57 protein-coding genes, 1 pseudogene and 1 riboswitch are annotated in these 57,671 nt (G+C 33.6%); of the genes and pseudogenes, 38 read left to right on the forward strand and 20 right to left on the reverse strand.

Going from position 1 to position 57,671, the window contains the following annotated elements; translation table 11 throughout:
* From BTJ66_RS01530 to BTJ66_RS01555, 6 genes are all read right to left on the reverse strand, one after another.
* The coding region (locus BTJ66_RS01530) for a transposase (RefSeq protein WP_476661997.1) at positions 1 to 194 on the reverse strand (194 nt) is incomplete at its 3' end.
* Positions 195 to 404: 210 nt separating this feature from the next.
* Positions 405 to 695 carry a cytochrome aa3 quinol oxidase subunit IV gene (qoxD, locus tag BTJ66_RS01535; RefSeq protein WP_099089241.1) on the reverse strand — a complete coding sequence of 97 codons (291 nt, stop codon included), beginning with the start codon at positions 693 to 695 and terminating at the stop codon, positions 405 to 407.
* Positions 692 to 1,297: a cytochrome aa3 quinol oxidase subunit III gene (qoxC, locus tag BTJ66_RS01540; protein WP_099089242.1), complete on the reverse strand. Its 606-nt coding sequence runs from the start codon at positions 1,295 to 1,297 to the stop codon at positions 692 to 694. The genes qoxD and qoxC overlap by 4 nt, the downstream gene beginning before the upstream one ends.
* On the reverse strand, positions 1,287 to 3,275 hold the full coding sequence (gene qoxB, locus BTJ66_RS01545; RefSeq protein ID WP_099089243.1) for a cytochrome aa3 quinol oxidase subunit I: 1,989 nt from the start codon (positions 3,273 to 3,275) through the stop codon (positions 1,287 to 1,289). The genes qoxC and qoxB overlap by 11 nt, the downstream gene beginning before the upstream one ends.
* Positions 3,275 to 4,396, reverse strand: coding sequence for a cytochrome aa3 quinol oxidase subunit II (gene qoxA / locus BTJ66_RS01550; RefSeq protein WP_099089244.1), 1,122 nt, complete (start codon positions 4,394 to 4,396; stop codon positions 3,275 to 3,277). The genes qoxB and qoxA overlap by 1 nt, the downstream gene beginning before the upstream one ends.
* Positions 4,397 to 4,668: 272 nt before the next feature.
* Entirely contained in the window at positions 4,669 to 4,986 is a 318-nt protein-coding gene (locus BTJ66_RS01555) for a DUF5011 domain-containing protein (protein WP_099089245.1), read from the reverse strand.
* Positions 4,987 to 5,227: 241 nt separating this feature from the next.
* Here BTJ66_RS01555 and BTJ66_RS01560 point away from each other — a divergent pair, with 241 nt between their 5' ends.
* Positions 5,228 to 6,373 (forward strand): globin domain-containing protein, encoded by a 1,146-nt coding sequence (locus BTJ66_RS01560; protein ID WP_099089246.1) that lies wholly within the window; start codon positions 5,228 to 5,230, stop codon positions 6,371 to 6,373.
* Positions 6,374 to 6,523: 150 nt separating this feature from the next.
* Here BTJ66_RS01560 and folD read toward each other — a convergent pair whose 3' ends face one another.
* Entirely contained in the window at positions 6,524 to 7,381 is an 858-nt protein-coding gene (gene folD / locus BTJ66_RS01565) for a bifunctional methylenetetrahydrofolate dehydrogenase/methenyltetrahydrofolate cyclohydrolase FolD (RefSeq protein ID WP_099089247.1), read from the reverse strand.
* 203 nt (positions 7,382 to 7,584) lie between these two features.
* Here folD and purE point away from each other — a divergent pair, with 203 nt between their 5' ends.
* From purE to purD, 11 genes are read left to right on the forward strand one after another with little or no spacing between them, the layout of a single operon-like run.
* Positions 7,585 to 8,067: a 5-(carboxyamino)imidazole ribonucleotide mutase gene (gene purE / locus BTJ66_RS01570; protein ID WP_099089248.1), complete on the forward strand. Its 483-nt coding sequence runs from the start codon at positions 7,585 to 7,587 to the stop codon at positions 8,065 to 8,067.
* Positions 8,054 to 9,181: a 5-(carboxyamino)imidazole ribonucleotide synthase gene (gene purK / locus BTJ66_RS01575; protein ID WP_099089249.1), complete on the forward strand. Its 1,128-nt coding sequence runs from the start codon at positions 8,054 to 8,056 to the stop codon at positions 9,179 to 9,181. Before purE ends, purK begins: the two co-directional genes overlap by 14 nt.
* 4 nt (positions 9,182 to 9,185) lie before the next feature.
* Positions 9,186 to 9,887 carry a phosphoribosylaminoimidazolesuccinocarboxamide synthase gene (gene purC / locus BTJ66_RS01580; protein ID WP_099089250.1) on the forward strand — a complete coding sequence of 234 codons (702 nt, stop codon included), beginning with the start codon at positions 9,186 to 9,188 and terminating at the stop codon, positions 9,885 to 9,887.
* A gap of 2 nt (positions 9,888 to 9,889) precedes the next feature.
* Positions 9,890 to 10,150, forward strand: coding sequence for a phosphoribosylformylglycinamidine synthase subunit PurS (gene purS / locus BTJ66_RS01585; protein ID WP_017724119.1), 261 nt, complete (start codon positions 9,890 to 9,892; stop codon positions 10,148 to 10,150).
* Positions 10,150 to 10,821 carry a phosphoribosylformylglycinamidine synthase I gene (gene purQ, locus BTJ66_RS01590; protein ID WP_099089251.1) on the forward strand — a complete coding sequence of 224 codons (672 nt, stop codon included), beginning with the start codon at positions 10,150 to 10,152 and terminating at the stop codon, positions 10,819 to 10,821. Before purS ends, purQ begins: the two co-directional genes overlap by 1 nt.
* Positions 10,814 to 13,003 carry a phosphoribosylformylglycinamidine synthase subunit PurL gene (gene purL / locus BTJ66_RS01595; RefSeq protein WP_099089252.1) on the forward strand — a complete coding sequence of 730 codons (2,190 nt, stop codon included), beginning with the start codon at positions 10,814 to 10,816 and terminating at the stop codon, positions 13,001 to 13,003. Before purQ ends, purL begins: the two co-directional genes overlap by 8 nt.
* Entirely contained in the window at positions 12,982 to 14,469 is a 1,488-nt protein-coding gene (gene purF, locus BTJ66_RS01600) for an amidophosphoribosyltransferase (protein WP_099089253.1), read from the forward strand. Before purL ends, purF begins: the two co-directional genes overlap by 22 nt.
* A complete protein-coding gene (gene purM / locus BTJ66_RS01605; protein ID WP_099089254.1) occupies positions 14,462 to 15,490 on the forward strand; it encodes a phosphoribosylformylglycinamidine cyclo-ligase in 1,029 nt (342 codons plus the stop codon). Before purF ends, purM begins: the two co-directional genes overlap by 8 nt.
* Before the next feature lie 2 nt (positions 15,491 to 15,492).
* Entirely contained in the window at positions 15,493 to 16,059 is a 567-nt protein-coding gene (gene purN / locus BTJ66_RS01610; RefSeq protein ID WP_099089255.1) for a phosphoribosylglycinamide formyltransferase, read from the forward strand.
* A 15-nt stretch (positions 16,060 to 16,074) separates the two neighbouring features.
* A complete protein-coding gene (gene purH, locus BTJ66_RS01615) occupies positions 16,075 to 17,553 on the forward strand; it encodes a bifunctional phosphoribosylaminoimidazolecarboxamide formyltransferase/IMP cyclohydrolase (protein ID WP_099089256.1) in 1,479 nt (492 codons plus the stop codon).
* 23 nt (positions 17,554 to 17,576) lie between these two features.
* Entirely contained in the window at positions 17,577 to 18,821 is a 1,245-nt protein-coding gene (gene purD / locus BTJ66_RS01620) for a phosphoribosylamine--glycine ligase (protein ID WP_099089257.1), read from the forward strand.
* A 102-nt stretch (positions 18,822 to 18,923) separates the two neighbouring features.
* Here the strand turns inward: purD and BTJ66_RS01625 are convergent, their stop codons facing one another.
* The 4 genes from BTJ66_RS01625 to graF form a co-directional block, all read right to left on the reverse strand.
* Complete coding sequence (locus BTJ66_RS01625) at positions 18,924 to 19,730, reverse strand: energy-coupling factor transporter transmembrane component T family protein (protein ID WP_099089258.1); 807 nt, start codon at positions 19,728 to 19,730, stop codon at positions 18,924 to 18,926.
* Positions 19,723 to 21,135: an ABC transporter ATP-binding protein gene (locus BTJ66_RS01630; RefSeq protein ID WP_099089259.1), complete on the reverse strand. Its 1,413-nt coding sequence runs from the start codon at positions 21,133 to 21,135 to the stop codon at positions 19,723 to 19,725. Before BTJ66_RS01630 ends, BTJ66_RS01625 begins: the two co-directional genes overlap by 8 nt.
* Positions 21,136 to 21,147: 12 nt before the next feature.
* Positions 21,148 to 21,723, reverse strand: coding sequence for an ECF transporter S component (locus BTJ66_RS01635; RefSeq protein WP_099089260.1), 576 nt, complete (start codon positions 21,721 to 21,723; stop codon positions 21,148 to 21,150).
* Positions 21,724 to 21,808: 85 nt separating this feature from the next.
* Positions 21,809 to 21,910: riboswitch (TPP riboswitch) on the reverse strand.
* 251 nt (positions 21,911 to 22,161) lie between these two features.
* Positions 22,162 to 22,296 carry a glycopeptide resistance-associated protein GraF gene (gene graF, locus BTJ66_RS13740; protein ID WP_202971254.1) on the reverse strand — a complete coding sequence of 45 codons (135 nt, stop codon included), beginning with the start codon at positions 22,294 to 22,296 and terminating at the stop codon, positions 22,162 to 22,164.
* Between the two features lie 333 nt (positions 22,297 to 22,629).
* On the opposite strand from graF, the gene auxA reads away from it, so the two are divergent.
* The 5 genes from auxA to ptsP all read left to right on the forward strand — a co-directional run bounded on the left by auxA (position 22,630) and on the right by ptsP (position 28,222).
* Positions 22,630 to 23,931, forward strand: coding sequence for a lipoteichoic acid stability factor AuxA (gene auxA / locus BTJ66_RS01640; RefSeq protein WP_099089261.1), 1,302 nt, complete (start codon positions 22,630 to 22,632; stop codon positions 23,929 to 23,931).
* 371 nt (positions 23,932 to 24,302) lie between these two features.
* The gene (locus tag BTJ66_RS01645; protein ID WP_099089262.1) at positions 24,303 to 25,472 is read left to right on the forward strand and encodes a class I SAM-dependent rRNA methyltransferase; all 1,170 of its coding nucleotides are present in this window, start codon (positions 24,303 to 24,305) and stop codon (positions 25,470 to 25,472) included.
* A gap of 58 nt (positions 25,473 to 25,530) precedes the next feature.
* Entirely contained in the window at positions 25,531 to 26,073 is a 543-nt protein-coding gene (locus BTJ66_RS01650; protein WP_099089263.1) for a DUF697 domain-containing protein, read from the forward strand.
* Positions 26,074 to 26,237: 164 nt separating this feature from the next.
* Positions 26,238 to 26,504 (forward strand): phosphocarrier protein HPr, encoded by a 267-nt coding sequence (locus BTJ66_RS01655; RefSeq protein WP_069816423.1) that lies wholly within the window; start codon positions 26,238 to 26,240, stop codon positions 26,502 to 26,504.
* A 2-nt stretch (positions 26,505 to 26,506) separates the two neighbouring features.
* Entirely contained in the window at positions 26,507 to 28,222 is a 1,716-nt protein-coding gene (gene ptsP, locus BTJ66_RS01660) for a phosphoenolpyruvate--protein phosphotransferase (RefSeq protein WP_099089264.1), read from the forward strand.
* A gap of 224 nt (positions 28,223 to 28,446) precedes the next feature.
* On the opposite strand, the gene BTJ66_RS01665 is transcribed toward ptsP, so the two are convergent.
* Positions 28,447 to 28,677 carry a glutaredoxin family protein gene (locus BTJ66_RS01665; RefSeq protein ID WP_099089265.1) on the reverse strand — a complete coding sequence of 77 codons (231 nt, stop codon included), beginning with the start codon at positions 28,675 to 28,677 and terminating at the stop codon, positions 28,447 to 28,449.
* 198 nt (positions 28,678 to 28,875) lie between these two features.
* Here BTJ66_RS01665 and BTJ66_RS01670 point away from each other — a divergent pair, with 198 nt between their 5' ends.
* The 3 genes from BTJ66_RS01670 (at position 28,876) to BTJ66_RS01680 (ending at position 32,002) form a co-directional block, all read left to right on the forward strand.
* Entirely contained in the window at positions 28,876 to 30,231 is a 1,356-nt protein-coding gene (locus tag BTJ66_RS01670) for a cytochrome ubiquinol oxidase subunit I (RefSeq protein WP_099089266.1), read from the forward strand.
* Positions 30,228 to 31,244, forward strand: coding sequence for a cytochrome d ubiquinol oxidase subunit II (locus BTJ66_RS01675; RefSeq protein ID WP_099089267.1), 1,017 nt, complete (start codon positions 30,228 to 30,230; stop codon positions 31,242 to 31,244). The genes BTJ66_RS01670 and BTJ66_RS01675 overlap by 4 nt, the downstream gene beginning before the upstream one ends.
* 98 nt (positions 31,245 to 31,342) lie before the next feature.
* On the forward strand, positions 31,343 to 32,002 hold the full coding sequence (locus BTJ66_RS01680; protein WP_069994825.1) for a potassium channel family protein: 660 nt from the start codon (positions 31,343 to 31,345) through the stop codon (positions 32,000 to 32,002).
* 99 nt (positions 32,003 to 32,101) lie between these two features.
* On the opposite strand, the gene rnjA is transcribed toward BTJ66_RS01680, so the two are convergent.
* Together rnjA and BTJ66_RS01690 are read right to left on the reverse strand one after the other, a co-directional pair.
* A complete protein-coding gene (gene rnjA, locus BTJ66_RS01685) occupies positions 32,102 to 33,964 on the reverse strand; it encodes a ribonuclease J1 (protein WP_099089268.1) in 1,863 nt (620 codons plus the stop codon).
* On the reverse strand, positions 33,964 to 34,179 hold the full coding sequence (locus BTJ66_RS01690) for a DNA-dependent RNA polymerase subunit epsilon (protein WP_099089269.1): 216 nt from the start codon (positions 34,177 to 34,179) through the stop codon (positions 33,964 to 33,966). The genes rnjA and BTJ66_RS01690 overlap by 1 nt, the downstream gene beginning before the upstream one ends.
* Positions 34,180 to 34,678: 499 nt before the next feature.
* Here BTJ66_RS01690 and BTJ66_RS01695 point away from each other — a divergent pair, with 499 nt between their 5' ends.
* The gene (locus tag BTJ66_RS01695; RefSeq protein ID WP_099089270.1) at positions 34,679 to 34,951 is read left to right on the forward strand and encodes a hypothetical protein; all 273 of its coding nucleotides are present in this window, start codon (positions 34,679 to 34,681) and stop codon (positions 34,949 to 34,951) included.
* A gap of 203 nt (positions 34,952 to 35,154) precedes the next feature.
* Here BTJ66_RS01695 and def read toward each other — a convergent pair whose 3' ends face one another.
* Complete coding sequence (gene def, locus BTJ66_RS01700; RefSeq protein ID WP_099089271.1) at positions 35,155 to 35,706, reverse strand: peptide deformylase; 552 nt, start codon at positions 35,704 to 35,706, stop codon at positions 35,155 to 35,157.
* A 125-nt stretch (positions 35,707 to 35,831) separates the two neighbouring features.
* On the opposite strand from def, the gene BTJ66_RS01705 reads away from it, so the two are divergent.
* From BTJ66_RS01705 to auxB, 12 genes are all read left to right on the forward strand, one after another.
* Positions 35,832 to 36,458 carry a YkyA family protein gene (locus BTJ66_RS01705; RefSeq protein WP_099089272.1) on the forward strand — a complete coding sequence of 209 codons (627 nt, stop codon included), beginning with the start codon at positions 35,832 to 35,834 and terminating at the stop codon, positions 36,456 to 36,458.
* A 272-nt stretch (positions 36,459 to 36,730) separates the two neighbouring features.
* Positions 36,731 to 37,843: a pyruvate dehydrogenase (acetyl-transferring) E1 component subunit alpha gene (gene pdhA, locus BTJ66_RS01710; protein WP_099089273.1), complete on the forward strand. Its 1,113-nt coding sequence runs from the start codon at positions 36,731 to 36,733 to the stop codon at positions 37,841 to 37,843.
* Between the two features lie 3 nt (positions 37,844 to 37,846).
* On the forward strand, positions 37,847 to 38,824 hold the full coding sequence (locus BTJ66_RS01715) for an alpha-ketoacid dehydrogenase subunit beta (RefSeq protein ID WP_099089274.1): 978 nt from the start codon (positions 37,847 to 37,849) through the stop codon (positions 38,822 to 38,824).
* A 145-nt stretch (positions 38,825 to 38,969) separates the two neighbouring features.
* Entirely contained in the window at positions 38,970 to 40,271 is a 1,302-nt protein-coding gene (locus BTJ66_RS01720) for a dihydrolipoamide acetyltransferase family protein (RefSeq protein WP_099089275.1), read from the forward strand.
* A gap of 3 nt (positions 40,272 to 40,274) precedes the next feature.
* Entirely contained in the window at positions 40,275 to 41,681 is a 1,407-nt protein-coding gene (gene lpdA, locus BTJ66_RS01725; RefSeq protein ID WP_099089276.1) for a dihydrolipoyl dehydrogenase, read from the forward strand.
* Positions 41,682 to 41,833: 152 nt separating this feature from the next.
* Entirely contained in the window at positions 41,834 to 42,112 is a 279-nt protein-coding gene (locus tag BTJ66_RS01730) for a UPF0223 family protein (RefSeq protein WP_099089277.1), read from the forward strand.
* Between the two features lie 147 nt (positions 42,113 to 42,259).
* Positions 42,260 to 42,799: a helix-turn-helix domain-containing protein gene (locus tag BTJ66_RS01735; RefSeq protein ID WP_099089278.1), complete on the forward strand. Its 540-nt coding sequence runs from the start codon at positions 42,260 to 42,262 to the stop codon at positions 42,797 to 42,799.
* Between the two features lie 12 nt (positions 42,800 to 42,811).
* Positions 42,812 to 43,906, forward strand: coding sequence for an ABC transporter ATP-binding protein (locus BTJ66_RS01740; RefSeq protein WP_099089279.1), 1,095 nt, complete (start codon positions 42,812 to 42,814; stop codon positions 43,904 to 43,906).
* Complete coding sequence (locus BTJ66_RS01745; RefSeq protein WP_099089280.1) at positions 43,899 to 44,702, forward strand: ABC transporter permease; 804 nt, start codon at positions 43,899 to 43,901, stop codon at positions 44,700 to 44,702. Before BTJ66_RS01740 ends, BTJ66_RS01745 begins: the two co-directional genes overlap by 8 nt.
* Before the next feature lie 5 nt (positions 44,703 to 44,707).
* Entirely contained in the window at positions 44,708 to 45,520 is an 813-nt protein-coding gene (locus BTJ66_RS01750; RefSeq protein ID WP_099089281.1) for an ABC transporter permease, read from the forward strand.
* Entirely contained in the window at positions 45,517 to 46,590 is a 1,074-nt protein-coding gene (locus BTJ66_RS01755; RefSeq protein WP_099089282.1) for an ABC transporter substrate-binding protein, read from the forward strand. The genes BTJ66_RS01750 and BTJ66_RS01755 overlap by 4 nt, the downstream gene beginning before the upstream one ends.
* 73 nt (positions 46,591 to 46,663) lie before the next feature.
* Positions 46,664 to 47,824: a lipoteichoic acid stability factor AuxB gene (gene auxB / locus BTJ66_RS01760; RefSeq protein ID WP_099089283.1), complete on the forward strand. Its 1,161-nt coding sequence runs from the start codon at positions 46,664 to 46,666 to the stop codon at positions 47,822 to 47,824.
* A 120-nt stretch (positions 47,825 to 47,944) separates the two neighbouring features.
* Here the strand turns inward: auxB and BTJ66_RS01765 are convergent, their stop codons facing one another.
* Positions 47,945 to 49,300 carry an Nramp family divalent metal transporter gene (locus BTJ66_RS01765; RefSeq protein WP_099089284.1) on the reverse strand — a complete coding sequence of 452 codons (1,356 nt, stop codon included), beginning with the start codon at positions 49,298 to 49,300 and terminating at the stop codon, positions 47,945 to 47,947.
* A gap of 203 nt (positions 49,301 to 49,503) precedes the next feature.
* Here BTJ66_RS01765 and BTJ66_RS01770 point away from each other — a divergent pair, with 203 nt between their 5' ends.
* Positions 49,504 to 50,001, forward strand: a complete 498-nt coding sequence (locus BTJ66_RS01770; RefSeq protein WP_099089285.1) for a DUF4064 domain-containing protein — start codon at positions 49,504 to 49,506, stop codon at positions 49,999 to 50,001.
* Between the two features lie 287 nt (positions 50,002 to 50,288).
* Here BTJ66_RS01770 and BTJ66_RS01775 read toward each other — a convergent pair whose 3' ends face one another.
* Positions 50,289 to 50,900 carry a YktB family protein gene (locus BTJ66_RS01775; RefSeq protein ID WP_099089286.1) on the reverse strand — a complete coding sequence of 204 codons (612 nt, stop codon included), beginning with the start codon at positions 50,898 to 50,900 and terminating at the stop codon, positions 50,289 to 50,291.
* A 254-nt stretch (positions 50,901 to 51,154) separates the two neighbouring features.
* Between BTJ66_RS01775 and BTJ66_RS01780 the strand changes: the two are divergent.
* Positions 51,155 to 51,978, forward strand: a pseudogene (locus BTJ66_RS01780) (inositol monophosphatase family protein).
* A gap of 90 nt (positions 51,979 to 52,068) precedes the next feature.
* Here BTJ66_RS01780 and BTJ66_RS01785 read toward each other — a convergent pair.
* Positions 52,069 to 52,260, reverse strand: coding sequence for a DUF5325 family protein (locus BTJ66_RS01785; protein ID WP_037538825.1), 192 nt, complete (start codon positions 52,258 to 52,260; stop codon positions 52,069 to 52,071).
* Between the two features lie 101 nt (positions 52,261 to 52,361).
* Between BTJ66_RS01785 and typA the strand changes: the two genes are divergently transcribed.
* On the forward strand, positions 52,362 to 54,209 hold the full coding sequence (gene typA, locus BTJ66_RS01790; protein ID WP_099089287.1) for a translational GTPase TypA: 1,848 nt from the start codon (positions 52,362 to 52,364) through the stop codon (positions 54,207 to 54,209).
* Between the two features lie 288 nt (positions 54,210 to 54,497).
* Here the strand turns inward: typA and BTJ66_RS01795 are convergent, their stop codons facing one another.
* Together BTJ66_RS01795 and BTJ66_RS01800 are read right to left on the reverse strand one after the other, a co-directional pair.
* The gene (locus BTJ66_RS01795) at positions 54,498 to 54,671 is read right to left on the reverse strand and encodes a DUF2197 domain-containing protein (protein ID WP_099089288.1); all 174 of its coding nucleotides are present in this window, start codon (positions 54,669 to 54,671) and stop codon (positions 54,498 to 54,500) included.
* A gap of 1 nt (position 54,672) precedes the next feature.
* Entirely contained in the window at positions 54,673 to 55,155 is a 483-nt protein-coding gene (locus BTJ66_RS01800; protein WP_099089289.1) for a hypothetical protein, read from the reverse strand.
* 346 nt (positions 55,156 to 55,501) lie between these two features.
* Between BTJ66_RS01800 and BTJ66_RS01805 the strand changes: the two genes are divergently transcribed.
* Positions 55,502 to 55,777, forward strand: a complete 276-nt coding sequence (locus BTJ66_RS01805) for an Fpa/YlaN family protein (protein WP_274521110.1) — start codon at positions 55,502 to 55,504, stop codon at positions 55,775 to 55,777.
* Between the two features lie 381 nt (positions 55,778 to 56,158).
* The gene (gene ftsW / locus BTJ66_RS01810) at positions 56,159 to 57,391 is read left to right on the forward strand and encodes a cell division peptidoglycan polymerase FtsW (RefSeq protein WP_099089290.1); all 1,233 of its coding nucleotides are present in this window, start codon (positions 56,159 to 56,161) and stop codon (positions 57,389 to 57,391) included.
* Positions 57,392 to 57,671 lie beyond the last annotated feature (280 nt).

Raw genomic sequence — 57,671 nt, forward strand, 5'->3', positions numbered from 1 at the left:
AATATTTTTACTAAAATAACAGGATCTATAGATGGTCTACCATTATCAAGGCAATATTTGTCTTCGACAAGTTCATACACAAAATTTAAATCTAATATCGTATCGACTTTACGTAATAAATGATTATTAGGGACTAATTCAGAGATAGAAATCATTTCATATTGATCTCTTTTATCAATTGATTTATTCAACATAATAAACACCACCACTGTTTAATTTACATATATTATAATATTTTTTGTGTAATATTGGCAGTGATTTATGCCGACTCCTGCGGGAATAGCACTAGCCGAAGACTACAGGCTAAGGCAGTGCCCGCGGAAAGCGTGCATAAAAAAACTGCCAACAAAGTCGTAGACTTTGTCGACAGTCTGAGACTTCTCCGAAGAGAAGTCTTTTTAGGATTATAAGTGACTTGAGTGTCCACCTTGCATTACCCAGAAAGTACCAATAACGGTAATTAAAGTAATGATAATCGCAAATAATACTTTAAACGCTTGTAAATTTCCATCTTTACCTTCAGTTAAATGCATGAACATTAATAATTGAACTGCTGCTTGAATAAAAGCAAAACCAAAGATGATGGTAATCTTAGCATTAAGTGCCATAGATGTGTATAAAGTTACAAATACTGCTAAGATCGTTAAAACGATTGAAGCGATAAAACCTACAGTATGTTTTACTATTGTATTCATCCGCTAAACACCATCCCTATCATATATACGGCAGTGAAGATGAAAATCCATACAACATCTAAAAAGTGCCAGTATAAACTAACTATAAATAATTTAGGAGCATTGTCTTTATTTAATCCACGCATAGCTACTTGAATTAATAGGCAAATAATCCAAACAATACCTAATGACACGTGGGCACCATGTGTTCCTAATAGAATAAAGAAACTAGACCAATAAGAACCGATAGTTAGATTAACACCTTCATGTACGTAATGCGCAAACTCATAAATCTCAAAGCCTACGAATACCATACCGAGTAAAACAGTGATAATCATCCAAATCATCATTAATTTTTCTTTTTCTTGTCTCATGTAGTAAATTGCGATACCACATGTATAAGAACTAATTAATAATGCAAATGTCATAATCAAAACTAGTGGTAATTCAAATAACTCAGTAGTCATTTTGCCAGCATAATCGCCACCGTGTTGGAGCGTTAATAATGCTGCAAATAACGTACCGAATAATGAGAATTCTGCTGTAAGGAAAATCCAAAAGCCAAGTCTATTTAAATTACCTTCATGCGAACGTTGATCAATTGTGTTTGCATCATGACTCATGACTTACAGCCTCCCTTTCTTTTATACGTGCATCACGTAAACGTTTTTCAGTTTCAGCAACTTCAGACGCTGGTATATGATAACCGTGGTCGATTTGGAAACTGCGGTAAATCATTGTAGCAAAGATACCAATTAAACAAATAATAGCTGGAACGAGCGTTTCAAAGATAAGGAAGAATCCACCGATAGTGAAGAGAATTCCCATCCAGAAACCAACAGGTGTGTTATTTGGCATATGGATATCAGTATAATTATGGTTATCTAAATAGTGACGACCATGTTCTTTCATATCTACAAATGTATCGTAGTCATTCCAATCAGGAGTGACAGCAAAGTTGTATTTAGGTGGCATTGCACCAGCAGTTGCCCATTCTAAAGTACGACCTAAGCCATCCCAGTTATCGCCAGTAGCTTCACGTGGTGCTTTGAAGAAGCTGTATACGATACTAGCAACTAAGAACATAAAGCCTAATGCCATTAATAGGGCACCAACAGTTGAGATTGCATTTAGTAACCACCAACCGTCTTCTGGCATGTAAGTGTATAAACGACGTGGCATACCATCTAATCCAAGAATGAATTGCGGTATGAAACAAACGTTAAATCCAATCATGAATAACCAGAAACACCATTTGTTTAATGTTTCGTTTAATTTGAATCCAGTCATCTTAGGCCACCAGAAAATTAAACCACCAAGACAGGCGAATACAACACCAGTTACTAACGTGTAGTGGAAATGCGCTACTAGGAAGTAAGTATTGTGATATTGATAATCTGCTGCTGCCATTGAAAGCATAATGCCTGTTACCCCACCGATTAAGAAGTTCGGTATGAATCCTAATGCGAAAAGCATTGGAGATTCGAAGGTAATACGGCCTTTGTAAAGCGTGAACAACCAGTTAAAGATTTTAACACCAGTTGGTATACCAATCAGCATGGTTGAAATTGAGAAGAATGAGTTAATTAATGCACCATTACCCATAGTAAAGAAATGGTGAACCCAAACTAAGAAACTTAAGAACGCGATACCTGCAGTTGCCCAAACCATACTTTGATGACCGAATAGGCGTTTACGTGCAAATGTCGGAATAATTTCAGAATAGATACCGAATGCCGGTAAGATAACAATGTACACTTCAGGGTGCCCCCATACCCAGAAGAAGTTAGCCCAAAGCATCGGCATACCACCATTTGCAACTGAGAAGAAAGCAGTGTCGAATATTCTATCAGTTGTAAACAGAGCTAATGTAACTGTTAATACTGGGAAAGCCAAGATAACGATTAAAGCTGTAATAAAAGTAGTAACCGTGAACATCGGCATTTCCATAAATTTCATTGTTGGTGTTTTACATCTAAGTATCGTAACAAAGAAGTTAATACCAGTCATCAGTGTCCCGATACCGGAGATTTGTATTGCTATTAAGTAATAGTTAACACCAGGTCCTGGGCTGAACTCTCCTGCGAGTGGTGCGTAGTTTGTCCAACCAGCCGCAGGTGAGCCTCCGATTATAAATGAAAGGTTGAATAAAATCATACCTGAGAAGAATAACCAGAAACTTACGTTATTTAATACAGGGAATGCAACGTCGCGAGCACCAATTTGTAATGGTATGATGACGTTCCATAATCCAAAGATAAAAGGCATAGCCATAAAGATAATCATTATTACGCCATGCGTACTAAAGACTTCATTATAATGGTTTCCTTCTAAAAATGTATTCTCTGGAATTGCTAATTGAACACGCATCATCAACGCATCTATACCACCACGTACGAACATTAATACCGCACAGATTAAGTACATTGCACCAATTTTCTTATGGTCAATAGATGTGAACCATTCTCTGTATAGATATTTCCATAATTTGAAATAGCTAATTACTGCGATCACGGCAATGACTGCAAACGGTGCACCAATTTGTGCCATCGTTATCATCCAGTTACCTTGAACAAGTAATTGATCCCATGGAAAATTCATTAATGTCCACCTCCATTTTCATGGTCTTTTTTCTCAATTTTAGATGCTTTTTTATCTTTAGCACCTTCAGAGATTTTTTCCATTTCATCCATATTATGTGATTCTTCGTCTTTGAATTCACTATCATATGGTTCATTATTGCCTAAAATCATGGCTTTCATTCCATGACGTTCGTAGTTAGCATTTGTGATTTGCGGTTTACGTGCAGGTTGATCAGGTTTATCTAACACATCAGCTTTACGTTCTTCTTCAGTGTTAAAGTTTGGATCTTTCTGTACGTAATTATAACGATCATAAGCATAGAAAATATACTCAGGATCAGCGGCAGGATCAACAAATGCTAAATGCGTACCACTGAAAGTTAAATTTTTGTTTTCAGTAGTTGGTAAAAGTTGCTTGTCAAAAGTATCTTGATCCAACACTTTTTGGTTTTTAGCATCTTTTACCCAATCCTCGAATTTACTTTGGCTTACAGAGTTAACATCAAATGTTTGACGTTCGAAGCCTTCACCATTGAAGTTTGAGTTTCGTCCACGGAACTTGCCTTCTTCACTAGCTGTTAGTGTCCAGTCCATAGTCATACCTGTCATCGCATATTTTTGGCCACCTAATTGTGGAATCCAGAAACTTGTCATCATATCCATTGATTGGAGTTTAAAGACAACAGGGCGATCTTTCGGAATAGTTAAATGATTAACTGTTTCGATCTTTTGTTCAGGATAACTGAAGAACCACTTATAACCAGCGCTTGTAGCATAAACAACAAGTGGATCGTCTTCTTTCTGTGGTTTTTCCTCGTAATCATAAAGTGAATTAACCGTTGGAATGGCTAATGCAATTACAATGATTATTGGAATAATAAACCAAATTGTTTCTAATAAAGAATTGTGGTGCATTTTACCCGATTCATCAGTGTTTCCTATTCTATATTTATATAGAAAGACTGTGAATAGAGTAACAACAGCGGCAATAATAACAAGCATGAAGATGATTGAATACATAATCAAAAACTTCGAATCGCTTGCCATCGGCCCTTTTGGGTTTAAAACTTCTACGTTTGAACAGCCACTAAGCAAAATGAGTGAGCCAAAGAGTAGAAGCAAAGACTTAAATTTTGACACTTTTTTGACCTCCTAATACTACAAATGTAGGGCTTACCATCAATTTTAAGATATTACACGATATTTACAAGTGTTTGTGAGAAAAAAATTATTGTAAAATTAAAAGAAACCCAACAAACTCAACGTCTGGTGGGCATTCAAAGATTTGTTAAAATTATGTGTACATTTTGTGAAAAGTGTCATATTTAAGGCGGAAGGGTAATTTTCACCCTTAATGTGTGATAATAGTTATCGTTTAGCTGGATTTTAAACTATGTATGTGAAGGATTAGTTTATTTCACTTCTATATAACGTATTGATTTATTTGAGGCACCATCAGAATCTTCTACATTATATTCAATTTTATATTTCCCAGTTTTGTTCGTATTCACGTTGCCGTCAACTGTAATTTTATGTGTTAAGTCACCGTCCTCTTTGTCATAAGCGCGTACGCCATTTAAGAGATTATAGGCTTCACCTTTATCGATGATTGTATCATTTACACCTTTCAGTTCTGGAATTGCATTGTCTGTTGCTTCTGCGCTTAGGTTAGGTGATACAAGTGTCGCAGAAACGCCAATTGCTGATAATGATTGTATGAGTTTATTCATTCTTTTGACCTCCAAACAGAGACTTTAATTTATTTAACTTTACTATACTGCAATGAGTTGTTTAATACATCATACTATAGTCCTAATATAACTTATTTATTTAAAGTGCATCATAATTTTTAGTTAAAATTAAGTAAATGAACTTTTTGTGAATTATATCACAAAAACCTTTTGAATTACACTAAATTGTAATAGACTAAAAATGAAATAATTAAGTAATAAAAAAATGGGAGTGTATATGATGTTGAGCGAAAAAGAGAAAGCGATAATTAAAGAAACAGTTCCTGTATTACAAGAAAAAGGGGTAGAAATCACCTCGTTTTTCTACAATAGAATGTTTAATGAACATCCTGAATTAAAAAATATGTTTAATCAAACGAATCAAAAAAGAGGATTACAATCGACAGCATTAGCACAAAGTGTGTTAGTGGCAGCAATGAATATAGATGATTTGACGCGTATTTTACCTGTTGTTAAAGAAATAGCGTATAAGCATTGTGCATTACAAGTGCCACCAGCTGGTTATGACATTGTTGGTGAAAACTTGTTAGCTGCTATCAAAAATGTTTTAGATTTAACAGAAGATGACGTGATCTTGCAAACATGGGGCAAAGCTTATGGAGAAATCGCGAAGGTATTTATAGAAGTTGAAAAAGAAATTTATGAAAAGATGGCTTGGAATGGCTTTAAACCATTTGAAATTATCGACATTTCAAATGTGGCTTCAGATATTAAAACATTTACAATTAAATCTGACGGAATAGATATGAGTCAATTTAAGCCAGGTCAATATATTACGGTTGATGTAGAAAGTGAAAAATTACCATATCGTGCTAAACGGCACTACTCTATTGTAGAAGGTAATCGTAATTCACTTACTTTTGCAGTTAAAAGAGATGTAACGACCATACATGAAGGGGAAGTATCAACGATTCTTCATGATGAATATCAAGTTGGAGATATGATTAATTTGTCAGCACCGGTAGGAGAATTTGCTATTGTGAACGTTACATCACCACAGTTGTTTATTGGATCTGGTATTGGCGTAACACCTTTAATTCCGATGTTTAAACAAGCAACTAAGTCAGATGCACCGATTCAATTTATACAAAATGTTAATAATGTTGCTGATATTCCGTTCTCAAATAAATTAGAGACAATTGCAGAAAGTAAAAATAATGTCGATTATATTATTTATGATAAGCATAAATTGGGATATATAGATGCAGCTTATTTAAAACAATTTGTAACAGCAGATACGGAAATATATGTTTGTGGTGGCGCTAATTTCTTGAAATCTATAATAACTACATTAAAAAATATGGGAATTGATGAAACGAAAATTCATTTTGAATCATTTATCCCTAAATTAAGTATTGGGGTTTAATATGGTTAAAAGGTTGAAGCGTTAAGATCGTAAAAATTACCTAAAAAGACACGTATAGTTCGATAACTATACGTGTCTTTTATTTTACTCATAAAACAATGAATTTACCTTGCAATAAAATGAAACAATTTAAATGTTTAACTATAGGATTTATTTGATACCTCTGCGCATTTTTTCTGCTATAAGTGTATTATTTAATACCATTGTGATGGTCATTGGACCTACGCCACCAGGAACCGGTGTGATGGCACCTGCTACTTCTTTTACTTCATCATATTCAATATCGCCTTTTAATTTCCCGTTCTCATCAGGAGTATTACCGACATCGATGACAACGGCGCCTTCTTTAACATCATCCTTGGTCACTAAACCAGGACGACCAACCGCACTTATAATAACATCAGCATTTTTTAAATGACTATGCATGTCTTTTGTTCTTGAATGAAGAATCGTAACTGTCGCATTTTTTTGTAGTAATAATTTAGAAACTGGTTGTCCGACAATATGACTACGACCGATAACAACAGCATCCTTGCCTTCTAAATCAATATCAGCATGATTTAACAGTTCCATGATACCTAATGGTGTACATGGTACAAAAGTTTGTTGGTCAATATAAAGTTTACCTATATTTTCAGGATGGAAGCCATCAACATCTTTTGCAGGGTTGATAGATTCCAATACCTTTTGTTCACTTACTTGATCTGGTAGAGGGACCTGAACTAATATACCACTAACACTATCATCTTCATTTAAACGTTTTAGCTCATTTAAAACTTCTTCTTCAGAAGTTGTTTCATCTAGATGTACAATTTCTGATATCATGCCAATTTTTTCTGCGGCTTTCTTTTTAGAATTGACATAACTTTGACTTGCACCATCATTACCGACAAGTATGACAGATAGTTTTGGTGTATACCCCTTAGATTGTAAAGCTTCAACTTGATCTTTAAGTCCTTGTCTGTATTCTTTAGCAATTTGTTTTCCGTCTAAAATTTTTGCGACCATGAAAAATCCTCCTTGAATGTTTGAACTTTACTTAACATTAACATAATAATCGCACCAATTAACAGTCAAAAGACGTAGATTAAAAAGAAAAATATAGATAAAGTTCGATTTTTGGTTGAAAATGTGCAATTTACTTGTTATGCTATATCTGTAATATACATCTCTTAGTAGTAACATTTCAAATTTCTGAAAGGGTGTTCATTTTGAAAGTAGCAGTCATTATGGGAAGTTCTTCCGATTGGGAAACAATGAAAGAAAGTTGTTTGATGTTAGACCAATTTGAAATTCCTTATGATAAAAAAGTAATTTCAGCACATCGTACGCCTCAACTCATGTTTGATTTTTCAAAAGAAGCCAGAGACACAGGTTATGATGTGATTATTGCAGGCGCTGGTGGGGCGGCTCATTTACCTGGTATGGTAGCATCCATGACTACATTACCAGTCATTGGTGTACCTATTGAATCTAAAAGTTTGAAAGGCATAGATTCCCTATTATCCATAGTACAAATGCCTGGTGGTATACCAGTAGCAACAACAGCAATTGGTAAAGCGGGTGCTAAAAATGCAGGGGTCCTAGCAGCAAGAATGTTAAGCATAGGTAATCAAGCAGTCCAAATGAATTTGGAAAATTATGAAAAATCTTTAGTTGAGAAAGTGAGTGAAATGCAACATGAACTTCAGTAAATTAAAATTCGGCTCAACCATAGGTATTATAGGCGGAGGTCAGTTAGGCAAAATGATGGCACAATCTGCACAAAAAATGGGATTTAAAGTGATTGTATTAGATCCTGATATAGCATGCCCATGCCGATATGTTGCTCATGAGTTTATCAATGCTGATTATGATGATCCAAATGCATTAAATCAACTTGGTCAAAAAACAGATGTAATAACGTACGAATTTGAAAATATCTCAGCTAGCCAATTACAAGCATTAGTATCAAAGTATAATATTCCTCAAGGCTATCAAGCCATACAAGTACTCCAAGACCGTTTAATGGAGAAACAAACTTTACAAGCATCAGGCAGTCATATTGTACCTTTCATTCAATTAAATGACTGTGATGATTTAGATAAAGCGATTCATTCATTAGGTTATCCATTCATTGTTAAAACACGATTCGGAGGCTATGACGGTAAAGGACAAATCCTCGTTAAAGACACAACCAATTTAGACGAAGCACGTAAACTTATTCAAAACCAAGCATGTTTGGCAGAACAGTATCTTAACTTAAGCAAAGAAGTTTCTATGACAGTGACGATTGGCTTGAATAATCAAATTACTTATTTTCCTCTACAAGAAAATGAACACCAAAATCAAATCCTCTTTAAAACAATTGTACCAGCACGTACAGAGCATAATACGTCGCAAGAAGCACGTAACGAAGTAAATAAAATAATTAAGCATATTCATTTTATAGGTACGTTTACGGTTGAATTTTTTATAGATGATACAAATCAATTATATGTAAATGAAATCGCACCTAGACCTCATAATTCCGGACATTATTCTATAGAAGCTTGTGACTATTCACAGTTTGATACACATATTTTGGCAATAACTGGACAGAAATTACCATGCCAAGTTGAACTATTGAAACCTGCGATTATGATGAACTTATTAGGCAGAGATTTAGATGTATTAGAAGATCAATTTGCTGAACATCCTGAGTGGCATATTCATATTTATGGTAAAACAGCACGTAAAAAGAACCGTAAGATGGGACATTTAACTATTCTAACGGATGATGTAAATGAAACTGAGCAAAGTATACTAAAACAATTTGAAAGGAGATAAATATATGACTTTGTTATATGAAGGGAAGGCTAAAAGGATTTTTTCAACAGGAGCTTCTGATGTTCTCCGAGTTGAGTATAAGGATGAAGTAACGGCAGGTAATGGTGCAAAAAAAGATTTTATTGAAGGTAAAGGACGCTTAAACAATCAGATTACTTCTCATATTTTTAATTTTTTAAAAACTGAAGGTTTGAATAGTCATTTTATTGAACAAATTTCTGAAACTGAACAACTTGTTAAGTCTGTTGAAATTATTCCGTTAGAAGTAGTGGTTAGAAATATTGCTGCAGGCTCTATTACTAAAAGGCTTGGGTTTGAAAAGGGATATCAATTTGAAGAACCTTTAGTAGAATTTTTTTACAAAAACGATGACTTAAATGATCCACTTATCACAGAAAATCATATCAAGCTACTACATTTAGCTGATGATAATGAAATTAATGCATTAAAAGAAGCGGCAATGGAAGTTAATGCAGTATTAGTTGAATTGATGAATGAAATGAATCTAAGACTCGTAGATTTCAAAATTGAGTTTGGTCGTACGAGTGATGGACAAATTTTATTAGCTGATGAAATTTCTCCAGATACATGCCGTATTTGGGATAAACAAAGCGATATAAATTTTGATAAAGATGTTTATAGAGAAGATAGAGGATCAATCATTGAAACATACCAAACTTTTTTAAATAAACTGGAGGCACGTTAATAATGAAAACAATAGAATTACACATCACATTACAACCACAAGTATTAGATACACAAGGGCAAGCATTAAATCGCGCTGTTCATGACTTAGGCTACAAACAAGTTAATGATATTCGTGTCGGTAAAGTATTATATATGACAGTAGACGAAGCTACAGATGCTGAAGTACACAATGTGGTTACGACATTGAGTGAAAAGCTATTTGCTAATACTGTCATTGAAGAATACAGCTATAAAGTATTGGAAGAAGGAGAGAAAGCATAATGAAATTTGCAGTGCTAAAATTTCCAGGATCCAATTGTGATAGAGATATGTATAATGCGGCCATAAAATCTGGTGTACAAGCCGAATATGTTGATTATCGTAAAACGTCTTTAGAAGGTTTTGATGGTGTATTAATTCCAGGCGGATTTTCGTTTGGAGATTATCTACGCTCAGGTGCAATGGCAAGTGTCGCGCCTATTACTGAAGAAGTGAAGAGATTTGCAACAGAAGGCAAACCAGTATTAGGTGTTTGCAATGGTTTTCAAATTTTAACAGAAATAGGACTATTACCTGGCGCATTGTTACATAATGATTCGCACTTATTCGTCAGTCGTAATGAATCTTTAAAAGTTGTTAATAATCAAACGCCATACACAAATTTATATGATGTAGATGAAACTGTAGTATACCCTGTCGCACATGGTGAAGGTCATTATTACTGTACACCGGAAATTTATGCAGCTTTAGATCAAAACAACCAAATTATTTTAAAATATGTCGATAACCCCAATGGTTCGTTCAATGATATTGCCGGCATTGTAAATGAACAAGGTAATGTCTGTGGAATGATGCCTCATCCAGAACGTGCAATTGAATCTATTTTAGGTAGTAACAGTGGTGTGAAGTTATTTGAAGCAATGGTAAATAGTTGGAGGGAACAAAATGTCTAAGTTTATTGAACCAAGTGCAGAAGAAATTAAATTAGAACAATTGTATAAAGATATGGGCTTAAGTGATCAAGAATATGAAAAGGTTTGCGACATTTTAGGTAAAGAACCTAATTTTACAGAAATAGGCATATTCTCTGTAATGTGGAGTGAACATTGTTCTTATAAACATTCTAAACCATTCTTAACACAGTTCCCAACTTCTGGAGAGCATGTATTAATGGGACCAGGAGAAGGTGCAGGTGTTGTTGACATTGGTGATAATCAAGCTGTTGTATTTAAAGTTGAATCACATAACCATCCATCAGCAGTAGAACCTTATCAAGGTGCGGCAACAGGTGTCGGCGGTATTATTAGAGATATCGTATCCATTGGAGCAAGACCTATTAATTTATTAAATAGTTTACGTTTTGGAGAATTAACAGAAAAACAAAATCGCCGCTTATTACGTGGTGTGGTTGCTGGTATCGGTGGTTACGGCAATTGTATAGGTATCCCAACTACTGCCGGTGAGATTGAGTTTGATGACAGATATGATGGTAATCCTTTAGTGAATGCAATGTGCGTAGGTATTATCGACCATGATATGGTTCAAAAAGGGACTGCAAAAGGTGTTGGCAATTCAGTTATTTACGTAGGATTAAAGACTGGTCGTGATGGTATTCATGGCGCTACTTTTGCTTCAGAAGAACTAAGCGAAGATAGTGAAAGTAAACGTCCATCAGTACAAATTGGTGACCCATTTGTAGGTAAAAAACTTATGGAAGCGACGTTAGAAGCAATTACGTTTGATGAACTTGTTGGCATACAAGATATGGGAGCTGCTGGTCTAACTTCATCTTCTTCAGAAATGGCTGCAAAAGGTGGAAGTGGTTTACATTTGCGATTAGAACAAGTGCCTACTAGAGAACAAGGTATATCACCTTATGAAATGATGTTGTCAGAAACACAAGAGCGAATGTTACTAGTAGTCGAAAAAGGAACAGAGCAAAAATTCTTAAACTTATTTGATAAACACGAATTAGATAGTGCTGTGATAGGTGAAGTAACGGATACAGATCGCTTTGTATTAACGTACGAAGATGAAGTGTTTGCAGATATTCCTGTACAGCCTTTATCAGATGAAGCGCCTGTTTATGTATTAGAAGGTGAAGCGCCAAACTATAATGAGAGTAAAAATGATTATAGCAAAGTGGATGTAGAGTCTGTGTTTGATGAACTATTACAACATCCAACTATTGCATCTAAACGTTATTTATATGAACAATATGATCAACAAGTTGGTGCTAATACAATTGTGAAACCAGGGTTACAATCATCTGTAGTTCGAGTAGAAGGTACGAATAAAGCGATTGCTTCTACGATCGATGGTGAAGCACGTTATGTATTTAACAATCCTTATGAGGGTGGGAAAATGGTTGTAGCAGAAGCATACCGTAATTTGATTTCTGTAGGTGCTACGCCTTTAGCAATGACTGACTGCCTAAACTATGGCTCACCAGAAAAGAAAGAAATTTATCAACAGCTAGCGGATTCAACGAAAGGCATGGCAGAAGCGTGTGAAGTATTAAGTACGCCAGTCGTATCAGGTAACGTATCACTTTATAATGAAACTAGAGAGACATCTATCTTCCCTACGCCAGTTGTAGGCATGGTTGGATTAATCGAAGACATCGATTATTTAAATGATTTCCAACCAAGTGCTGGCGACACTTTATATGTAGTAGGTGACACAAAAGATGACTTTGGTGGTAGCCAAGTTGAAAAGTTACTTTATAAGAAAGTAAATCATGAATTTGAAGCGATTGATTTATCTGATGAAGTACAAAAGGGTGAATCTATTAAACAAGTGATTCGTAATGGTGTTGCATCACATGTTCAAACTGTTGGAAAGGGCGGTTTGTTGTTAACGTTAGCACGTATGAGTTCACATTACCAACTTGGTTTGAACGCACAATTAAACCTAACGAATGCACAATTATTTAGTGAAACTCAAGGGCGTTATATCGTTGCAGTAAAAAAAGGACAAACATTAGAAATTGAAAATGCTGTGGAAATTGGTCAATTAACAAACGACGATCAATTTAAAGTGTCTAACGGAGAAATTCAAGTGATACGTGATGTTCAAAACCTTACTGAAATATGGGAAGGAGCAATACCTAAATGTATGACAGCAAAGGATTAAATGAAGAATGTGGTGTATTTGGCATTTGGAATCATCCTGAATCAGCCCAACTAACTTACATGGGGTTACACAGTTTACAGCATCGAGGTCAGGAAGGTGCTGGAATCGTGTGTTCTAATGGAGAAACGTTAATTGGTGAACGTGGTCTAGGTTTGTTAACAGAAGCAATTTCTGATATTCAACTTGAAACTTTCAAATCCTATCAACATGCTATTGGTCATGTGAGATACGCAACATCTGGTAATAAAGGTATTGAAAATATCCAACCATTTTTATACCACTTTTATGATATGAGTGTTGCAGTTTGTCATAATGGCAATCTCATAAATGCACAAAGTTTAAAGCGTTCATTAGAACATCAGGGGTCTATTTTTCATTCATCATCGGATACAGAAGTGATTATGCACTTAATCCGCAAAAGTAAAGCACCTACATTTGAAGATGCTTTTCAAGAAAGCTTAAGAAAAATAAAAGGCGGGTTCACCTTTGCTGTATTAACTAAAGATGCATTATATGGCGCAGTTGATCCAAATGCAATTAGACCTTTAGCTGTTGGTAAAATGCAAAATGGATCCTATATTATTGCGAGTGAAACATGTGCGATTGATGTACTAGGTGCTGAATTTGTACGAGATATTCATGCTGGAGAATACGTAGTTATTACAGATGAGGGCATTAGAGTAGAATCTTATACGAAGCATACAACAACGGCTATTTCAGCTATGGAATATATTTACTTTGCAAGACCGGATTCAACCATTGCAGGAAAAAATGTACATGCCGTAAGAAAGCAATCCGGCAAACAATTGGCTAAAGAAAGTCCAGCACCAACTGCAGATATGGTCATCGGTGTTCCTAATTCATCATTATCCGCAGCATCTGGCTATGCTGAAGCAAGTGGACTTCCATATGAAATGGGATTAGTGAAAAATCAATATGTTGCAAGAACATTTATTCAACCTACGCAAGAATTGCGTGAACAAGGCGTTCGAGTTAAATTATCGGCTGTTAAAGATATTGTTCAAGATAAAAATATCGTACTTGTAGATGATTCAATTGTTCGAGGTACAACGAGTAGACGCATCGTGCAAATGTTGAAAGATGCTGGAGCAAGAGAAGTACATGTACGCATCGCGTCGCCTGAGTTTATGTTCCCGAGCTTTTATGGTATCGACGTTTCGACAACAGCTGAACTTATTTCTGCCAACAAATCACCAGAAGAAATAAGCGAACATATTGGTGCAGATTCGTTAGCTTATCTATCGGTTGATGGATTGATCGATTCCATCGGACTTGAAGTAGATGCACCATACAGTGGATTATGTGTAGAAAGTTTTACTGGTGACTATCCAGCAGGACTTTATGACTATGAAGAAGATTATATAGCACATCTAAGTGACCGCCAAAAAGCATATATAGCAGATCATAAACAATTCTTTGATAGAGAGGGTAATTTAAATGTCTAAAGCATATCAACAAGCCGGTGTAGATATTAATGCAGGTTATGAAGCAGTAAATCGTATGTCTAGTCACGTTAAGAGAACGATGCGTAAAGAAGTACTTGGTGGTTTAGGTGGTTTTGGGGCAACATTTGACCTATCACAATTAAACATGAAAGAACCATTACTTGTTTCAGGTACAGACGGAGTAGGTACAAAACTGAAATTAGCAATAGATAACGGTAAACATGACACAATTGGTATTGATGCCGTTGCAATGTGCGTCAATGATATTTTAACTACAGGTGCTGAGCCACTGTATTTCTTAGATTATATTGCAACACATAAAGTTGTCCCAGAAGTCATCGAACAAATTGTCAAAGGGGTAAGTGACGGTTGTGAAGAGACACATACTGCTTTAATTGGTGGAGAAACTGCAGAGATGGGTGAAATGTATCACGAAGGTGAATATGATTTGGCAGGATTTGCTGTAGGTGCTGTTGAAAAAAGTGAATATATTGATGGTTCTTCCGTAAAGCCTGGTCAAGTTATCATAGGACTTGAATCTAGTGGTATTCATTCAAATGGTTACAGCTTAGTGAGAAAATTAATCGAAAAATCTAAAATTGATTTACAAGATAACTACAATGATGAACAAACATTTTTAGAAGCGTTTTTAGAACCAACAAGATTATATGTTACTCCAGTATTAGCTGTTAAAGAAGCTGTTAATATTCATACTATGACACACATTACAGGCGGTGGATTTTATGAAAATATTCCTAGAGCATTACCGGAGGGTGTCACTGCCAAAATAGACGTAACTAAATTCCCGACATTACCAATTTTTGATTGGTTGCAACAACAAGGAGATATTGAAACTGAAGAAATGTACAATATTTTTAATATGGGTATAGGTTTTACAATCGTAGTAGATGAGGCCCAAGTACAAACGACTTTAGATATACTAAAAAAACAAAATGTAAATGCTTATGCAATTGGAGAAATCGTTGAAGGCGAAGAACCAATTCAATTAACGGGGGTATAAAAGTGACCAAAATAGCTATTTTTGCGTCAGGGTCAGGTAGTAATTTTGAAAGTATAATGACACAAATTGAGCAAGGTAATCTTCCTCATATTGAAGTAACAGCATTGTACACAGATCAAGTGAGTGCACATTGTATTGAACGTGCTAGGAAATACAATCTAGATGTACATATTAACGAATTGAAAAACTTTGATTCTAAAGCAGACTACGAACGGAAAATTATAGAGTGGCTTACTTCAGAAAAAGTTGAATGGATAGTCTTAGCAGGCTATATGAAATTAATTGGCGAAAATATTTTGAAAGCCTATGACAAACGCATATTAAATATTCACCCTTCTTTATTACCAAAATACAAAGGTAAGGATGCTATAGGTCAAGCATTAGCAAATGGTGATGACATAACGGGTACAACGGTACATTATGTTGATAGTGGGATGGATACAGGAGAAATTATCGAACAAAGAACATGTGATATATACCCGGACGATACTAAAGCTGATTTAGAAGAGCGAATAAAAGCATTAGAACATGAATTATACCCAGCAGTCATTTCAAAAATCATTCAATAAGAGGTGCAAGTAATAATGAAGAAAGCAATTTTAAGTGTGTCTAACAAAACAGGGATTGTAGCATTTGCGCAATCACTTACAGAAAATGGTTATGAATTATATTCAACAGGTGGAACGATGCGTGCAATCGCAGAAGCGGGCGTACCTGTAAAATCTATTTCTGACTTAACGCAATTTGAAGAAATTATGGATGGCAGAGTTAAGACATTACATCCATCTGTGCATGGTGGTATTTTAGCAGATCGTGATAAACCTGAACATTTAGAACAATTAAAAGAACAACAAATTGAATTAATAGATATGGTCGTGGTGAATCTTTACCCATTTAAAGAAACGGTTGCTAATCCAAATGTTACAGAAGATGACGCGATTGAAAATATTGATATTGGTGGTCCTACAATGTTACGTGCAGCAGCTAAGAACTATAAACATGTAACAACAGTAGTTCATCCTGCTGATTATAATGAAATCATAAATAGATTAAAAGAAGACCAATTAGATGAAGATTATCGTAAATCATTAATGATTAAAGTATTTGAACATACAAATGAATATGATGCTGCAATAGTCGATTATTTTAAAGATAATAAAGAAAGTTTACGTTATGGTGAAAACCCACAGCAGTCTGCATATTTTGTACGTACTTCGGATGCATCACATACACTTGCCGGTGCTAAGCAATTACACGGTAAACAATTAAGTTATAATAATATTAAAGATGCTGACGCTACTTTATCACTTGTTAAACAGTTTGACCAACCAGCAGCAGTTGCTGTGAAACATATGAATCCTTGTGGCGTTGGCGTTGCTAGTTCAATTGATGAAGCTTATCAACATGCCTTTGAGGCTGACAGTCAATCTATCTTTGGTGGTATTGTAGCTTTAAATAGAACAGTTGAAAAATCATTAGCTGAAAAATTGCATGCTATTTTTCTAGAAGTTATTATTGCACCAAAATTCACGCAAGAAGCTTTAGATGTTTTAGGCCAAAAGAAAAATATTAGATTATTAGAAATTGATATGACGATTGATAATAGTGAACAAGAACTTGTATCAGTTTCAGGTGGTTACTTAGTACAAGACAAAGATAATGTGAAATTAAGTCGCGAAGATATGACTGTAGTAACGGATGTTGAACCTACAGAGGCACAATGGGATGCGATGTTGCTTGGATGGAAAGTCGTTGCATCAGTTAAAAGTAATGCTGTTATATTGAGCAATGCAAAGCAAACTGTTGGTATTGGGGCAGGTCAAATGAACAGGGTAGGTTCTGCACAAATTGCAATTGAAAGAGCAATTGAAATAAATGATGATGTTGCTATGGTTTCCGATGGTTTCTTCCCAATGGATGACACAGTAGAATTAGCTGCAAATTCCGGCATTAAGGCAATAATACAACCTGGAGGTTCCATCAAAGATCAAGAATCAATCGATATGGCTAATAAACATGGCATTGCGATGGTTACAACAGGTGTTAGACATTTTAAACATTAATCAAATTGGAGGAAATGTAATCTATGAAAGTACTCGTAATTGGTGCAGGTGGTAGAGAACACGCAATTGCATACAAGTTGAAACAATCACCACTCATTAATGAAATACACGTGATACCTGGTAATGATGCAATGATAAACGTCGCTACTGTGCACACAGATATAAAAGAAACTAACCATGACAAGATAGTGGCATTTGCTAAAGCGCATGACATAGCGTGGGTAATTATCGGTCCTGAACAACCATTAACGGAGGGCTTAACTGATAAATTGCAAACAGAAAATATTAATGTGTTTGGACCAAATAAAGCTGCAGCACAAATTGAAGGTTCAAAGCTGTTTGCCAAACAATTGATGGAAAAATATGACATTCCTACAGCAGCTTATAAAGAGATAAATAGCAAAACAGAGGCGCTAGACTACATTCAGACATGTGATTTTCCAGTTGTATTAAAAAAAGATGGCCTGGCAGCAGGAAAAGGTGTAATTATTGCCAATAATTTTGAAGAAGCACAAGATGGTATAGAAATTTTATATCCTGAAGAAAATAGCACAGTTGTATTTGAACAATTTCTTGAGGGAGAAGAATTTTCGCTAATGACATTCGTTAATGGGGATTATGCTGTACCATTTGATTGTATTGCACAAGATCATAAACGTGCATTTGATTATGACCTGGGTCCTAACACAGGTGGTATGGGTGCGTACTGTCCAGTTCCCCATATAGATGAAGCAATGATTGAACGTACGAATAGAGATATTGCACAGCCTATTGCGAAAGCAATGGTGAATGAAGGTTATTCATTTTTTGGTGTACTATATATAGGTGCGATTATAACAAAGGACGGGCCAAAAGTTATAGAATTTAACGCACGATTTGGGGACCCTGAAGCACAAGTCTTGTTGACACGAATGGAAAGCGATTTAATGCAGCATATTTTAGATTTAGAGGCAAAACAACCGATCCAATTTAAATGGAAGAAAAATGCAGTTGTTGGTGTGATGCTTGCTTCAAAAGGATACCCGGGCGCTTATAATAAAGGGGCTGAGGTTTCAGGATTTACATTAGACGGTCAATATTTTGTGAGTGGATTAAATAAAATAGATGGACGCTATGTAACGTCTGGTGGACGCGTAATTCTTGCTTTAGGTGAAGGTAGCGATATTAGAGAAGCTAAAGTGAATGCATACGAAGCGGTAAAGCAAATGAATAGTGATGCTTTATTTTATCGGAATGATATCAGTGATAAAGCAATACAAAAATTATAATTTGATTAAGAAAAATAAAGAACGATGAAACAAACTGGTTTAGGTTTTGTTTCATCGCTTTTATTTTGGATAAAAATGATTTTGAAAAGTGAGTTGAACTATTTAATAAATACTTGTTATACGAACGTCGTCAATCCCTGTTATTGGGAAATATAATGCCAAGTAATAGGCACTAATTAAAATAAACCCTACGACGATAATTAATAGAAAATCTTTATACGAGAAAGGTGCATGATAATAATATGTTCTAGGCCCATCTTTGAAGCCTTTTTTCTCCATTGCTACTGAAAGCTGGTGTGCTTTTTTAATATTTTGACTCAATAAGGGTATGATTAGGTGTTTTAGTCTTTTTATACCGCGATAATTTTGAGCGTTTATTAATTGATAGCGAATCTTTAATGATTTTCTTAATTGTAAAAAAGAGATGATCATTAATGGAACCATTCGAATTGCTGCCATAAAGGCATATGCCACTTTGGGTTTGACCTTTAAGTGCTGCATTAAACTGTAAAATACAAGAACAATTTGTGAAGTGAAGGCGATTAAAATTCCAAAAAACGAAACCGTTGTCGTACGCATAGCTAAATGTAAGCCTCGAAACAGACTTTCAGTTGTGATTTGAATAAAACCTAATTTGAAAAGTACGTGTGTACCATCGCCATAAAAAATCATGAATAAGGCTGACACTAAACTGAATAAAATAGTAAATACAATAAAGATAAATGTGACTTTGAACTGTAGTCCATTGAATATTAATAATAATACAAGTATTAAACAAGTAATATAGAGCATGTAATCAAATTGGTGAACAAAGATCACAAAGAAAAATAATATGACAGCTATTACTAATTTAGTGATGATATTAACATCATCGATGAAAGAACAATGTTTTTTCCATTTTTCAAACATATGTATCACCTGTCTTTTCTACTAAATGGTGATGTTCGAGGTGTAGTCTTCGTGTTGGATAACGCGCAATAATTTCTGGATCGTGTGTAACCATAATAATTGTTTGGCCTTGTGTAACTCGTTGTTGGAATAATTTGATAAGGTTAAACGTATTATGACTATCAAGACCAAATGTTGGTTCATCCAAGAGTATTAAGTCTGACTCAGCACTTAAAGCTATTGCAACACTTAAACGTCGTTTTTGCCCCATGGATAATTCATAAGGGTGTTGCGTTTGTACAGAGGTGAGATTCAGTGTTTTTAATAATGATACTGTATGTTGTTTGGCTTCATCCGTGGAATTAAATTTATTGTTATTTTGAATATGAATTTCATCGTATACGGAATTTGTAATAAATTGTAATTCAGGGTTTTGATATACCAGATACATATGTTTTGCTGCAGTTTTAATTTTGCTGTAAAGATGATGATTGATATACATTTTGCCGTCATAGTTAATCAATTGCATAATAGATTCAAGTAAAGATGTTTTGCCTGATCCATTTGAGCCAGTAACTGATATCCATTCACCCGCGCTGATTTCTAGGTGAGGGATTTCGATGAGTTTGTTTTTACCACGTTTAATAACTGTATTTTGAATCTGAACATTAAAACGAGCTGTGTCTGGATTCGGAAATTGTATTGTTTGTGGTGCAGATGCCCAAGCGTTTGGATGCCATACGCCGTATTCGGTTAATAATGTTTCATAATGAGTTAAAATGTGAGAAGGGGTTGCATCTGCAATGATTGCTCCGTCATAATTCATTAAAATGACACGATCTACATGTTGCCAAATATGCTCAACCTTATGTTCTACAATAAGTACGGTTTGATCTTGCCACAATGATTGAATTTTTTGCCATAAATCAGCAGTTGACTCAACATCCAACATTGCGGTAGGTTCATCTAAAAATAAAGTCGTTGCCTGCTGTAAGATCGTTTCAGCAATTGCAAGCTTTTGTTTCATACCCCCGCTTAATTCGTTTATATATTGATTTGTATCAACATTTAACCCAACAGTATTCAGTGCTTCATTAATACGATTATGCATTTCCTCTTGTGGAACTTGTTGATTCTCTAACACAAATGCAAGTTCTTCATAAACCTTAGGCATACAAAATTGACTATCTGGGTCTTGAAATATCACACCACTTGCGGAATCAATTTCAAGTTCATCATATTTTATAGGTAAATCAATCAAGTTTGGTACGATACCACTTAACACATTTAATAATGTGCTTTTACCGGAACCAGAAGGGCCTAATAACAACACTTTTTCTTTATCTTTAATTTGTATAGATAAATTATCAAATATTTTTTTCTGGCCATTTGGATATTTCAAGCGTAAATTTTTAGTAGCTATCAACGTTATTGCTCCTTATAAGTTGTCGTAATCACTCTGGCTTGCTGGTCTAAACAATTTGGTCACTCCAGTTTGATCAAGTGCTTTTACGATGTAATAAGATAATAGACCGGCAACTACGATACCGCTAATTAATCTGAATACAACGTATAAAGTAAGATTCCAACCGGCAATTTCTCCCAGATAACCATATGCGAAATCTAAAGGTAACGTTGCAACCGAAGCTAAAAATCCAGCAAGCATTGCGACCATTGCCGAACGTGACTTATAGCGGAAAATGGCAAATACAATTTCACAAGCCAACCCTTGTAACAAAGCGTAGACCATAGTGGCTATATCAAAACGTCCCATTACGATTGTTTCACCAGCACCTGCAGCAAATTCTGCAAGTATTGCAATGCCTGCTTTTGGGATTATGAGATAAGCTACGATTGCTGCCATAAACCAAGCGCCATATGTAAGTTCTTCAAAATGAAGCCCAGTTACTTGTACGGCTTTATATACGAAATTCCATAAATTATAAATGATTGCAAAGACAACTGCTATCAATACAGTTACAAGAATTTCGGAAAGTTTTAAACCTTTTGACATAAATGTTCCTCCTAATATAAAAACGCACAACCTTCTAGAAAGTTGCGCGTTAAAATATAGGCATACGGATACCAATGATAAACAATGATATCGCAGTACACTTTCCTACGCTAGTTTAATCTAGATCAGGTTCAAAGGGTTTGAGGGTATACCTCATCTCAGTCACAAAACACCCCTAGTGCGAATGGTTTATTTAATTTTAATTATAATGTATGACTTTTATAGGATTATGTCAAGGTCAGTACAGAAATTAATAGATGGCAATTTAGATAAAGTAATCAACGTTTACTAATAGAATTAAATAAAATATTCATTGCTATAGTATAGCTAATCCAAAAAAGGGAGGAGACAGAAATCTGATTTAAAAATAGATTTCATAGTCTCACTCCCATATCGGATTTACATTTATATTGATTTGTATCTAATACGAGCATTCAATTAATCTAAAGTGTCTTGAATATTTTGTTTCGTTTCTTCTGTACTATTATCAGCAGCTTCTTTTTCTTTTTTTAATTTATCTTCAGCTTCTTTTGCTTTTTCAGCCGCCTGTTTGTTTAGTTCTTCTTTACTCATAAATAAAAGCACTCCTTTAAAGTTTATGATTAGTTACATTTATTATCTACCACAATTTAACAAAATATAAACGCCTCATTTAAACTGTGAGCTTTGAAGCGAATTGAATAATCGATGATTAGCACGTTGGTAACTTAGGTATAATTAATAGCTGTAGGTTATTCAGAGATGTTTTAAAATTAAATAGTATGCAATGAGAAAAAATTGTTTGACCACAAATAATAAGTGGAAATTTGACTATGAATGATTTTATATCATACTATGGACTTATTTATTAGATAATTAAAGACAAGAACTAAATGTTAATATATAATAACTTTTGAGGTGAATGGTATGTCTTTTTTAAAGAAACACGCTGAGATATTATATAGTTATATGATAGGCATCGTTTCGCTTTTCACAGGTCTCATCATTTTAATTAATTTGCCGTTAATAAATAAATTAAATGGTAAAGGTAAAATGGAGTTGCATATCCATAATGTATGGGATTTTATAAACGCATTTTTTGGTGAAATAATTAGAGTAATGAGTAATTACATAGGTAATTTTCCGATAATTAGCGCCATTATCATTATCTTGTTTGGTATTGGTGTTATCATGATTGGCTTTACTTTATTTAGAACGACAAGATATGACTATGATATTTCAGTATTCTTTTTAGTTATTGGTATTCTTTTCTTTATCATAACACTGATATTAATGACTCAGGTTTATAGCTTTTTTGCTATTATTTTCGTAATACCATTTGCAATTCATATTGGTTATATCGTTTATAAAGACGAGTTAAATACAGAACATAGAAAATACCATTATTTATGGATTATTTTCAGTTATGGAATAAGTTACTTAATAACACAAATTGTTTTATATGGAAGAATTGAAAGTGATGAAATCATACCAATTGATATTTTGAGTGTTAACACATTCTTCATTATCATGTGGTTACTTGGACAAATGTCTATTTGGAACTTTTTATTCTTAAGAAGATCACTTCCTTTAACAAAGCAAGAACTAGGGGAAGAAGAACCAGAATTATCAAGAACTAGCAAAGAATCAGTAACAAATCAAACAAAAGAAACATGGAAAACACTACAAGATAAAACAACTGAATTCACACGAAAAACACGTAGAAGTGTTGATATTCAAAAAGTTAGAGACAAAAAAGATAAGTTTATTGCAAAATGGAAAGAAATTATTGATATTCAAGAGGACGATGTTCCGAACTGGATGAAAAAGCCAAAATGGATTAAACCTGCGTATGTAGAATTATTCTGTGGTGCAATTTTATTATTCTTTACGTTAATTGAATTCAATAATAGAAACTCGCTATTTGTTTCAGGTAACTGGGAAATTTCGCAAACGCAATATGTTATAGAATGGATTACACTATTTTTCTTAATGATTATCATCATTATATATATATTGACGACTTTAACGAATTTCTTGAAAGATAGATTCTATTATTTACAAATGTTTATGGTTAGTTTATTATTCTTCAAATTACTTACTGAGTTTATGAATATAATGGTTCATGGATTATTATTATCCATTTTCATTACACCTATTTTAATCATTATGCTCTTTGCAATCTTTGTTGCATTTATTATGAAGTTACGTGAACCATCTAAATATTAGAGGTTTACCTGAGCTTTGGCTCATGCATAAGACCTACTAACTCAATAAATTGAGAAGTGGTTTTAGAGGAATACCTGAGCTTTGGCTCATGCATAAGACCCACTAACTCAATAAATTGAGAAGTGGTTTTAAGGAATACCTGAGCTTTGGCTCATGTATAAGACCCACTAACTCAATAAATTGAGAAGTGGGTCTTTAAAACTATCAATACAATATGACGGGAGGCTGAGGCAATATTTTTGTCTCAGCTTTCTGTGTATTTTAGATATTATATTTCAGTGAATTGCAGATAATTGATGTTACGAAGTGAATGAGATGATAAAATGAATAAGCGAATAACAAATATAAAGTAGAAAGGCTGACATAATATTATGAAAATTGCCACGTTAAATAGAGGAAAAGAAACGAAATATTTAAATGAATATCCATTAGTAGACGAAGAAGACATTTATGCACACGATCATTTAAAAGAGGGAGACCTATTTTATTTAGTGAACGATAAGGAAGCGTATATTGCAACAGCTTATGTAGGGAGACAACATAAAGGTGTTGGTTGGGTATTAAGCTACGATAAAGACGAGGTCATTAATACTCAATTTTTTGAAACTTTATTTAAAAATGCTAAAGATGAACGTGACTATTTTTATAACATAGATGGAACCAATGCATTTCGTGTTTTTAATGGTGAAGGTGATGGCGTAGGTGGTTTAACTATAGATAATTACGATGGACATTTCTTAATTCAATGGTATTCAAAAGGTATCTATAAATTCCGATATAATGTCTTATCTGCATTAGCATCTGTATTTGAATATACGTCTGTTTTTGAAAAAATGAGATTTAAAGACTCAGAAACACAGGGCGGATTTGTTGATGGAGACGCACCGGAATTTCCAATTGTAATTGAGGAGAATTTTACTTTTTATAATGTGGATTTAAATGACGGTCCAATGACAGGTATCTTTTTAGATCAAAAGGAAGTAAGAAAAAAATTAAAAGATCATTATGCTAAAGATAAAGAAATACTAAATGTATTTAGCTACACAGGTGCATTTTCTGTTATTGCAGCTGAAAATGCTACGATGACAACAAGTGTTGATTTAGCTAATCGTTCACGTGCACTTACAGAAGAAAATTTTGGCTTAAATAGTATCGATCCTAAATCTCAGTATATTTATGTGATGGACACATTTGATTACTTTAATTATGCACGACGCCATGATTTATTTTACGATACAATCGTTATTGATCCACCAAGTTTTGCTCGAAATAATAAGAAGACTTTTTCTGTAACAAAAGATTACGATAAATTAATTAAAGGTGCACTTGAAATACTAGGGCCGGACGGTACGTTACTGTTATGTACAAATAATAGCACATTCTCTTTAAAAGCTTTTAAAAACGTTATCAATAATACACTTGAAGAAGCAGACGTAGACTTTGAAATTGTAGATGTAATGGGCTTACCGAAGGATTTCAAAACACATCCACACTATAAACCATCTAAGTATTTGAAGGCTATTTTTGTGAAAATAAAATAAAATGGTAGAAATAGGGTATTCATTATGTATCAAGCAATTTACGAAGGAGTGAAATTAGATGGGTTTTAAAAATAAAATTACAAATAATGTTACGCAAAAAGTTGGTAACAAGGTATTGAACATTGAAGATATTAAACAAAAAAGCAACATACCTACATCAAATATTGAAATAGAGGAACGACGTAAACGTGCACAAGCATTAGTGAGAAAGAAATCAGTTTTATCTTCAAGCATAAGTGTTGTTCCGATTCCAGGATTAGATTTTGGTGTTGATATTAAATTAATGAGAGATATCATTGAAGATGTCAATAAAATTTATGGCTTAGATCATAAACAAGTTAATAACATGGGCGATGATATGAAAGAGCGTGTATTAGCAGCAGCAGCAATTCAAGGTAGTCAATTTATAGGTAAAAAAATATCTAATGCTATTTTAAAAGTTGTTGTTAGAGATGTTGCTAAACGTGTGGCAGCCAAACAAACGAAATGGTTTCCAATTGTTGGACAAGCTATTTCAGCCTCAATTAGTTATTATTTCATGAAAAAAATTGGTGATGAGCACATTCAAAAATGTGAAAAAGTTGTTAAAACACTCGTCTAATACTATAGCGTTTTCACAAATTAGCTAAAATTCCATGAATATTGTCATATCATGGGTGCAACGAATTGAATTTATAAGAATAATTTGGTAATGTTATTATATAAAACTATGCTAGGTTTTATAATAAACTAACGATTCTAACTATACGAAGGAGAAATCATTTTATGGAACAAAAATCATATGTAATTATCGACGAAACAGGTATTCACGCTCGTCCAGCGACAATGCTTGTTCAAACTGCCTCAAAATTTGATTCTGATATTCAATTAGAATATAACGGTAAAAAAGTTAACTTGAAATCAATTATGGGTGTTATGAGCTTAGGTGTAGGTAAAGATGCTGAAATTACAATCTACGCTGACGGTAGCGACGAAAAAGATGCAATTGAAGCAATCACTGAAATCTTATCTAAAGAAGGATTAACTAAATAATTATGTCTAATTATATTAATGGTATAGCTGCTTCAGATGGCGTAGCAATTGCTAAAGCATATTTATTAGTTGAACCAGATTTATCATTTGATAGTGAAAAGGTTTCAGATGTTGATGCTGAAATTGCAAAATTTAATCATGCTATCGAAACATCCAAAGTTGAATTAACTAAAATTAGAAATAATGCAGAACAAAATTTAGGTGCTGATAAAGCAGCGATTTTTGATGCGCATTTACTTGTTTTGGATGACCCTGAATTAATTCAACCAATTGAAGAAAAAATTAAGAATGAACAAGTTAACGCACCAACTGCATTATCTGATGTTACTGGACAATTCATTACTATTTTCGAATCAATGGATAATGAGTACATGAAGGAACGTGCTGCCGATATCCGTGATGTTTCAAAACGTGTGTTAGCGCATATTTTAGGCGTAGAATTACCAAATCCTAGTATGATTGATGAAAGCGTTGTTATAATCGGTAATGATTTAACACCTTCAGATACTGCTCAGTTAAACAAAGAATTTGTACAAGGATTTGTAACTAATATAGGTGGTAGAACTTCGCATTCAGCAATTATGAGTCGCTCATTAGAAATTGCTGCAGTTGTAGGTACTAAATCAATTACCAAAGAAGTTAAGCAAGGAGACATGATTATTGTTGATGGCTTAACAGGGGAAGTTATTATTGACCCTACTGAAGATGAAGTCATTGCTTACCAAAACAAACGTGAACGTTTCTTTGCAGATAAGCAAGAATTACAAAAATTACGTGATGAAGAAACGACGACAACGGATGGTAGACATGCCGAACTTGCTGCAAATATCGGTACACCGAATGATTTGAAAGGTGTTATCGAAAATGGTGCAGAAGGCATAGGATTATACCGTACAGAGTTTTTATATATGGGTAGAGACGAAATGCCAACTGAAGATGAGCAATTCGAGGCATACAAAAAAGTATTAGAAACGATGGAAGATAAACGTGTGGTTGTGCGTACATTAGATATTGGTGGAGATAAGGAGTTACCATACTTAAATCTACCAGAAGAGATGAACCCATTCTTAGGTTATCGTGCAATTCGTTTATGTTTAGATCAACCTGATATATTCAGACCACAATTACGTGCATTATTACGCGCCTCTGCTTTTGGTAAGTTAAATATCATGTTCCCTATGGTAGCTACAATTAAAGAGTTCCGTGATGCAAAAGCATTATTACTTGAAGAAAAAGAAAACTTAACAAATGAAGGTGTTGAAGTTTCAGATGATATCGAACTAGGTATTATGGTAGAAATCCCTTCTACTGCCGCTTTAGCAGATGTGTTTGCTAAAGAAGTTGATTTCTTCAGTATTGGAACGAATGATTTAATTCAATATACAATGGCTGCAGATAGAATGTCAGAGCGTGTTTCATACTTGTATCAACCATATAACCCTTCAATATTACGTTTGGTAAAACAAGTAATTGAAGCTTCACACAAAGAAGGTAAATGGACCGGTATGTGTGGTGAGATGGCTGGCGATGAAGTTGCAATTCCATTATTATTAGGCTTAGGATTAGACGAGTTCTCAATGAGTGCGACTTCAGTACTTAAAGCACGTCGTCAAATCAAAGGTTTAAGTCAAAATGAAATGGAAGAATTAGCTCAAAGAGCTATTAATTGTGCTACTTCTGAAGAAGTTCAGGATTTAGTAAATCAATACGCTAAATAAATATCATTTGTTATATAAAATGAAAGAGCTGTTCATAAAGTTTATGCTTTATGAACAGCTCTTTTTGTCTTTGGAATTTTAAGTGATATGTTTAAAGTTGCCCTTATATCAAGTAGATGAATCATCTTAAACTTTGTAAAAAATAGCTTAATGCGTTACTTTGTAGTTAGAAGTTGTTTGTGTATCTGGAGGAATTGAAAGCACTAAAATGATAAATACAAATGTTATTTGATATTTAATGTGTTATTAATTTTGTCCATATCAATTTGATACATTGGTTCACCGTTTAATAGTATAAAGGGTGTTGCAAATGCATCGTAGTCAATCATTTCATTTCTATAGTTTGAATTGCTTATATTTTTTTCACTATAATTAATACCTTTATCAGATAAATAGTTTTTGATGAAAGTACAAGGTGGACAATCATTTTGAGTATATATAATGATTTCGGTCATAATTAGTTTATCCTTTCTTAAATCAATTTACTTTAATATAAGAAACTTTAGATTATAATTCAAGCTTTTAAATTGTATGAAAGTAGTCATTAATTTGTCACTTTATTTTAAGCGAAATAAATTTAAAAATTATGTAAAGCGGTTTATAATGAACAGACGTTGTGATTTATGTCACAAATAAATAAAAAAGGTGATATTATGGATTCAGTTGAATTAGCTCGTTTTTTGACTGCGATGACACTCGCAGTGCATATTATTTTCGCGACAATTGGTGTGGGCATGCCAGTCATGTTTGCAGTTGCCGAATTTATAGGCATTAAGAAAAACAATCCACTATACACAACATTAGCTAAAAGATGGTCTAAGGGATATACAATAACAGTTGCTGTAGGTGTCGTAACAGGAACAATTATAGGTCTTCAGTTGTCTCTACTATGGCCAACATTTATGCAAATGGGTGGACATGTTATAGCATTACCATTGTTCATGGAAACCTTTGCTTTTTTCTTTGAAGCAATATTCTTGAGTATCTATTTATACACTTGGGATCGATTTAAAAGTAAATGGACACATTTTCTAATTAGTATTCCAGTTATCATTGGTGGGTCATTCTCGGCATTCTTTATTACTGCCGTAAACTCATTTATGAATACACCAGCTGGTTTTGAAATGAAAAACGGGAAAATGGTTAATGTTAAACCGTTAGCTGCTATGTTTAATGATTCGTTTTTAATAAGATCATTTCATGTAGTTGCTACTGCACTAATGACTATGGCATTTGTACTGGCGGCTATTGCTGCATTCAAATTGTTGAAAAATAAATTTAAAAAAGATACAGAATACCATAAAAAAGCACTAAAATTAACTATGTGCTTAGGCGTTATATTCACATTAGGATCTATGTTAGCCGGTGACTTATCTGCTAAATTCTTATATCAAGAACAACCAGAAAAATTAGCAGCATATGAATGGCATTTTGATACAGAATCTAACGCAGATTTAGTATTATTTGGTTCATTGGATGAAAAGACACAAGAAGTAAACGGAGCAATTAAAATTCCAGGCATATTGAGCTTTTTAGCTGACAATAATACAAATACAGAGGTCAAAGGTTTGAATGAATTTCCAAAAGAACTACAACCACCAATGATTGTACATTATTATTTTGATCTCATGGTTTCAATGGGCGTATTTTGTTTAGTTGTTTCTGGCGCGTATATACTTACACTTATATTTAAAAAGTTACAGAAATATACGTATTCAAAACCGATGCTATATGGTGCTTTATTAACAGGTCCAGCCGCGATGCTAGCAATCGAGTTTGGGTGGTTCTTAACAGAACAAGGTCGTCAGCCATGGATAGTTCGTGGTTACCTTAAAGTAGCAGATGCTGCGACGCAAGCAGGGGGATTAACATTAGTAACAATTTTATTTGGACTTCTCTATTTTGTACTGATGTTTACATCTGCCTATGTATTGATTCGCATGTTTAAAGAGAAACCAGCATATAAAGAAGTTGAAGCACTAGCTTCAGAAAGAGGTGATGCATCATGATTCTCGCGTATATTGGAATTTCAGTACTTTGGATTTTCTTATTCTGTTATATCATTATTGCATCCATAGATTTCGGAGCGGGTTTCTTTACGCTACACGCCAAAATTACAAAGCAAGATAAGAAGATAAATCATTTAATAGCACGTTATTTAAATCCAGTTTGGGAAGTAACGAATGTATTTTTTGTATTTTTCTTTGTTGGTATGGTGGGTTTTTTCCCAGATACGGCGATGTACTTTGGAACGGTGTTGCTTTTACCTGCATCCATAGCATTGATATTATTGTCAATTAGAGGCGCGTTTTATGCTTTTGAAAACTATGGCCCAGATACGAAATTAGTTTGGTTAGCTATGTATGGTATAGCTGGACTACTGATACCAGCATCACTAGCTACCACTTTAACAATTTCAGAAGGCGGATATATCACTGGCACTGAAAAACATTTAGATCTCAATTGGACAGAATTGTTATTGAGTCCATATTCTTGGTCAGTCGTATTCTTAGCGATTATTTCAGTCCTATATATATCATCAGGTTTCCTAACATATTACGCATCAAAAGCAAAAGACAAACCTGCTTATAACTTGTTAAGATATTGGTTCTTAATTTGGGGACCACCTATGATAGCAATTTCATTATTTGTATTTTTATCATTACGTTTACAAAATGAAGCACATTTCTTAAATGCAGTATCCAATTATTGGTGGATGTTCTTGTTAAGCTTTATTTGCTTCATTGGTGCAATGCTATTAACAATCATGAAAAGAGCGCATGGTTATGCGTTTGTGCTTGTTATTTTGCAAATGGGATTTGCATTTTATGGGTATGGTGCAAGTAAATTACCATATTTACTTTATCCGTTTATTCGTATAGATGAGCATATTGTTAACAGTAGTATGGCAATCGCGCTAATCATTGTCTTTATTTTAGGTTTACTTTTACTCATTCCATCGTTAATATTATTGTTAAGATTATTTGTTTTCGATAAGAAATATGTAGAAGGCAAAAAATAATTTAAATTTTCAAAAGTGGTTATGGCTATGGTTAAGAATACTCTAAGAAAGTATTGTTATAAATAACCATGCCACGATTTTTAAATTGGAGGATACACATGGATAAAGAGTATGTTGTAATTGGTTTAGGGCGATTTGGTGGAAGTATTGTAAGAGAATTAAATGCACTTGATATGGATGTAATGGCTATTGATATGAATGAAGCGCGCGTGAATGAGTATAGTGATATTGCAACGCATGCTGTAGTAGCTGATACCACAGATGAGGCAGTTATGAAGAGTTTAGGTATTAGAAATTTTGATCATGTAATTGTCGCTATTGGTGAAAATATTCAGTCAAGTACCTTAACGACCTTAATATTGAAAGAATTAGGTGTTAAAAAAGTTACAGCAAAAGCTCAAAATGATTATCATGCTAAAATTTTAAATAAGATTGGAGCCGATACCGTAGTACATCCAGAAAGAGACATGGGTAGAAGAATTGCACATAATGTAGCGAGTGCTAGTGTATTGGATTATTTAGAGCTTGCGGATGAGCATTCTATAGTAGAAATAAAAGCTAGTGAGAAAATGGCTGGTCAAACAATCATTCAATTAGATATTCGTGCGCAATTTGGAATTAGTATTATAGCGATTAAACGAGGTAGAGAAATATTAGTGTCACCAGATCCAAACATAAGCATAGAGATAGGTGATATCTTAATCATGATAGGCCATGACAATGACCTTAATCGTTTTGAGAAAAAAGTTGTAAGATAAACAATTAATAATATATCCTCAAAAACTTTTGAGTTTTTGAGGATTCCTATAATAAAAAAAGAACGGCCACTCATATTTGTAATAGTGGCCGTTCTTTTTTTATGATTCAGAATCTTGATCTTGATTTGTTTTTTGCTCTGGCTTATTTGGTTTGTTTTGGTTATTAGAACCATTTTTATTACTTGTTTTATCTGTCGTTTGTTGATTTTTTGATGGTGCCTTTGAGTTGTTTTTCTTTGTGTTCGTATTTTTATTATTTGGCTTTTTAATGAATGATTGATTGTTGTCTTCATTCACTTTCATGATAACGGGTAATATCATCGGTTTACGAGCAGTTTTTTCGAATAAATAAGGTTGTAATGTTTCGATAATTGAAGATTTGATTTGATGCCATTGAATATCTTGATTTTGATTCAATTTACCTATTACATCCGTTTTGATTCTGCGTTGTGCATCGTAAATTAATTGGCCAGATTCACGCATATACACGAAGCCGCGAGAAATTATGTCTGGTCCAGAAAGCAGTTTATTTGTTTTGAAGTCTATGCTAACGACTACAATTACTAAACCTTCTTCAGAAAGAAGCTTTCTATCACGGATAACTACATTACCAATATCACCGATACCACTACCATCAACTAAAACATTACCTGAAGGAATTCTACCTGCTTTACGTGCGGAATCATGCGTTAATGCTAACACATCACCAATATCAAAAATAAAGACATTGTCTGGATCTACGCCACATTCAATTCCTGATTGGCCGTGTGCTTTTAACATACGATATTCGCCGTGAATCGGTAAGAAAAACTTAGGACGTAGTAAGCGAAGCATTAATTGCTGATCACCTTTAGAACCGTGACCGGAAGTATGAATATTAGATACTTTATTATGAATAACTTCTGCACCTGCACGATATAGTGAATTAATAGTGCGGTTAATACTCTTAGTATTACCTGGAATAGGTGAAGAACTAAACACGACAGTATCTTCAGGTATGATTTTGATTTGTTTATGCGTACCATTGGCAATTCTTGATAATGCCGCCATTGGCTCGCCTTGTGAACCGGTGCATAGAATCAATAATTCATGCTTTGGTACTGTATTTATTTTATTTGGTTCGACAAATGTTTCAGGTGGTGCTTTGATATAACCTAATTCCATACCAATTTTAATATTATTTTCCATCGAACGACCGAATGTAACAATTTTACGATTGTGCTTAATTGCAGCTTCAACAGCTTGTTGAACTCGGTAAATATTTGAAGCAAATGTTGCAAATATAATACGTCCGCTACAATTACGGAATATCTTTTCAACATTTTGTCCTACTTCACGCTCACTCAAAGTGAAATCTGGAACTAAGGCATTTGTTGAGTCTGAAAGTAGACAAAGAACGCCTTCTTCACCGAGTTTTGCCATTTTTGCCATATTAGCTGGTTCCCCGACAGGAGTGAAATCGAATTTGAAGTCACCTGTATGCACAATATTACCTTCAGGTGTATTGACAATCACACCATATGCTTCTGGAATACTATGTGTTGTTAAATAGAATGACACTTCAAAATGTTTTGATTTAATAACACTGCTTTCATCTATTTCAATAAGTTCTGTAGTTCTTAGTAGATGATGTTCTTCTAATTTATTTCTAATTAAACCTAATGCTAATGGACCACCATAAATAGGCACGTTAATTTGTTTTAATAGGTAGGGCACACCACCTATATGGTCTTCATGTCCATGAGTAATAAACAGACCAACAATTTTATCTTGGTTTTGCTCTAGGTAAGTGATGTCAGGAATAACATAATCGATACCTAATAAATTATCATCTGGGAACTTAATACCTGCGTCAATAATAACGATTTCATCTTGATACTCAACGGCATAAGTATTTTTACCAATTTCACCTAGACCACCAAGTGCGTAGACCGCAACTTCATTTTTATGGATTTGTTTCATTATTCAGCTTGCTCCACGTTAAAGTGATCAGATTGTTTTTCATATTCTAAATGTGCGCCCTCTAATTTAGTGATAAATTCTATATTGAAATTACGATCCTTTAAATATCTTCTTACTTGTTCTTCAGTTTGTGCTTCAACATAAGTTGTTTGTGTGTGTTCACGTACGATTACTTCTTCTTTAGTATGTTGATAAAAGACTTTAAATACTGCCATTTTATATATTTCCTCCTAAAAATCATGTATTGATTTATAATTATTTTAATTGTAAAAACCCTAGTGCTTTATTTAGGTATGAAAATGCAATGCCTCTATTACTTGATAAGGCACTTATTTCAGAACAATGTGAATTGCTACCATATATAAATAGAACATACTAGTTTTTGCCCAGTATGTTTCTAGGGTAATCTTCAGTTCGTTCGATTAGAAAAACACAAATACTTTGATTTGTATGTTTTCAGTTATTTCTCATTTTACATGATGTAGTGGAATAAATAAAGCAGTTTTATCTTGAGAAGTAGTATTTAATAGATCAAGTTACTTCTTATTTAAAATACTTATGTAAATTGACTAAGTAACAATTACAGAAAATTTTGAAAAATATAATAAAAAACTTGAGTAGTATATAAAAATTAATTAAGATAAAGAAGTGACTGAGGGAAGTATAGTAAAACATAAATTACAATGAAATATGGTAAATATTGAGGTGATTCATTTGAATAAGGTAAAGACAATTATTGAAGACGTAAAGAAAGAAAAATCACGTACAGATAAAATATTTAAAGGTGTAACTTTTGAAGTGCGTGCTGAGCAAGTAATCATGTTTTTTAATTATAATGAAATTATTGATACGGTTAATGAAGATCAAAATTATGTTAAGCATAATCATGACCCGGAATTTATTGATATGCAGCAATTAACAGAGCTGAAATCAGAATTTAAGGAACTGAACATTCCATATCATGAACGAAGAGATGATTTTATGTAATTGAACGGAGATGTGGCAAAATTTTATTTTCCAAAAATTTCAAAGCGCTTAAGCGTAGAGAACATTTGTGGATATTACAAGCGTTTTAGCGTTTAGTTAGCTATCACTAGGTACATACTGAGTCAACTTTTGACAATATAGCAAGCTAGGCCGAGCCATGACTATATGGCTCGGCCTAGCTTGTTATTAATTAACCTAGTTGGTTAGACTTCTACGGCATCATCATGTGGCTGAAGTGGGTTGTTTGAATCTATATGATCATAGAACATTATGCCGTTGATGTGATCAATTTCATGTTGAAGTACAACAGCAGGATAACCTTTCAAACGTAATTTCACTTCTTTTCCATCAATGTCGGTAGCTTTAACCGTAATTCTGTTTTTACGATGGACTAATCCTGGAATGTTTTCGTCTACACTTAGGCAACCTTCACCTGTGGGAAGATAGGCTTCTTGGATACTGTGGCTCATGATTTTTGGGTTTACTAACATTAAATCATATGACTTACCATTTCCATCATCTGGTAAATAAACGGCAATCATTTTTTTAGAAATATTGATTTGTGGAGCAGCAAGCCCAACACCTGACCGTAATCCATATTTGCTAGCCATATCTTCATCTTGACTATTAATTAAAAATTCACGCATAGCTAATAACGTATTACGATCCTCTTCGGAAAGCGGTAAAGTAACGTCTTTTGCTTTCGCCCGAAGTGTAGGGTGTCCATCCCGGATAATATCTTTCATAGTTAACATTTGTTCATACACCTTCCTTAATATAAAATATACCAAAGTTGAATAGATAAAATACAGTAGTTAGATTTGATTTATCATAAAATATTATATAACATAACAAGCACATAAAGGAGGATTTTTCAAAAATGAAATTAAAATATGGCATCAGTGCAGTCCTTGCTTCTACAGTCTTAGTTGCTGGGTGTACAACAGATAAAGGCGAAATTAAAGATTATAATGAACAAGTACAAAAGGCTTTTGATGCAGAAAAACCAGTATCATCTGTTGGTAAGAAATTAAATAGTTTAGAACAAGATAAACAAAAACTAGTGAAAAAAATTAACGGTAAAAATCAGCAAGAAGTGCAAGATACATCTAAAAAAGTTGTTGATAATATTGAACAAAGAGAAAAAGAATTTAAAAAAGAAGAAAAGGCCATAAATAATTCTGAAGAAAAATTCAAAAAAGCGGAACAACATTTAGATAACATAAATGACAAACAAAAGAAAAAAGAAGTTAAACAATTAAATGATGCGCTACAAGATAAATATAAGGCGCATGATGCATATGCAAAAGCATATAAAAACATTATGAATAAAGAAAAGGATATGTTTGAATATACTGCTGGAAATCAAGTAGAACAATCTCAAATTGATAAAAAATCCGAAGAAGTATCAAAATCATATAAAGAGATGAATAAAGCTTTCAAGAAATATTCAGATGCAATGAATAAAGTGAATAAAGAAAAAGAAGATGTAGATAGTTTAGCCTAAAGACAAACGATGGAGGCAAGTCATTTGAAATTAAAGTATAGAAGATATACCATTATAATTGATTGCGCTTACATTTGATGGGAATACTATGTAATAGAGTACTGTTTTGTTAGTGGTACAGTCATAGTGAAATAATTAGTACAGCTCCGGAACTGTACCTACTTTAACTACTACAGAACTTTTTCAAATTGTTTAACAGTGAAACAGTTTTGTGGTACAATGTTTAAGGATAAAATGAATTTCTATTATACGGGAAAGGTTTGGTGAATTGAATGGCTCCGAAATTAAAAGCCCAATTCGATGCAGAGAAAGTATTGAATGATACTCAATCTCAATTTGAAATGATTCAAATTTTGGATGAAGATGGTAACGTCGTTAATAATGATTTATTACCAGATTTATCTGACGAGCAGTTAGTTGAATTAATGGAGAGAATGGTTTGGACACGTATCCTCGATCAACGTTCTATTTCATTAAATAGACAAGGTAGATTAGGTTTCTATGCTCCAACGGCAGGACAAGAAGCTTCACAATTAGCTTCACAATACGCTTTAGAACAAGAAGATTTTATTTTACCAGGTTATCGTGATGTACCACAATTAATCTGGCAAGGTTTACCTTTAACAGAGGCCTTCTTATTCTCAAGAGGACACTTTAAAGGTAACAGAATGCCTGAAGGCGTTAATGCTTTAAGTCCACAAATTATTATCGGTGCACAGTATGTTCAAACTGCTGGTGTTGCTTTAGGTATAAAAAAACGTGGTAAACAAGCTGTAGCAATTACTTATACTGGTGATGGTGGTTCTTCACAAGGTGATTTCTACGAAGGTATTAACTTTGCTTCTGCATATAAAGCACCTGCAATTTTTGTAATCCAAAATAACAACTACGCTATTTCTACACCTCGTAGTAAACAAACGGCTGCAACAACGTTAGCTCAAAAAGCAATTGCTTGTGGTATTCCTGGTTTACAAGTAGATGGTATGGATGCTTTAGCTGTATATCAAGCAACAAAAGAAGCACGCGACCGTGCCGTTAATGGTGAAGGCCCAACATTAATCGAAACAATTACTTATCGTTATGGTCCACATACAATGGCTGGTGACGATCCAACGAAATACAGAACTTCAGATGAAGATTCTGAATGGGAGAAAAAAGATCCGTTAGTTCGTTTTAGAAAATTCCTTGAAGGCAAAGGCTTATGGACTGAAGAAAAAGAAAACGAAGTAATTGAACGCGCGAAATCAGAAATTAAAGCTGCTATCAAAGAAGCTGACAATACTGAAAAGCAAACTGTTATTGATTTGATGGAAAATATGTATGAAGATATGCCTCAAAATTTAGCAGAGCAATATGAAATTTATAAAGAGAAGGAGTCGAAGTAACCGATGGCACAAATGACAATGGTTCAAGCGATTAACAACGCGCTTAAAACCGAATTACAAAACGACGAAAATGTTTTACTTTTCGGTGAAGACGTTGGTGTTAACGGTGGTGTTTTCCGTGTAACTGAAGGTTTACAAAAAGAATTCGGTGAAGATCGTGTATTTGATACACCTTTAGCGGAATCTGGTATTGGTGGTTTAGCGTTAGGTTTAACTACACAAGGATACCGTCCAGTTATGGAAATACAATTCTTAGGATTCGTATTTGAAGTATTCGACTCTGTAGCAGGACAAATTGCGCGTACGCGTTTCCGTTCTGGTAACTCTAAACAAGCGCCAGTTACTATTCGTGCTCCTTTTGGTGGCGGTGTGCATACACCAGAACTACATGCCGATAATTTAGAAGGTATCTTAGCGCAATCACCTGGATTACATGTTGTAATCCCTTCTAACCCTTACGATGCTAAAGGTTTATTAATTTCTGCTATCAGAAGTAACGATCCTGTCGTATATTTAGAACATATGAAATTATATCGTTCATTCCGAGATGAAGTACCTGAAGAAGAGTACACTATCGAAATTGGTAAAGCTAACGTAAAACAAGAAGGTAATGATATTACCCTTATTGCTTATGGTGCAATGGTACAAGAATCATTAAAAGCAGCAGAAGAATTAGAAAAAGATGGCTACTCAGTAGAAGTTATTGACTTACGTACTGTACAACCAATTGACATCGAAACACTTGTTGCTTCAGTTGAAAAAACAGGACGTGCAGTAGTTGTTCAAGAAGCGCAACGTCAAGCTGGCGTAGGTGCAGCTGTAGCATCAGAATTAGCTGAACGTGCAATCCTTTCATTAGACGCACCAATCGCTCGTGTCGCAGCAGCAGATACGGTTTATCCGTTTACACAAGCTGAAAATGTTTGGTTACCAAACAAAAACGATATCGTTGAAAAAGCAAAAGCAACATTAGAATTTTAATAATCACTGAAGCGAAGTAGCGTATATGAAACTTCAATATACCTACTTCATTCAGGTTTATATATACAACATGAGGTATGAGCGATTGATCTCATCCTCAATTTCTAATTTTTGACTTAATATGAATTTTTAGGAGGATAATAACGTGGCATTTGAATTTAAATTACCCGACATTGGTGAAGGTATCCACGAAGGTGAAATTGTAAAGTGGTTTGTTAAAGCTGGAGATACAATTGAAGAAGACGATGTATTAGCTGAAGTTCAAAATGACAAATCAGTTGTTGAAATTCCATCACCTGTTTCAGGTACTATCGAAGAAGTATTAGTAGATGAAGGTACTGTAGCAGTTGTTGGTGATACAATTGTTAAAATTGATGCACCTGATGCAGAAGATATGCAGTTTAAAGGTAGTGAAAGTGATGATTCTTCAAGTGAATCTGCAGAAGCTCCTGCTGAAGAAAGTGCTAAAGAAGAAGCAGCACCTGCTCAATCTTCAAGTGATGAAGAAGTAGACGAAAGCAAACGTGTGAAAGCGATGCCTTCAGTTCGTAAATATGCTCGTGAAAATGGCGTTAACATTAAAGCTGTTTCAGGTTCAGGTAAGAATGGACGTACTACTAAAGAAGATGTCGATGCATACTTAAATGGTGGACAAGCTTCAACAACAAATGAAAGTGCTGCAGCAACAACGAGTGAAGAACCTTCAAGTTCTGCACAACCAGCAGCAGTTTCAACAGAGGATGAATACCCAGAAACTACTGAAAAAATACCAGCAATGCGTAAAGCAATTGCTAAAGCAATGGTTAACTCTAAACACACTGCACCACACGTAACATTAATGGATGAAATTGATGTTCAAGAATTATGGGATCACCGTAAAAAATTCAAAGAAGTTGCAGCTGAGCAAGGTACTAAATTAACTTTCTTACCTTACGTTGTAAAAGCACTTGTTTCTGCACTTAAAAAATACCCAGCACTTAATACTTCATTCAACGAAGAAGCTGGCGAAATTGTGCATAAACATTATTGGAATGTTGGTATTGCTGCTGACACAGACAGAGGCTTATTAGTGCCAGTTGTTAAAAATGCTGACCGCAAGTCTATGTTTGCAATTTCAGATGAAATTAATGAACTAGCTGTTAAAGCACGTGATGGTAAATTAACTGCTGATGAAATGAAAGGTGCTACTTGTACAATTAGTAACATCGGTTCTGCTGGTGGTCAATGGTTTACACCAGTAATTAATCATCCAGAAGTTGCTATCTTAGGTATTGGCCGTATTGCTCAAAAACCTATCGTTAAAGATGGCGAAATTATTGCAGCACCAGTATTATCATTATCATTAAGCTTTGACCACAGACAAATTGATGGTGCTACTGGTCAAAATGCTATGAATCATATTAAACGTTTATTAAATAATCCAGAATTATTATTAATGGAGGGGTAAAACATGGTAGTTGGAGATTTCCCAATTGAAACAGATACTATTGTAATCGGAGCAGGACCTGGTGGCTATGTTGCAGCAATTCGTGCAGCACAATTAGGTCAAAAAGTAACAATCGTAGAAAAAGGTGAACTTGGCGGTGTATGTCTAAATGTTGGATGTATTCCTTCAAAAGCTTTACTACACGCTTCTCATCGTTATGATGAAACTAAAAACTCTGAAAATTTAGGTGTTATTGCTGAAAGTGTTTCACTTAAATTTGACAAAGTTCAAGAATTCAAACAATCAGTTGTTAAAAAATTAACTGGTGGCGTTGAAGGACTATTAAAAGGTAATAAAGTTGAAATCGTAAAAGGTGAGGCTTATTTTGTTGATAATAATAGCCTACGTGTTATGGATGAGAAAAGTGCTCAAACATATAACTTCAAACACGCGATTATTGCAACTGGTTCTAGACCAATTGAAATCCCTAACTTCAAATTTGGTAACCGTGTAATCGATTCTACTGGCGCATTAAATTTACAAGATGTACCAGAAAAATTAGTAGTAGTTGGTGGCGGTTATATTGGTTCTGAATTAGGAACTGCTTTTGCTAACTTTGGTTCAGAAGTTACAATTTTAGAAGGCGCTAAAGATATCTTAGGCGGTTTCGAAAAACAAATGACGCAACCTGTTAAAAAAGGTATGAAAGAAAAAGGCGTTGAAATTGTAACAGAAGCGATGGCTAAATCTGCTGAAGAAACAGACAATGGTGTTAAAGTAACATATGAAGTTAAAGGTGAAGAACAAACTATCGACGCTGATTACGTATTAGTTACAGTTGGACGTCGTCCAAACACTGACGAATTAGGCTTAGAAGAATTAGGTCTTAAATTCGCCGATCGCGGTTTATTAGAAGTAGATAAACAAAGCCGTACTTCTGCTGAAAACATTTTTGCAATTGGCGATATCGTACCAGGTTTACCACTTGCACATAAAGCAAGCTATGAAGCTAAAGTAGCTGCAGAAGTTATTGCTGGAGAAGCATCTGAAGTTGACTACATTGGTATGCCTGCTGTATGTTTCACAGAACCTGAATTAGCTACAGTTGGTTATACAGAAGCTCAAGCTAAAGAAGAAGGTTTAGCAGTAACTGCATCTAAGTTCCCATATGCAGCTAATGGTCGTGCGTTATCATTAGATGATACTACTGGATTTGTTAAATTGTTAACACTTAAAGAAGATAATACATTAGTAGGTGCTCAAGTAGTAGGTACTGGTGCTTCTGATATTATTTCTGAATTAGGTTTAGCAATTGAATCAGGAATGAATGCTGAAGATTTAGCATTAACTATACATGCTCACCCAACATTAGGTGAAATGTCTATGGAAGCTGCTGAGAAAGCATTAGGATTACCTATTCACACAATGTAATTTATAGCTATACTTTGCATTTTATTCCAGTCAGCTATTGCTGATTAGCTTATGAGTCCGAGACAATTATTTTGTCCGGACTCATTTTTTTGATATTTTAATTTTACAAGGGTATATAATTTATAGGTTAATAGTGAAAGGTGGTATATAAAATGGAATATCAATATCCAATTGATTTAGATTGGACTAATGAAGAAATGATGCAAGTTGTTTCTTTTTTTAACGCTGTAGAAGCATATTATGAATCTAGTGTAGATGGAAAAAAGTTATTGGAAAAATATAAGCAATTTAAAAATATTGTTCCAGGAAAGGCTGAAGAAAAACAAATTTTTAAAGAGTTTGAAAATAGCAGTGGATACAGTAGCTATCATGCAGTTAAAGCCGTTCAATCTTCGACTGAACAAAAATATTTTTCAGCAAAAACTAAATAAGTATTGTTTTTAAGGCTATATTTTGATATTTTTATTAAGCATTAAACAAAATGTTTGATAATTGTAAACAAAATGTAGCTTTATATTTTGGGATTGAATTGATAAATTTAAAGCTAAAACTAAAACAAATGTGTTAAAGGTGACTTCATGGACATAGGTAAGAAAATTAGGAATTTAAGAACTATGAAAAAATTAACGCAAGAAGAATTGGCTGAGCGAACGGATCTTTCAAAAGGCTATATATCGCAAATTGAAAGCCAGCATGCTTCTCCTAGTATGGAAACATTTCTAAATTTATTGGAGGTTTTAGGAACTAGCCCAAGTGATTTTTTTAAGGAGCCAAGTTCTGAAAAGATATTATATAAAAAAGAATCACAAGCAACTTACGATGAATATGATAAAGGTTATATTCTAAATTGGCCGGTAACACAATCTAATGAATTTGAAATGGAACCTTTGATATTAACTTTAAAGGCACATGCTTCGTACAAACATTTTGAACCATCTGAATCTGATACATTCATATATTGTTTAAAAGGTGAAGTGGCACTTTTATTAGGTGACAAACATTATTATGCTGAAGCTGGGGATGCACTTTATTTTAAAGCCAATCAATTACATAGATTAGCGAATCAAACAACTAGTGAAGTACAGGTAATGATAGTCGTTACAGCTTCATATTTATAGGAGGAGATACAAATGGCGCCATTATTATCTTTCAAATCGGTTAGTAAACAATACGATGACTTACAGATATTAGACAAAATAGATATCGATATTGAGTCAGGACACTTTTATACATTATTAGGACCATCTGGTTGCGGTAAGACAACTATTTTAAAATTAATAGCAGGTTTTGAAGCGTCAGATAGTGGGGACATCATCTATCAAGGGCAATCAATTAATCATATACCTGCAAATAAACGAAAGGTTAATACTGTCTTCCAAGATTATGCACTATTTCCTCATTTAAATGTCTATGATAATATTGCTTTTGGTTTGAAGCTAAAAAAATTACATAAGTCAGAAATTGATAGAAAAGTACAAGAGGCACTGAAATTAGTGAAATTGAATGGATATGAGACAAGAACTATAGATGGTATGAGTGGGGGACAAAAGCAGCGCATTGCGATAGCAAGAGCAATTGTAAATGAACCTGAAATTTTGTTGTTAGATGAATCTCTTTCTGCCTTAGATTTAAAACTAAGAACAGAAATGCAATATGAGCTTAGAGAAATACAATCTCGATTAGGTATTACATTTATTTTTGTTACACATGATCAAGAAGAAGCATTAGCACTTAGCGATTATATATTTGTGATGAAAGATGGTAAAATCCAGCAATTTGGTACACCTATTGATATATACGATGAGCCGGTAAATCGTTTTGTAGCTGATTTTATTGGTGAATCGAATATTGTAGAAGGTGAAATGATAGAAGATTATTTAGTTAATATTTACGGACAAGATTTTGAATGTGTAGATATGGGTATTCCTCCACATCAGAAAGTAGAAATAGTTATTCGTCCTGAAGATATATCATTGGTAGATGCTACAAGTGGGTTATTTGAAGTCACAGTTGATTCAATGCTATTTAGAGGCGTTCATTATGAAATAAATTGTATTGATAGAAAAGGTTATGAATGGATGATTCATTCGACTAAAAAAGCTGACGTAGGTAGTAAAGTAGGACTATACTTTGATCCTGAAGCGATTCATATTATGGTTCCGGGTGAGACAGAAGAAGAATTTGATAAGCGAATTGAAAGTTACGAGGATCAAGAAAATGCGTAAACTAAATCGATTTTTGTTTATTCCTTATGTATTATGGATGATACTTTTTATTATTGTACCTGTATTATTACTCGTTTATTTTTCAATGTTTGATATTCAAGGTCATTTTAGTCTGCAAAATTATAAACAAATGTTCTCGTGGAAATATTTTAGTATGATTTGGGATTCTGTTATTTTTGCTGGAATCATTACAATCATTACATTATTCATTAGTTATCCAGCTGCATATTTTATACGCAGTTCAAAATTTCAAAATCTATGGTTAATGATACTTATTATTCCTACGTGGATAAATTTACTTCTAAAGACCTATGCATTTATAGGTTTATTGAGTCATGATGGTATGATCAACCAAATGTTAAATTTATTTCATTTGCCAAAAATGGATTTGTTATTCACTGTACCGGCATTTTTACTCGTTGCTTGTTACATTTATATACCATTTATGATATTACCCATTTTCAATAGTATGAAGGACATCCCTAATAATATTTTACAAGCTTCTAGTGATTTAGGTGCTAGTCCGTTTACAACTTTTCGAAAAGTCATCTTGCCACTTACAAAACAAGGTGTGTTAACGGGAATTCAAGTGACATTTATTCCAGCACTTTCATTATTTATGATAACAAGGTTAATTGCTGGTAATAAAGTTATAAATATAGGGACAGCGATAGAGGAACAATTTTTAGTAATTCAAAACTATGGCATGGGCTCAACCATTGCATTGTGTTTAATCCTCTTTATGGCACTTGTCTTAGTTATAACGAATACTAAATCTACAAATGGAAAAGGGTGAATTATATGAAATGGTACGGTAAAGTATATCTCGGTATACTGACTGCAATATTGTATATACCTATTTTATTTTTAATGGTATATTCATTTAATTCTGCTGGAAATATGATCCATTTTGAAGGTTTTACATTAGCACATTATCAATCGTTATTTAACAACGACCGTTTAATGTCAGTGATTTTTAATACGATTGCTGTAGCATTACTAGCAGCAGCTATTGCTACAGTCATTGGCACAATGGGAGCAATTGGCTTATATCATTTAAGAAACAAGAAGTTGAAAGTTTCATTATTGACGTTAAATAATGTTTTGATGGTATCGTCGGATGTTGTAATTGGTGCTTCATTTTTGATAATGTTTACAGCTATTGGGCATTTTACTGGTTTAGGATTAGGATTTTTAACTGTACTAATTTCTCATATTGCATTTTGTATACCAATTGTTGTGATTATCGTCTTGCCAAAACTTTATGAAATGAATGATCATACGTTGAATGCAGCACGTGATCTTGGTGCAACGGAATTACAAGTTTTAAATAAAGTGATGTTACCTCATTTGATGCCAGCAGTGATAGGTGGTTTCTTTATGGCACTTACTTATTCACTTGACGATTTTACGGTAAGTTTCTTTGTTACTGGTAATGGTTTCAGTGTGCTCTCTGTAGAAGTATATGCTATGGCAAGAAAAGGTATAAGTATGGAAATCAATGCAATTTCTACGATATTATTTGCAGTTATCATGCTTGGTGTATTAGGTTATTATTTAATTCAGAATACATTGAAACATAAAAAGCATAACAAACGAGGTGTACAACAATGAAACGTTTTTTACAATTAATTATCATTTCCATTGTTGTTGGCATAATATGTTTACTCATAAGTCAAAAATTCACATCTAAAGATCATTCGGCAAGTGGTGAGAAAATATATGTATATAACTGGGGAGAGTATATTGATCCGAGTTTGATAAAAAAATTTCAAAAAGAAACAGGCATTGAAGTAGTATATGAGACTTTTGATTCTAATGAAGCAATGGAAGCTAAAATTCGTAATGGTGGCACAAATTACGATGTTGCTTTTCCAAGTGAATATACAGTTCAGAAATTAAAAAAGGAAAATTTATTATTACGACTAAACCATGATAGACTGCCTAATTTAAAGAACTTAGATTCAGATTATATGAATATGTCCTTCGACCATGGAAATCAGTACTCGATACCCTACTTTTTTGGCACAGTAGGTATTCTATATAATAAAAATGCCTATCCAAATGATAATTTCACTTCTTGGAGCCAGTTATATGAAAAAAAATATAAAGATGATGTATTATTAGTTGATGGAGCCAGAGAAGTGATAGGTTTAGCATTGAATAAATTAGGTTACAGTCTAAATGATACAAATTCAAAACATTTAGCAGAAGCTGAAAATACGTTATCGCATTTAGGACCAAACGTTAAAGGTGTCGTAGGTGATGAAATAACGATGATGCTAGAGCAACATGAAGCTAATATCGCTGTTGTGTGGAGTGGTGTTGCAGCGCCTATGGTTCAAGGCAGTGATGAATTTGACTATGTTGTACCTGAAGAGGGATCTAATCTTTGGTTTGATAATATGGTAATTCCGAGAACTGCTCAAAATAAGGAGGGGGCATATAAATTTATGAACTTCTTATTGGACGAAGATATAAGTAAACAAAATACTGAATGGGTTGGTTATGCTACTCCGAATAAAGCTGCAAGAGCAAAACTTCCAAATGAAGTGAAGAATGACACACGCTTTTACCCTACGCAGGAAGACCAAGAAAAGTTAGAAGTATATAAAGATTTAGGTAAAGAAACATTAAGCGAATATAATGAAAGGTTTTTAAATTTTAAAATGTCCTTGAAATAATGTCTAGTTAGTAGTTATTTTGCCGTTAATTCGCTATAATAGTTTGACAAGCAATATAAGGAGTTGTAAAAACATGTCAGGAGAGCAATATACTCAAGTTAGACGTCCAGTGAGTCGTCTAGCAGAAAAAGTATTAGGTTGGTTAAGTTGGGTATTCCTATTACTGCTAACCGTTATTACGATGTTTATTGCACTAGTATCTTTTAGTAGTGAGGCATCAATACAAAATTTAGAAACAACGCTGAATGGTAATGATTTTGTTCAACAAATTTTAGCAAATAATAGTTTGAATACGACTCAGTTCGTAATTTGGCTACAAAACGGTGTATGGGCAGTAATTGTATACTTTATTGTATGTTTACTGTTATCTTTCTTAGCACTTATCTCTATGAATATTAGAATATTATCAGGATTCTTATTCTTATTGGCTACGGTTGTGACCTTACCGTTAGTATTATTATTTGTACCACTTATCATACCGATTCTATTTTTAATCGTTGCAATCATGATGTTTGCTCGTAAAGATAAAATAGAAACAATACCTGCTTATTACGCAGAAGGTTATCAAGGTCGTTATACACCATATGAACAATCATCAGAGCCAACACCACAATATTTTGAGAAAGAACAAACTGCTGACGTTAAACAACCTACTAATGATGATGAACAATTAAGAAGAGGTGGATATTCATCAGAAGTTGCTGAAAAAGTAAATGCTGAAAGCAGCGCCAAAGAAGATGAACCTCAAGTACTTTCAAGACAAGCGAAATATAACTATAAACATAAAAAACAAAATGATATGCAAGAAGAAGAACAAAGTACAGAAGATGAATTTGGTAATGTGAGTGATGTGTATGATGCGTCAGGTGAATATGTAGCTAATCATAATACAGAAGATGATACAGTTGCAGCCCAACGCAGACAAGAAGAACATGAAGCTGAACAGCGACGTCAACAAGCAGAGTATGAAGAACAACAACGCCGCCAACAAGCAGAAGCTGAGGAAGCAGCAAGACTAAAAGAACAAAAAGCTGAAGAGAAAATGCGTGTTAAGCAAGAAAAGAAAGAACGTAGAAAACGTGAAAAAGAGAGACGTAAACAACAGCCAAGTGCCGTAAGCCAACGCAGACAAAACTTTGAAGAGCGGAAAAAAATAACGTCACATGAAACAGAAACACCCGATGATTCAAAAAAAGAAACTGAAATAAAACATCAAGATGAAGATAAATCTTAAAAAGGTCTAACTGACAAAGTAAAAAGATGAGCAAGGTACGGTTCAAATTGTACCTTGTTCATCTTTTTTGTTTATCCGCTCAGTGAAGATAATATGTGCCACGCAAAAGTAATATATGCGTTATAATTCTTGGAAGGTTTGAACGATGAGGTAAATATTTAAAATACTGAGTATAATGATTAAGAACCATGAGATGATATTGACCCATCGTTTATTTTTAAATTGTCCCATTAAACGTTTATCATTAGTAGATAATTGCAGTGGTATAAGGGAAAACGGTAAAGCTAAACTTAAAAATACTTGAGAAAATACTAATAATTGTTCCATTTTTGCTTCATTACTATTAAAGATAATTAAGCAGAAGATAATTGGTAGTATTGCTATTAAACGTGTAATCAATCTGCGTAACCAGTTAGGTATACTTAAATTTATAAAACCTTCCATAACAATTTGACCAGCCATGGTCCCAGTGATTGTTGAGTTTTGACCTGATGCAAGTAAGGCAATTGCGAATAAAGTACTCATTATAGCACCCATTGAAGCACCTAATAGTGGCTGATTTTGTAAGGCATGATATAAATCATAGAATCCACCTAATTGGTCAGTATTTACACCAAAGAATAGTGCAGCACCTAATACAAGTAATAAACAATTTACGACGAAAGCAATTGATAATTGTATGTTTGAATCTAAAGTTGCATATTTTATTGCTTGGGCCTTTGATTGTGTATTATTGCGATCATACATACGTGATTGAACAATCGATGAATGTAAATATAAATTATGTGGCATAATGGTTGCACCAATAATACCTAAAGCGATGAACAGTGCGCCATTATCTGTGACGATTGTTTTGCTAGGCACAAAGCCATTTAACACTTCTGTGATGTGAGGCGATGCAATAAACACTTCGAAAATAAAAATCACAAGTACTGTGAAGATGAGTGTCCCAACGATAGCTTCAATTTTTCTGAATCCAAAGCGCATGATGAATAATAAGAAGAAAACATCAAACACAGTAATGAGGGCACCGACAAGAAGCGGTATACCGAATAATAAATCTAAAGCAATAGCACTACCGATAACTTCGGCAATATCTGTAGCAATAATAGCTAATTCGGCAATAATCCAAAATACAAAGGCTATAGGTTTGTTTAAATAATGTTTGGTTGCTTGTGCTAAGTCCATACCTGTTGCTATTCCTAACCTCACTGTCATACTTTGTAATAACATGGCTGACAGACTTGAAAGTAAAATCACGAATAGTAAAATGTAACCGAACTGTGCACCACCTTGCATAGATGTAATCCAGTTTCCTGGATCCATGTAGCCTACTGCTACTAACAAACCTGGTCCTAAAAAAGAGAATAATTTTTGACTGAATTTACCATGAGTATTAATGGAAACCGTATTATTGATTTCATCCAAACTCTTATTATGGGTTTTAACTTGATTTGTCAATAACCCCACCTCCATATCCAATTACTAATATTTTATAGATTACTCCAAAATAATTATTAGGTCAACCTAAAAATAAAAGAATGAAGCGTCGATATTTTGTTAAATTAATTATTGAATAGGTTATATATCATTTAAATAGTCTGAATAATGAACGTGATAATTTTTAATTAAAAGCAAGTTTGGTATGATGGAAAAAGTATAGAAATAGGAGGAAACTTATGAAGAGGAAAGCCGAACGTATCATGGCATGGATTGCAAATGGTCTTAGTATATTATTTATATTATTAATGGCTTTAGTATTTTCATTTATGAACGTCCCTGAATTTAAAGAAGCATTTAATCAAATGAATCAGCAACAAGGTATAGAAATGTCAATGGACACGTTTAAAACGACTATTATATTTCAAGGTATTTTATTAATTATTTCGACGATACTTGGTATCATAGGGACGTTAATTATCAAAGGTAACCGTGTATTAGCTGGTTGTGTTTTTATAATTGCTGCCATAACAAGTATATTTTCAGGGAATTTTGTAGCGCTTGTTTTATGGCTCATTGTTGGAATTATGTTATTCGTTAAAAAAGATAAACAATCGGTTGATACCCAAGGAAGAACTTTAAACGATGGGCCAACACATAACCGCAATCAACAAAGTGACATGAATCTAGATCGCGAAATGAAGCAAAAGAAAGACGATGACCCTTACATCTATTAAATGGTTACGGAATGTAAATATCATTAGGTGAATCAAGATTATGTTAATGACATATATATGAGAAAAAGTAGCGAACCTTCACTTAAATATAGAGATGACCGTTACAAAAAACTGCTGATAAAATATTTGATTTTATCAGCAGTTTTTTTGCATGCTTTCCGTAGGGGGAGCTATTTTACCCCGTATCATTTGACTAGTATTGTTCTTTGGTAGCTCCCGTTGATACTACACGCATTTGTTTTGGTATGAATATTAAAAATGACAATGCCGTTGCTAAAATTTCATTATTATTTATAAAATTTTAGCAATTGTTCAAATGTGTCTTCCAAATAAGCGAGAAATACTTTATCGCTTTTGAGGTGTTCTGAATTTGGTGCTAACGTGCGTGCTACAAAAAACTCACCTTTTTTAACATTTTTAACACGTTTAAAAGCTTTTAATAAATCTTCATCTGTCATGTCATGTATATAAGTTTTTTCTTGACTCATATGATCTAAGCTCACACTATAGTCGGATGGTAAAAGTTTCAATGTCTCGAAATGATCTTCAAATACTTGAACTTGTTGTGCTTTATCTTTAGCTTCATGCATAACACCGTACATAACGAATAATTGATTTTCAAATAATCCTATTTGAAAATGGGGCTGCATTTTATAGCCACGATTATTTGTCGCAAAAGCAACCCAAGTATCTTTTGGTGGGTTAACACTTCTACGTGCGTGCTTAGCTACATGTGGATAGAAGATTTCACCTGTAGCAGTTTCTAAGTACTGTGCAAAGTAGTCACCTAAATTATTTAATTGTGGTCTTACGTGTTCGTTTAATGCTTCCATTCTTGCATTAAGACCATCAACAGTAAATGCTTTAAAATCTGTAGGTTTGAATGTATATTTAGTCATTTAATCCTCCTATAATCACTATATTCGTTTGTATTGTAGCATAATCTGCGCATTGAAACATTTGCTTTGCTTTACATCACGAGATAGAAGAAGTGACAAGGATTGCGTGTATATAAATATGAAAAAGGGTAAATGATTAAGATGTAACTAATAAATTAAGTTAATAGGTATAGATGCATCAAAATTAAATATTGTCTAATATCTTTTTGGATATTAATTAATGTATAATAAATAGTGAAGTAGGAGCTGATACAATGACTGTTTATGAATTTGCAAAAGGCCTCATATTAGAAGCCGGCATAAATGTAAAAAAAATAATGAAACAAGATATAAAGATTGAAACGAAATCGAATCCCAATGATTTGGTAACAAATGTGGATAAAGCTACGGAAAAATATCTCTTTGATAATATTAAGGAAATATACCCTAATCATTTAGTTATAGGTGAGGAAGGTCATGGACATGATTTGAAAGATGTGCAGGGTGTGGTATGGGTCATTGATCCAATTGATGGTACTTTGAATTTTGTACACCAACGAGAAAATTTTGCAATTTCAATAGGTATTTATAATGAAGGTAAACCTTATGCAGGTTTTGTTTATGATGTCATGAATGATGTACTATACCATGCTAAAACAGGTGAAGGCGCATATGAAAATGGTAATCGATTGCCAGAAATCCAGTCTACACAATTAAAAACAAGCATTATTGGTATAAATCCGAATTGGTTGACCAAACCGCGTTTGGGTGAGATGTTTAAGCCTATTGTAGATGAAGCAAGAAGCGCCCGTGCATATGGTTCGGCAGCGTTAGAAATCATACACGAGCAACTGGAAAATTAGGTGCCTATATAACACCAAGATTACAACCGTGGGATTTTGCAGGTGGATTAATTATTTTAAATGAAGTAGGTGGCGTTGGTACTAACTTATTGGGAGAAACTTTATCTATATATGAGCCTAGTTCTATTGTAATGGCTAATCCAGGATTACATGCAGAGCTCACAGAAGGTCATTTCCGAAAAAATTATGAAATTGTCCAATTATTACAACAAAAATTAAAAGCTAAAAAAGATTAGCCATATGTGTTCGTGAAAATAAAAAAGCGCCTCAATCCCGATATTAGGAAAGAGACGTATATAAATAATGTGTTCTCAATAAATACTATATTATAACCAATCATTTTCACGATATTTCTTTTTTAAAGTGAAACCGTAACCAAATGTTGCAATGAATAATATAAATGTTAAAATCATGAATGGAACATTTGTAGCAGCTAAACTGAAGCTAAATAAAAGTAAAAATACTATAGCAACCACAGCGAGTACCCAGAATATTGCTTTTGATTTTTTTTGTTGCATCCCTACCACACCTTTATAGTTTTCTTTAACCAATTATATGATATAATAAAAAAGTTGCAAAGAAAAGTGGGAATTTACTCGAGAAAGGAAATTGTATAAAAATGACTAAAATAAGAGAAGATGTTCGTAACATAGCAATTATTGCTCACGTTGACCACGGTAAAACAACACTTGTGGATGAACTATTGAAACAATCAGGAATTTTCCGTGAGAATGAGCATGTTGACGAAAGAGCTATGGATTCAAATGATATTGAAAGAGAACGCGGTATCACAATCCTTGCGAAAAACACAGCTGTAAATTATAAAGATAATCGAATTAATATATTAGATACTCCGGGACATGCCGATTTCGGTGGAGAAGTAGAACGTATTATGAAAATGGTTGATGGTGTTGTCTTAGTAGTGGACGCTTATGAAGGTACAATGCCTCAAACACGTTTCGTATTAAAAAAAGCACTAGAACAAAACTTGAAACCAGTTGTAGTTGTAAATAAAATTGATAAGCCTGAAGCTAGACCAGAAGGTGTAGTTGATGAAGTGTTAGACTTATTTATTGAATTAGAAGCTAATGATGAGCAACTTGATTTCCCAGTTGTTTATGCTTCAGCTGTTAATGGTACTGCAAGTTTAGATTCAGAAAAACAAGACGAAAACATGCAATCATTGTATGAAACAATCATTGATTATGTTCCTGCGCCAATAGATAATAGAGATGAACCACTTCAATTCCAAACAGCATTATTAGACTATAGTGACTATTTAGGACGTATCGGTGTTGGTCGAGTATTTAGAGGAACAATGCGTGTCGGAGATAATGTATCATTAATTAAATTAGATGGTACAATTAAAAACTTCCGAGTAACAAAAATCTTTGGTTTCTTTGGATTAAAACGTGAAGAAGTTAACGAAGCATATGCTGGCGACTTAATTGCTGTATCAGGAATGGAAGACATTAACGTCGGTGAAACAGTGACGCCAACTGATAACCAAGAAGCATTACCAGTATTAAGAATTGATGAGCCTACATTAGAAATGACTTTCAGAGTGAACAATTCTCCATTTGCTGGACGAGAAGGCGATTATGTAACGTCTCGTCAAATTCAAGAACGTTTAGATCAACAATTAGAAACGGATGTTTCTTTAAAAGTTACACAGACTGAATCACCAGATAAATGGATTGTTGCTGGTCGTGGTGAATTACACTTATCTATCTTGATTGAAAATATGAGACGTGAAGGATTCGAATTACAAGTTTCTAAACCTCAAGTTATTTTAAGAGAAATTGATGGTGTAAAATGTGAGCCATTTGAACGTGTTCAATGTGAAGTACCACAAGAATACACAGGTGCAGTAATTGAATCATTAGGCCAACGTAAAGGTGAAATGTTAGATATGGTAACTACAGATAATGGTTTAACACGTATTATCTTCATGGTGCCAGCACGTGGTTTAATTGGTTATACTACTGAATTTATGTCTCAAACACGTGGATATGGTATTATTAACCATACATTTGAAGAATTTAAACCACGTGTGAAAGGCCGTATCGGTGGTAGAAGAAATGGTGCATTAGTATCATTAGATCAAGGTAAAGCAAGTTCTTATGCACTTATGGGCTTAGAGGACCGTGGTGTAAACTTTATGGAACCTGGTACTGAAGTATATGAAGGTATGGTTGTTGGTGAACATAATCGTGAAAATGACTTAACTGTCAATGTTACGAAAGAAAAAAACCAAACTAACGTACGTTCATCTAATAAAGACCAAACTGTAACGATGAAACGTCCAAGAATTTTAACGCTTGAAGAAGCGTTACAATTTATTAATGACGATGAACTTGTAGAAGCTACACCTGAAAACATTCGTATTAGAAAAACAGTATTAGAAAAAAATGCACGTGAAAAAGAAGCAAAACGTATTAAACAATTAATGCAAGAAGATGAATAAATACTTGTATTAATTTAAAAATTAATACATGGGCAATCTCTGTCCAGACTGACAAACAAGCCTAAGACGTCGATACGTCTTAGGCTTGTTTGTATTGCAATGATGCTAAATTAATATATAAATCAGTAAGACACTATCTATGAAGCTTGTTCTTATAATCTATGCATCTAAATAAAAAGCCCAATAAAAGCGCCATAAGTTTATAGCATTTTTATTGGACTGATAATTCATAATATAAAACGCATAGCGTATGATTGAAGGTAATTTGCTTATCACTTAAAAGACCGATTACCGGTGATTGAATGTAGCATCTTGGCGGCGTTGTTTTGGCGTATCAAGTCTACTTTTACATTCATCACACATAAAGGTATGCATTGGATCGTTACGTAATCTTTTTGCTTCTAGTGTATTTTGATCAATAAATACTTCTGTATCACAAATGATACATTGAACTTTCTTCATATTAGCGCACCTCTATACCAGTAACATATTGAAACTGATGAGAATAACCTTTTTCGGGAATATAGACAAAACTATCTACAGAATAATCTTCATATAATCTCTTTCCATCTTTGGCAAATTGGAAAAAGAGGTATGGTAATAATTCTATTGGTATGTCAATTGCATCCTTATCATTAAAAAGACGTATAGTTGTTGCTGTATCATATGGTTCCGCATTTTTGAAAAATGGGGTCATATTTATAACGAAAGATTTTTCTAAAACAGCACGTCGTTTATATTTAATTTCAGAATTTAATGTTGGCGGATTCGTTTGACCTTCTAAAATTGCTCTATTCCATTCTCGATTATCATCAAAGTTGATTGGTTTAGTGCCATCGAAAACACCTTGCTCTAAATCTTCAATTTGTACTTTTCTGTCATCAAAAATCCAAGTTGTACTATCTAATGTAATTGGAAATTTAACTGCGCCCTTAATTTGAATCATAATCCCACTCCTATTGGCTTAATTTGCATATATCTATAATATTAAAAGTGACAAAGTCATTTATAATTTAAGTGGTTAAAAAATGACTTTTTTGTGAACAAACCACATGTATACATTGAAATTAATCCAAATTTATCAACTATTAAAAACAGGGAAATCTTAACCGTTTTCAGGTGAAGGCCTGTGTAACACTCTAATGATTATAAATATTAGCAAAATAAATTATCGTTAATAACAATATTATCACATAATAGACGATTGCGTATATTCTTGAATTCACTTGCTTTTTACAATTTAGTAAGATACACTCTTCTTATAAAGTTACAATTGTTAGGGGGAGTATGTCTTGGAAAAAAATCAACAAATGAATAATGCGGCATATGACCAATTGAATAAAGATGCTGATAGGATTCTCCAACTTATTAAAGTACAAATGGATAATCTAACATTACCTCAATGCCCATTATATGAAGAAGTACTTGATACACAAATGTTTGGTTTACAAAAAGAAGTGGACTTTGCTGTACAACTAGGCCTAGTTGACAGAGAAGTGGGCAAAGATTTGATGCTTCGTTTAGAAAAAGAACTTTCTAAATTGCATGATGCATTTACTAATGTTTAATTTGGTTAATGAGATAGATTTATTTTTGGAAACACAGTATTCCAAAATTGAAATACGAATGGCTTATATAGGACAATTTTTCATTAAAACTACATAAATCGTATGAGAGTGGCTGGGACATCAATCATTTGTTGATATATCTTAGCCATTTTTGTCGTGCTTTGAAAACACAAATTTTTGTAAAACAATAAAATTATGTATATTAGTGCCATATTTACTCGAGAAATTGTTACAATGTTTGATATAATGTTAAAAGTGTAGTTTATTATATAAATCAATTAACATAACTAAAATCACTTAGGATTTAGGTAATAATTTAGTGAATGCATTTGAGGCGTTAACAAATATAATATTAAAAATTAGAATTGGATGATATGTCATATGAATAACATAAAACGATTTTTTCGGTATATTGGTAAAAATGCTAAGTATATCGATTATCCGCTAGTAGTTACATATTTATTATTATGTCTAATTGGTTTGGTTATGGTGTATAGTGCAAGTATGGTTGCTGCTACAAAGGGATCATTGACGGGCGGTATATCAGTTCCAGGTACATACTTTTATACAAGGCAATTAATGTACGTGATAATGAGTTTAGTTATAGTATTTTTCATGGCATTTTTCATGAATGTTAAATTTTTAGAGACAATAAGATTTCAAAAATGGATGATGCTTGGTATTATTATTTTGCTTGCTGCAACTCTACTTGTAGGAAGTAATATCAATGGATCAAAGAGTTGGATTAATTTAGGTTTTATGAACTTGCAAGCATCAGAATTATTGAAAATTGCAATCATCTTATACATTCCTTATATGATTGAAAAGAAGCGGCCTAAAGTATTTAAACAACCGAAACTAATGACTTCACCAATTATTCTTGCTGGCCTATGTATCGCTTTAGTATTATTACAGCGAGATGTTGGGCAAACGCTATTGATATTGATTATATTCTTTTCAATACTTTTCTATGCTGGGATTGGTGTCCAAAAATCCATTAAGTATGGATTGTTAATCTTCGTTGGTGTTGTGATCATTGGTTCGCTCTTCTTAATTATTGGTTTGGTGCCAGACTATTTAACAGCGAGATTTAGTACTTTGACCAATCCATTTAGTCAAGAATCAGGTACAGGATACCATATCTCTAATTCTCTCATCGCAATTGGTAATGGTGGATTACTAGGTAGAGGCTTAGGAAATAGTATTATGAAATTAGGTTACTTACCAGAGCCACATACTGACTTTATCTTTTCTATAATCTGTGAGGAATTAGGTTTAGTAGGTGGGCTTGTAGTTATCTGTTTACTATTCTTCATTGTATATAGAGCGTTTGAGTTGGCAAACAAAACAAACTCGTATTTCTATAAACTCGTATGTGTTGGTGTAGCAAGTTATATTGGAAGTCAAACCTTCGTTAACTTAGGTGGTATTTCAGGTACGATTCCATTAACGGGAGTGCCGTTGCCTTTTATTAGCTTTGGTGGCTCTTCAATGATTAGTTTGAGTATTGCACTAGGTTTATTACTTATTACTGGTAAACAAATAAGAATTGAAGCATATAGAAAAAAACAAGCGGCTAAGAAAAAAACACATATCGGTATTGCAAAACGGTAGTAATTAAAATCGCAATTGATTCATATAAATGAAGATGATTTAGTGTAAAGGCAAACAATTCAACTGTTTAAAGTTGAATTGTTTGCTTATTTTTTTACAATTAGGTAGTGATTTTGAATTACTTTTAACCAAATAGACATATAATAACAAAAAGTTATCGATAATAATAACTTTTTATTAATAAAAATAAATGGTATAATTTTGTTCTAAGCTTGTGATATTAAGATTTACGATACAAGTTTAGAATTAGTGTTGTTATACAAAAAATTAAAATACAACT

The organism is Staphylococcus edaphicus, assembly GCF_002614725.1.
GTDB lineage: Bacteria > Bacillota > Bacilli > Staphylococcales > Staphylococcaceae > Staphylococcus > Staphylococcus edaphicus.

Excerpts from the sequence above, each read along its gene's own strand:
- BTJ66_RS01655 (WP_069816423.1), top strand. The coding sequence starts at position 26,238 with ATGGAACAAAAATCATATGTAATTATCGACGAAACAGGTATTCACGCT.
- auxB (WP_099089283.1), top strand. The coding sequence starts at position 46,664 with ATGTCAGGAGAGCAATATACTCAAGTTAGACGTCCAGTGAGTCGTCTA.
- typA (WP_099089287.1), top strand. The coding sequence starts at position 52,362 with ATGACTAAAATAAGAGAAGATGTTCGTAACATAGCAATTATTGCTCAC.
- BTJ66_RS01690 (WP_099089269.1), bottom strand. The coding sequence starts at position 34,179 with ATGGCAGTATTTAAAGTCTTTTATCAACATACTAAAGAAGAAGTAATC.
- qoxD (WP_099089241.1), bottom strand. The coding sequence starts at position 695 with ATGAATACAATAGTAAAACATACTGTAGGTTTTATCGCTTCAATCGTT.
- BTJ66_RS01745 (WP_099089280.1), top strand. The coding sequence starts at position 43,899 with ATGCGTAAACTAAATCGATTTTTGTTTATTCCTTATGTATTATGGATG.
- BTJ66_RS01750 (WP_099089281.1), top strand. The coding sequence starts at position 44,708 with ATGAAATGGTACGGTAAAGTATATCTCGGTATACTGACTGCAATATTG.
- auxA (WP_099089261.1), top strand. The coding sequence starts at position 22,630 with ATGTCTTTTTTAAAGAAACACGCTGAGATATTATATAGTTATATGATA.
- graF (WP_202971254.1), bottom strand. The coding sequence starts at position 22,296 with ATGAGTAAAGAAGAACTAAACAAACAGGCGGCTGAAAAAGCAAAAGAA.
- BTJ66_RS01675 (WP_099089267.1), top strand. The coding sequence starts at position 30,228 with ATGATTCTCGCGTATATTGGAATTTCAGTACTTTGGATTTTCTTATTC.
- ftsW (WP_099089290.1), top strand. The coding sequence starts at position 56,159 with ATGAATAACATAAAACGATTTTTTCGGTATATTGGTAAAAATGCTAAG.
- ptsP (WP_099089264.1), top strand. The coding sequence starts at position 26,507 with ATGTCTAATTATATTAATGGTATAGCTGCTTCAGATGGCGTAGCAATT.
- purD (WP_099089257.1), top strand. The coding sequence starts at position 17,577 with ATGAAAGTACTCGTAATTGGTGCAGGTGGTAGAGAACACGCAATTGCA.
- BTJ66_RS01785 (WP_037538825.1), bottom strand. The coding sequence starts at position 52,260 with ATGCAACAAAAAAAATCAAAAGCAATATTCTGGGTACTCGCTGTGGTT.
- purC (WP_099089250.1), top strand. The coding sequence starts at position 9,186 with ATGACTTTGTTATATGAAGGGAAGGCTAAAAGGATTTTTTCAACAGGA.
- qoxC (WP_099089242.1), bottom strand. The coding sequence starts at position 1,297 with ATGAGTCATGATGCAAACACAATTGATCAACGTTCGCATGAAGGTAAT.
- BTJ66_RS01795 (WP_099089288.1), bottom strand. The coding sequence starts at position 54,671 with ATGAAGAAAGTTCAATGTATCATTTGTGATACAGAAGTATTTATTGAT.
- BTJ66_RS01665 (WP_099089265.1), bottom strand. The coding sequence starts at position 28,677 with ATGACCGAAATCATTATATATACTCAAAATGATTGTCCACCTTGTACT.
- BTJ66_RS01645 (WP_099089262.1), top strand. The coding sequence starts at position 24,303 with ATGAAAATTGCCACGTTAAATAGAGGAAAAGAAACGAAATATTTAAAT.
- purK (WP_099089249.1), top strand. The coding sequence starts at position 8,054 with ATGAACTTCAGTAAATTAAAATTCGGCTCAACCATAGGTATTATAGGC.
- BTJ66_RS01735 (WP_099089278.1), top strand. The coding sequence starts at position 42,260 with ATGGACATAGGTAAGAAAATTAGGAATTTAAGAACTATGAAAAAATTA.
- BTJ66_RS01715 (WP_099089274.1), top strand. The coding sequence starts at position 37,847 with ATGGCACAAATGACAATGGTTCAAGCGATTAACAACGCGCTTAAAACC.
- BTJ66_RS01555 (WP_099089245.1), bottom strand. The coding sequence starts at position 4,986 with ATGAATAAACTCATACAATCATTATCAGCAATTGGCGTTTCTGCGACA.
- BTJ66_RS01635 (WP_099089260.1), bottom strand. The coding sequence starts at position 21,723 with ATGTCAAAAGGTTTAAAACTTTCCGAAATTCTTGTAACTGTATTGATA.
- qoxB (WP_099089243.1), bottom strand. The coding sequence starts at position 3,275 with ATGAATTTTCCATGGGATCAATTACTTGTTCAAGGTAACTGGATGATA.
- purQ (WP_099089251.1), top strand. The coding sequence starts at position 10,150 with ATGAAATTTGCAGTGCTAAAATTTCCAGGATCCAATTGTGATAGAGAT.
- purM (WP_099089254.1), top strand. The coding sequence starts at position 14,462 with ATGTCTAAAGCATATCAACAAGCCGGTGTAGATATTAATGCAGGTTAT.
- purS (WP_017724119.1), top strand. The coding sequence starts at position 9,890 with ATGAAAACAATAGAATTACACATCACATTACAACCACAAGTATTAGAT.
- lpdA (WP_099089276.1), top strand. The coding sequence starts at position 40,275 with ATGGTAGTTGGAGATTTCCCAATTGAAACAGATACTATTGTAATCGGA.
- BTJ66_RS01800 (WP_099089289.1), bottom strand. The coding sequence starts at position 55,155 with ATGATTCAAATTAAGGGCGCAGTTAAATTTCCAATTACATTAGATAGT.
- purL (WP_099089252.1), top strand. The coding sequence starts at position 10,814 with ATGTCTAAGTTTATTGAACCAAGTGCAGAAGAAATTAAATTAGAACAA.
- BTJ66_RS01755 (WP_099089282.1), top strand. The coding sequence starts at position 45,517 with ATGAAACGTTTTTTACAATTAATTATCATTTCCATTGTTGTTGGCATA.
- BTJ66_RS01740 (WP_099089279.1), top strand. The coding sequence starts at position 42,812 with ATGGCGCCATTATTATCTTTCAAATCGGTTAGTAAACAATACGATGAC.
- BTJ66_RS01560 (WP_099089246.1), top strand. The coding sequence starts at position 5,228 with ATGTTGAGCGAAAAAGAGAAAGCGATAATTAAAGAAACAGTTCCTGTA.
- rnjA (WP_099089268.1), bottom strand. The coding sequence starts at position 33,964 with ATGAAACAAATCCATAAAAATGAAGTTGCGGTCTACGCACTTGGTGGT.
- BTJ66_RS01775 (WP_099089286.1), bottom strand. The coding sequence starts at position 50,900 with ATGACTAAATATACATTCAAACCTACAGATTTTAAAGCATTTACTGTT.
- BTJ66_RS01625 (WP_099089258.1), bottom strand. The coding sequence starts at position 19,730 with ATGTTTGAAAAATGGAAAAAACATTGTTCTTTCATCGATGATGTTAAT.
- def (WP_099089271.1), bottom strand. The coding sequence starts at position 35,706 with ATGTTAACTATGAAAGATATTATCCGGGATGGACACCCTACACTTCGG.
- BTJ66_RS01650 (WP_099089263.1), top strand. The coding sequence starts at position 25,531 with ATGGGTTTTAAAAATAAAATTACAAATAATGTTACGCAAAAAGTTGGT.
- BTJ66_RS01730 (WP_099089277.1), top strand. The coding sequence starts at position 41,834 with ATGGAATATCAATATCCAATTGATTTAGATTGGACTAATGAAGAAATG.
- BTJ66_RS01765 (WP_099089284.1), bottom strand. The coding sequence starts at position 49,300 with ATGGAGGTGGGGTTATTGACAAATCAAGTTAAAACCCATAATAAGAGT.
- purF (WP_099089253.1), top strand. The coding sequence starts at position 12,982 with ATGTATGACAGCAAAGGATTAAATGAAGAATGTGGTGTATTTGGCATT.
- BTJ66_RS01770 (WP_099089285.1), top strand. The coding sequence starts at position 49,504 with ATGAAGAGGAAAGCCGAACGTATCATGGCATGGATTGCAAATGGTCTT.
- pdhA (WP_099089273.1), top strand. The coding sequence starts at position 36,731 with ATGGCTCCGAAATTAAAAGCCCAATTCGATGCAGAGAAAGTATTGAAT.
- BTJ66_RS01680 (WP_069994825.1), top strand. The coding sequence starts at position 31,343 with ATGGATAAAGAGTATGTTGTAATTGGTTTAGGGCGATTTGGTGGAAGT.
- BTJ66_RS01670 (WP_099089266.1), top strand. The coding sequence starts at position 28,876 with ATGGATTCAGTTGAATTAGCTCGTTTTTTGACTGCGATGACACTCGCA.
- purH (WP_099089256.1), top strand. The coding sequence starts at position 16,075 with ATGAAGAAAGCAATTTTAAGTGTGTCTAACAAAACAGGGATTGTAGCA.
- folD (WP_099089247.1), bottom strand. The coding sequence starts at position 7,381 with ATGGTCGCAAAAATTTTAGACGGAAAACAAATTGCTAAAGAATACAGA.
- BTJ66_RS01705 (WP_099089272.1), top strand. The coding sequence starts at position 35,832 with ATGAAATTAAAATATGGCATCAGTGCAGTCCTTGCTTCTACAGTCTTA.